The sequence below is a fragment of the Pseudomonas sp. BN102 genome, from assembly GCF_029871245.1.
Taxonomy (GTDB): Bacteria; Pseudomonadota; Gammaproteobacteria; order Pseudomonadales; family Pseudomonadaceae; genus Metapseudomonas.
The window spans coordinates 1-44,103 of sequence record NZ_SSON01000024.1; the positions used below are offsets into that span (position 1 = coordinate 1).

At 65.5% G+C, this 44,103-nt stretch carries 41 protein-coding genes, 1 tRNA gene and 1 rRNA gene; 20 read left to right on the forward strand and 23 right to left on the reverse strand.

Features of this window, described 5'->3' with window-relative positions; translation table 11 throughout:
* The 9 genes from E8F12_RS02935 to E8F12_RS02975 form a co-directional block, all read right to left on the reverse strand.
* Positions 1–653: triphosphoribosyl-dephospho-CoA synthase (locus E8F12_RS02935; protein ID WP_280323802.1), on the reverse strand; the 653-nt coding region annotated here is incomplete at its 3' end.
* Complete coding sequence (gene mdcA, locus E8F12_RS02940) at positions 653–2,314, reverse strand: malonate decarboxylase subunit alpha (RefSeq protein WP_280323803.1); 1,662 nt, start codon at positions 2,312–2,314, stop codon at positions 653–655. The genes mdcA and E8F12_RS02935, both read right to left, overlap by 1 nt.
* Positions 2,315–2,647: 333 nt before the next feature.
* Positions 2,648–5,074 (reverse strand): TonB-dependent receptor, encoded by a 2,427-nt coding sequence (locus tag E8F12_RS02945; RefSeq protein ID WP_280323804.1) that lies wholly within the window; start codon positions 5,072–5,074, stop codon positions 2,648–2,650.
* A gap of 251 nt (positions 5,075–5,325) precedes the next feature.
* Positions 5,326–6,330: a FecR family protein gene (locus E8F12_RS02950; RefSeq protein WP_280323805.1), complete on the reverse strand. Its 1,005-nt coding sequence runs from the start codon at positions 6,328–6,330 to the stop codon at positions 5,326–5,328.
* A complete protein-coding gene (locus E8F12_RS02955; protein ID WP_280323806.1) occupies positions 6,327–6,920 on the reverse strand; it encodes an RNA polymerase sigma factor in 594 nt (197 codons plus the stop codon). Before E8F12_RS02955 ends, E8F12_RS02950 begins: the two co-directional genes overlap by 4 nt.
* A gap of 321 nt (positions 6,921–7,241) precedes the next feature.
* The gene (locus E8F12_RS02960) at positions 7,242–7,724 is read right to left on the reverse strand and encodes a biopolymer transporter ExbD (protein ID WP_348532400.1); all 483 of its coding nucleotides are present in this window, start codon (positions 7,722–7,724) and stop codon (positions 7,242–7,244) included.
* 217 nt (positions 7,725–7,941) lie between these two features.
* The gene (locus E8F12_RS02965; protein WP_280323807.1) at positions 7,942–8,913 is read right to left on the reverse strand and encodes a sensor domain-containing diguanylate cyclase; all 972 of its coding nucleotides are present in this window, start codon (positions 8,911–8,913) and stop codon (positions 7,942–7,944) included.
* 75 nt (positions 8,914–8,988) lie between these two features.
* Entirely contained in the window at positions 8,989–10,017 is a 1,029-nt protein-coding gene (locus E8F12_RS02970; protein WP_280323808.1) for a DUF2955 domain-containing protein, read from the reverse strand.
* Positions 10,018–10,021: 4 nt separating this feature from the next.
* Positions 10,022–11,083 carry an HlyD family secretion protein gene (locus E8F12_RS02975; RefSeq protein ID WP_280323809.1) on the reverse strand — a complete coding sequence of 354 codons (1,062 nt, stop codon included), beginning with the start codon at positions 11,081–11,083 and terminating at the stop codon, positions 10,022–10,024.
* 151 nt (positions 11,084–11,234) lie between these two features.
* Between E8F12_RS02975 and E8F12_RS02980 the strand changes: the two genes are divergently transcribed.
* Positions 11,235–12,191, forward strand: coding sequence for a LysR family transcriptional regulator (locus tag E8F12_RS02980; protein ID WP_280323810.1), 957 nt, complete (start codon positions 11,235–11,237; stop codon positions 12,189–12,191).
* Positions 12,192–12,289: 98 nt separating this feature from the next.
* Entirely contained in the window at positions 12,290–12,496 is a 207-nt protein-coding gene (locus E8F12_RS02985; RefSeq protein ID WP_280323811.1) for a hypothetical protein, read from the forward strand.
* Positions 12,497–12,850: 354 nt separating this feature from the next.
* Here the strand turns inward: E8F12_RS02985 and desA are convergent, their stop codons facing one another.
* Entirely contained in the window at positions 12,851–14,035 is a 1,185-nt protein-coding gene (gene desA, locus E8F12_RS02990) for a delta-9 fatty acid desaturase DesA (RefSeq protein ID WP_280323812.1), read from the reverse strand.
* Between the two features lie 167 nt (positions 14,036–14,202).
* On the opposite strand from desA, the gene dibA reads away from it, so the two are divergent.
* From dibA to E8F12_RS03020, 6 genes are all read left to right on the forward strand, one after another.
* Positions 14,203–16,107, forward strand: coding sequence for a phosphodiesterase DibA (dibA, locus tag E8F12_RS02995; protein ID WP_280323813.1), 1,905 nt, complete (start codon positions 14,203–14,205; stop codon positions 16,105–16,107).
* Between the two features lie 200 nt (positions 16,108–16,307).
* Positions 16,308–16,490 carry a sulfur starvation response protein OscA gene (oscA, locus tag E8F12_RS03000; RefSeq protein WP_280290974.1) on the forward strand — a complete coding sequence of 61 codons (183 nt, stop codon included), beginning with the start codon at positions 16,308–16,310 and terminating at the stop codon, positions 16,488–16,490.
* A gap of 223 nt (positions 16,491–16,713) precedes the next feature.
* Positions 16,714–17,712 carry a sulfate ABC transporter substrate-binding protein gene (locus tag E8F12_RS03005; RefSeq protein ID WP_280323814.1) on the forward strand — a complete coding sequence of 333 codons (999 nt, stop codon included), beginning with the start codon at positions 16,714–16,716 and terminating at the stop codon, positions 17,710–17,712.
* Positions 17,713–17,967: 255 nt separating this feature from the next.
* Positions 17,968–18,786, forward strand: coding sequence for a sulfate ABC transporter permease subunit CysT (cysT, locus tag E8F12_RS03010; RefSeq protein ID WP_280290976.1), 819 nt, complete (start codon positions 17,968–17,970; stop codon positions 18,784–18,786).
* Positions 18,787–18,796: 10 nt separating this feature from the next.
* Positions 18,797–19,669 (forward strand): sulfate ABC transporter permease subunit CysW, encoded by an 873-nt coding sequence (gene cysW, locus E8F12_RS03015; RefSeq protein WP_280323816.1) that lies wholly within the window; start codon positions 18,797–18,799, stop codon positions 19,667–19,669.
* Between the two features lie 3 nt (positions 19,670–19,672).
* Positions 19,673–20,662, forward strand: coding sequence for a sulfate ABC transporter ATP-binding protein (locus E8F12_RS03020; protein WP_280323817.1), 990 nt, complete (start codon positions 19,673–19,675; stop codon positions 20,660–20,662).
* A 134-nt stretch (positions 20,663–20,796) separates the two neighbouring features.
* On the opposite strand, the gene E8F12_RS03025 is transcribed toward E8F12_RS03020, so the two are convergent.
* A complete protein-coding gene (locus tag E8F12_RS03025) occupies positions 20,797–21,486 on the reverse strand; it encodes a metalloregulator ArsR/SmtB family transcription factor (RefSeq protein ID WP_280323818.1) in 690 nt (229 codons plus the stop codon).
* Positions 21,487–21,597: 111 nt separating this feature from the next.
* Between E8F12_RS03025 and E8F12_RS03030 the strand changes: the two genes are divergently transcribed.
* Both E8F12_RS03030 and E8F12_RS03035 read left to right on the forward strand, forming a co-directional pair.
* Positions 21,598–22,338, forward strand: coding sequence for a sulfite exporter TauE/SafE family protein (locus E8F12_RS03030; RefSeq protein WP_280323840.1), 741 nt, complete (start codon positions 21,598–21,600; stop codon positions 22,336–22,338).
* 193 nt (positions 22,339–22,531) lie between these two features.
* Positions 22,532–23,269, forward strand: coding sequence for a hypothetical protein (locus E8F12_RS03035; RefSeq protein WP_280323819.1), 738 nt, complete (start codon positions 22,532–22,534; stop codon positions 23,267–23,269).
* A 245-nt stretch (positions 23,270–23,514) separates the two neighbouring features.
* Here the strand turns inward: E8F12_RS03035 and E8F12_RS03040 are convergent, their stop codons facing one another.
* Positions 23,515–24,039 carry an Mpo1-like protein gene (locus E8F12_RS03040; protein ID WP_280323821.1) on the reverse strand — a complete coding sequence of 175 codons (525 nt, stop codon included), beginning with the start codon at positions 24,037–24,039 and terminating at the stop codon, positions 23,515–23,517.
* Between the two features lie 88 nt (positions 24,040–24,127).
* Between E8F12_RS03040 and E8F12_RS03045 the strand changes: the two genes are divergently transcribed.
* A complete protein-coding gene (locus E8F12_RS03045) occupies positions 24,128–24,820 on the forward strand; it encodes a Crp/Fnr family transcriptional regulator (RefSeq protein ID WP_280323841.1) in 693 nt (230 codons plus the stop codon).
* A gap of 56 nt (positions 24,821–24,876) precedes the next feature.
* Here the strand turns inward: E8F12_RS03045 and E8F12_RS03050 are convergent, their stop codons facing one another.
* Positions 24,877–25,884, reverse strand: coding sequence for an AraC family transcriptional regulator (locus tag E8F12_RS03050; RefSeq protein WP_280323822.1), 1,008 nt, complete (start codon positions 25,882–25,884; stop codon positions 24,877–24,879).
* A 100-nt stretch (positions 25,885–25,984) separates the two neighbouring features.
* Here E8F12_RS03050 and E8F12_RS03055 point away from each other — a divergent pair, with 100 nt between their 5' ends.
* A complete protein-coding gene (locus E8F12_RS03055; protein ID WP_280323823.1) occupies positions 25,985–27,058 on the forward strand; it encodes a fatty acid desaturase in 1,074 nt (357 codons plus the stop codon).
* Between the two features lie 96 nt (positions 27,059–27,154).
* Complete coding sequence (locus E8F12_RS03060; protein ID WP_280323824.1) at positions 27,155–27,319, forward strand: rubredoxin; 165 nt, start codon at positions 27,155–27,157, stop codon at positions 27,317–27,319.
* A gap of 135 nt (positions 27,320–27,454) precedes the next feature.
* Here the strand turns inward: E8F12_RS03060 and E8F12_RS03065 are convergent, their stop codons facing one another.
* Positions 27,455–28,378 carry an autotransporter domain-containing protein gene (locus E8F12_RS03065; RefSeq protein WP_280323825.1) on the reverse strand — a complete coding sequence of 308 codons (924 nt, stop codon included), beginning with the start codon at positions 28,376–28,378 and terminating at the stop codon, positions 27,455–27,457.
* Between the two features lie 144 nt (positions 28,379–28,522).
* Here E8F12_RS03065 and E8F12_RS03070 point away from each other — a divergent pair, with 144 nt between their 5' ends.
* On the forward strand, positions 28,523–29,437 hold the full coding sequence (locus E8F12_RS03070) for a DMT family transporter (RefSeq protein WP_280323826.1): 915 nt from the start codon (positions 28,523–28,525) through the stop codon (positions 29,435–29,437).
* A 60-nt stretch (positions 29,438–29,497) separates the two neighbouring features.
* Positions 29,498–30,418, forward strand: a complete 921-nt coding sequence (locus E8F12_RS03075) for a LysR family transcriptional regulator (RefSeq protein WP_280323827.1) — start codon at positions 29,498–29,500, stop codon at positions 30,416–30,418.
* Here the strand turns inward: E8F12_RS03075 and E8F12_RS03080 are convergent.
* Complete coding sequence (locus tag E8F12_RS03080; RefSeq protein ID WP_280323828.1) at positions 30,407–30,982, reverse strand: TetR/AcrR family transcriptional regulator; 576 nt, start codon at positions 30,980–30,982, stop codon at positions 30,407–30,409. The two genes, E8F12_RS03075 and E8F12_RS03080, sit on opposite strands and share 12 nt — an antisense overlap.
* Positions 30,983–31,071: 89 nt before the next feature.
* On the opposite strand from E8F12_RS03080, the gene E8F12_RS03085 reads away from it, so the two are divergent.
* Together E8F12_RS03085 and E8F12_RS03090 are read left to right on the forward strand one after the other, a co-directional pair.
* Positions 31,072–31,812: an SDR family oxidoreductase gene (locus tag E8F12_RS03085; RefSeq protein ID WP_280323829.1), complete on the forward strand. Its 741-nt coding sequence runs from the start codon at positions 31,072–31,074 to the stop codon at positions 31,810–31,812.
* A 57-nt stretch (positions 31,813–31,869) separates the two neighbouring features.
* Positions 31,870–32,460: a 2-hydroxychromene-2-carboxylate isomerase gene (locus tag E8F12_RS03090; RefSeq protein WP_280323830.1), complete on the forward strand. Its 591-nt coding sequence runs from the start codon at positions 31,870–31,872 to the stop codon at positions 32,458–32,460.
* 264 nt (positions 32,461–32,724) lie between these two features.
* On the opposite strand, the gene gabT is transcribed toward E8F12_RS03090, so the two are convergent.
* Both gabT and gabD read right to left on the reverse strand, forming a co-directional pair.
* Positions 32,725–34,002, reverse strand: coding sequence for a 4-aminobutyrate--2-oxoglutarate transaminase (gabT, locus tag E8F12_RS03095; RefSeq protein WP_280323831.1), 1,278 nt, complete (start codon positions 34,000–34,002; stop codon positions 32,725–32,727).
* Positions 34,003–34,171: 169 nt separating this feature from the next.
* Positions 34,172–35,623, reverse strand: coding sequence for an NADP-dependent succinate-semialdehyde dehydrogenase (gene gabD / locus E8F12_RS03100; RefSeq protein WP_280323832.1), 1,452 nt, complete (start codon positions 35,621–35,623; stop codon positions 34,172–34,174).
* A 321-nt stretch (positions 35,624–35,944) separates the two neighbouring features.
* On the opposite strand from gabD, the gene E8F12_RS03105 reads away from it, so the two are divergent.
* Together E8F12_RS03105 and E8F12_RS03110 are read left to right on the forward strand one after the other, a co-directional pair.
* A tRNA-Arg gene (locus E8F12_RS03105) sits at positions 35,945–36,021 on the forward strand.
* Between the two features lie 266 nt (positions 36,022–36,287).
* A complete protein-coding gene (locus E8F12_RS03110; RefSeq protein WP_280323833.1) occupies positions 36,288–36,620 on the forward strand; it encodes a hypothetical protein in 333 nt (110 codons plus the stop codon).
* A 104-nt stretch (positions 36,621–36,724) separates the two neighbouring features.
* Here the strand turns inward: E8F12_RS03110 and E8F12_RS03115 are convergent, their stop codons facing one another.
* From E8F12_RS03115 to E8F12_RS03130, 4 genes are all read right to left on the reverse strand, one after another.
* Positions 36,725–38,101 (reverse strand): hypothetical protein, encoded by a 1,377-nt coding sequence (locus tag E8F12_RS03115; RefSeq protein WP_280323834.1) that lies wholly within the window; start codon positions 38,099–38,101, stop codon positions 36,725–36,727.
* A 268-nt stretch (positions 38,102–38,369) separates the two neighbouring features.
* Entirely contained in the window at positions 38,370–39,356 is a 987-nt protein-coding gene (gene dsdC / locus E8F12_RS03120) for a DNA-binding transcriptional regulator DsdC (protein WP_280323842.1), read from the reverse strand.
* A gap of 71 nt (positions 39,357–39,427) precedes the next feature.
* A complete protein-coding gene (gene dsdA, locus E8F12_RS03125) occupies positions 39,428–40,762 on the reverse strand; it encodes a D-serine ammonia-lyase (RefSeq protein ID WP_280323835.1) in 1,335 nt (444 codons plus the stop codon).
* A 50-nt stretch (positions 40,763–40,812) separates the two neighbouring features.
* Positions 40,813–42,156 carry a gluconate:H+ symporter gene (locus E8F12_RS03130; protein ID WP_280323836.1) on the reverse strand — a complete coding sequence of 448 codons (1,344 nt, stop codon included), beginning with the start codon at positions 42,154–42,156 and terminating at the stop codon, positions 40,813–40,815.
* Between the two features lie 180 nt (positions 42,157–42,336).
* Here E8F12_RS03130 and E8F12_RS03135 point away from each other — a divergent pair, with 180 nt between their 5' ends.
* The gene (locus E8F12_RS03135; protein ID WP_348532401.1) at positions 42,337–42,642 is read left to right on the forward strand and encodes a hypothetical protein; all 306 of its coding nucleotides are present in this window, start codon (positions 42,337–42,339) and stop codon (positions 42,640–42,642) included.
* Between the two features lie 185 nt (positions 42,643–42,827).
* On the opposite strand, the gene E8F12_RS03140 is transcribed toward E8F12_RS03135, so the two are convergent.
* Together E8F12_RS03140 and rrf are read right to left on the reverse strand one after the other, a co-directional pair.
* Complete coding sequence (locus E8F12_RS03140; protein WP_280323838.1) at positions 42,828–43,820, reverse strand: asparaginase; 993 nt, start codon at positions 43,818–43,820, stop codon at positions 42,828–42,830.
* A 158-nt stretch (positions 43,821–43,978) separates the two neighbouring features.
* Positions 43,979–44,094, reverse strand: a 5S ribosomal RNA gene (gene rrf, locus E8F12_RS03145).
* Between the last annotated feature and the right edge of the window lie 9 nt (positions 44,095–44,103).

Consider the following 44,103-nt stretch of genomic DNA (forward strand, 5'->3'; position numbering starts at 1 on the left):
CAGAGCACGCAGGTGTCAGCCAGGGTGGCCATGATCGCCAGCAGCGCATCGAGGCGGGCGTTCTGCTCACCAGCCCCAGCCGCGCGGCTGCGCGCTAGTTGCGGCAGGCCGTGGGCGATCACCGCAGGGAAGCCGAGCTGGGCTTCTTCCCGAGCGCCCCGGGCGCCATAGCGGCGAGCGACCTGGGCGCCGTGGCTATCGCTGGGCGGCACCGCACGATCATGGATCAGGGCGATGCGTGCCGCGCGCAGGGCGATGGCCTGGGCATCGTCGCTCTCCGGCTCGAGGGCCACGGCCGCGACCAGCAGGCCCAGGGCCCAGATGGCGCCGCGATGGGTATTCACCCCGCCGGTTGTGGCCAGCATCGCCGCTTCTCCTTCGCGGCCGATGCGGCCCAGGGCTTCGCGCAGGGGCTGGCCGACTTCGCCATGCTCCAGCGCCGCCTCGGCCATCTGCTTGAAGCACGGCCAGAGGGACAGCGCCGAGGCGTGCATCAGGCCCAGGTGCAGGTCACGGTGGGCGCCGCTGCCGCGCCGGTCCACCAGGGCCGGCTTGGGCGAAAGGTCGGCTTCGTCGATCAGGGCGTCCACCGCCAGGTCCGCCAGCCGGTCGGCGAGCGGCAGGTCGGCATTGCGTGCAATCAGTGCGCTCATCACCAACTCCTGAATCGGGCCGGGGGGTTGTAAAGGCCGCCGGACCACTCCACCAGTTCGGCGATACTTTTCGCCGCCAGCAGTTCCCGCGTGGCTTGTGTACGGCGGATGCCGAGGTCTTCCGGCAATGCGATCAGCCCTTCGCGGCGCATGCGCAGGGTGTCTTTCGGGTCGTGGCGCAGGCCTATGGCGGTGACGCCGGCGACGGCGGCGATCATCGCGCGGCGCTCTTCGAGGCTGCGCGCCTTGTACAGGTAGGCGATGCCTTCCTCGGTGAGCAGGTGGGTGACGTCGTCGCCATAGATCATCACCGGCGCCAGGGGCATGCCGGCCTTCTTCGCCACCTCGACGGCGTCGAGGGTCTCGACGAAGGTGGGTTTGCCGCCTTCCTGGAAGGTCTCGACCATCTGCACCACCAGCTTCTTGCCGCGTTCGAGCATGGTCACCGGCTCGGTCATATCGAGCCAGGCGGGTGTGGCGTGGCGGCGGCCGCGCGGGTCATGGCCCATGTTCGGCGCACCGCCGAAACCGGCCAGGCGCCCCCGGGTGACGGTGGAGGAATGGCCGTCGCCGTCCACCTGCAGGGTGGCGCCGATGAACAGGTCCACCGCGTATTGCCCGGCGAGCTGGCACATCATGCGGTTGGAACGCATGGAGCCGTCGCGGCCGGTGAAGAACACGTCCGGGCGCTGGGCGATGTAGTCCTCCATGCCCAGCTCGGTGCCGAAGCAGTGCACGCTCTCCACCCAACCGGTCTCGATGGCGGGGATCAGGGTCGGGTGGGGGTTGAGGGTCCAGTTGCGGCAGATCTTGCCCTTCAGGCCGAGGGATTCGCCGTAGGTGGGCAGGATCAGCTCGATGGCGGCGGTGTTGAAGCCGATGCCGTGGTTGAGCGACTGGACGTTGTGTTTCTCGTAGATGCCACGGATCGCCATCATCGCCATCAGCACGTGCACCGGCTTGATGTGGCGCGGGTCGCGAGTGAACAGCGGCTCGATGTAGAAGGGCTTGTCGGCGACCACCACGAAGTCGACCCAGGACGCGGGGATGTCCACTCGCGGCAGGTCGCGCACATCGTCCACCAGCTGGTTGACCTGGACGATGACGATGCCGTCGCTGAAGGCGGTGGGCTCCACCAGGGCCGGGGTGTCCTCGGTGCTCGGGCCGGTGTAGATGTTGCCTTCGCGGTCGGCCATGAAGCCGGCCACCAGGGCGACGTTGGGGATCAGGTCCACCAGCAGGCGCGAGTAGAGCTCGATGTAGGTGTGGATGGCGCCCACTTCCAGCAGGCCGTCTTCCAGCAGTTGGCCAATGCGCAGGCTCTGCGGGCCGGCGAAGGAGAAGTCGAGCTTGCGGGCGATGCCCCGCTCGTAGAGGTCGAGATGCTCGGCGCGGCTGACGCTGGGCATGATCATGTGCAGATCGTGCAGGCGGCCGGGGTCGGCCTTGGCCAGGGAGCGGGAGAGGAAATCCGCCTGCTTCTGGTTATTGCCTTCGAGCACCACGCGGTCGCCGGGGGCGATCAGCGCTTCCAGGGCATCGACTATCCGCTCGCTGGGCAGGACCGCGCCATCGGCGAGGTTGCGCACCTGGTCGAGACGGCGCTGCTTTTCGGCGCGCCGACGCGACCACTGCGGCGGGGGAGAGGGTCTTGTTGTCATGGTGGCTCCACGAGGTCCGCTGTCGTGGGGGCCACATTAGGAGTCCGGGCGGTGGGGCATCAATCAAGCCCGGTAAGGGATCGTTACGGCAAGGTTAATGATCGTCGATCCGAGCTTTTCGTAGGTTGGGCTGAGCCCGCGAAGCCCAACACTCGGTGTAACGGGAAACCCCAGCGTTGGGCCTCGCTGCGCTCGGCACCAACCTACGAAAGCAGACGTAGCGAAATCCTGGGTGGATCACGCTCCACCGACCCACCATCGGAACCAGGCCGCACGCCGCTGGTGGATATGAAAAGCGATATCCACTCTACGAAAAACACGCTCCCAACGCGGTCAGAACTCCAGCGTCGTCGACAACTGCACCTGCCGCGGATCGCCAATGGACACGTTGAGGTTGTTCACCGCCGAGCTGTAGTAGGTCTTGTCGAACAGGTTCTTCACGTTCAGCTGGAGCTTGAGGCGGTTGTCCCCCAGCGGCGTCTCGTAGCTGGCGAAGGCGTCGGCCACGGTGTAGTGCTCCAGGTCGAAGGTGTTTTCCGCATCCCCGGCGCGCTTGCCCACGTAGCGCGCGCCAAGGCCGGCGCGCAGCCGGTCGCCGTCGAACAGCGGGCCGAAGTCGTACACCGCCGACAGCGAGCCGGTGTGGCGCGCGACGTTCTGCAGGCGGTTGCCTTCCAGCAGCGGGTCCTTGGTCACCTCGGCGTCGATGAAGGCGTAGCTGCCGATCAGGCTGAGGTCATCGGTGAGCTGACCGGCCAGGTCCAGCTCCAGGCCACGGGAACGTACTTCGCCGGCCGTGCTGGCGACGGTCTCGCCGTTGAGGGTCTGGGTCACCAGCACGTTGGATTTGTCGATGTCGAACAGCGCCAGGGTGCCGGTGATGCGTCCCGGCAGGTCCAGCTTGGCGCCGATTTCCCAGGACTTGCCCTCCTCCGGATCGAGGCCGTTGATCGAGGCGCCGCCGGTGAGCGGGGCGATGGTGGAGTTGGGCTTGAAGGACTCGCTGTAGCCGCCGTACAGCGACAGCGTGTCGCTCAGCTTGTAGACCAGACCGACACGGGGCACCCAGGTCTGGCCGTCGATATCGGTGTTCGTCTGGAAGGGCCGGCCGCGCCCGGCGAGCTGGTCGTAGAGCTGGTAACGGGCGCCGGCGACGAAGATCCAGCGCTCGTCGAGGTGAATCGAATCCTGGATGAAGGCCGACTGGGTTTCGATGCGGTCGGTCTGGTCGCTGTCGCTGGCCACCACGGTGGTGGGCACCGGCACCTGGCCGTAGACCGGGTTGTTGTAGTCGAGCCGCTGGCGGGTGCTCTGGCGGATCAGGTCCTCGCGGAAGAACTTGCGGTACTCGTGGTCCACGCCCATCAGCAGGTCGTGCTGCATGCTGCCGAGCTGAATCTTGCCGTCCAGGTCGAGGGTGGCGAAATGCTCGGTGCTGACCGCGCCACGGGTGCCGTCGAGGCGGCGGCCCACAGTACCACTGCTGGTGTCGATACTGGTCACGCGGGCCTGGAAGTCGTCGTAGGTGTCGCGGTTGTAGCTGTAGGCGAAATGCGCCCTCCAGTCTTCGCTGAGCTGGTGGGATAGGTCGAAGATGGTCAGGTCGGAACGGCCCTCGGTGATGTTGTAGGGCTCGTCCAGACGGCGTTCGGCGGGGATGTTCAGCGGCTTGTTGGTGCGCGGGTCGATCACCGTGCCGCGGTCGAAGGGCACGCTGTACTCGCGATGCTCGTAGCTGAGGTTGATGGTGGTGTCCTCGCCGAACCAGGCGAAGGACGGCGCAATGGTCTTCTCGCGGCTGTGGCCGAAGTTGCGCCAGTAGTCGGCATCGTCGTAATCGGCGATCAGCCGATAGGCCAGGCCGGTCTCGCCCAGCGAACCGGTGGTGTCGAGGGTGCCGCCGCTGCCGTTCTTGCCATCGCCGTAGGTGGAGGCGCGGCCGGTAATGGCGTGGTAGGACGCAAGCTGCGGCTTCTTGCTGATGACGTTGATCACCCCGCCCGGATCGAGGATGCCGTAGAGCATCGAGGCCGGGCCTTTGAGCACCTCCACGCGGTCGGCGGTGGCGGTGAAGTTGCGGCCCTGGATGGTGCGCATGCCGTCGCGCAGGATGGAGCCGTCGCGGTTGTCGCCGAAGCCACGCTTGGTCACCGCATCCATCGTGCTGCCGAGGGTGTTGCCCTGGGTGATGCCGCTGACGTTGTAGAGCGCATCGTCGAGGTACTGCGGCTGCTGGTCCTGCAGCACCTGGCCCGGTACGACGGCTATGGCCTGGGGAATTTCCAGCAGCGGCGCCTCGGAACGCATGATCGAGGTGGTTGGCGGCGGCTGGTAGCTCTCCGCCTGGGCCAGCCGCGAGTCGATGTTCACCGCGTCCAGCTTCATTGCCCCGTCATTGCCGAGGGGCTCCAGGGTCAGGGTGCCGGCACCGGCCTGACGCCAGGTGAAGCCGGAGCCGGCGAGCAGTTTGCCGAGCGCCTCGTCGGCGCTCATGCGGCCGTTCACCGCCGGCGCATTGAAGCCGTAAGGCGCTTCATCGGTGTAGACCACGCTGAGGCCGGTGACACGGCTGAAGGCATTCAGCGCCTGGGGCAGTGGCTGGGCGGGAATGGCGAAATCATAGGCCGTGGCGGCGGCCTGAGCCCCCGCGGCGCCTGCCGCACCGACCGCAAGCGGCAGCAAGGCGCCGGCCCACAGCAGCGAGGCCATCCCCAGGCCCCTGAACCCACCAGCCTGCACCCGCGTTGTCCTGTACTTCATGAGGTCGTTCACCCTTGGCGTATTGGCTTCTCGTTTGCGAATAGATCGCATTACAAGCACTACACGGATGCCGCCATGGAGTACCTCAGTGGGGATGCGAAAAAATTGTGGAGGGCGCTCTCCTGTAGGGGCGAATTCATTCGCCAAGGGCGGCGCAGCGGCCCCTAAGATTCCAAGGGCAGACCTTCGGTCTGCTTGGCGAATGAGTTCGCCCCTACAAGGAAAATCCACCCTCTGCACCGGCAGACGCCTCAGCGCAGGATCATCACCCGGCCCAGCAGCTCGTGCTGCTCGAAGCCCACCACCGCCTTGAGCGAGGCCAGCACCGCCGACGGATCGTTGCTGGGGAAACTGCCGCTGATGCGCTTGCCGGCCAGGTCGCCGTTGAGCAGGACAATTCGGCCGGGGTAGTAGCGATCCAGCTCGGCCAGCACTTCGCCCAGGGGGATGCGGTAGAAGGTCAGGCGACCTTCGCGCCAGGACAGCTGCGTCTGTGCGTCGACTTTTTCCACTGCGCCAGCCTGGCCATCGGTAAAGGCAACCTGCTGGCCGGCGCCCAGCACCTGCTGCGCGCCGTTGGGCTGGGCGCGCACGCCTACCCTGCCCTGCTCCACCGTCACCCGCGCGCCAGCTTGGCGCAGACGCACTTCAAAACGGGTGCCGAGCACCCGAGCTTCGCCGCCATTCGCCGTCACCACGAAGGGCACCTGGCCCGGTGTGACCTTGAAGAACGCCGCGCCACGGCGCAGCTCCACCTGGCGCGCACGGCCACCGTAATGCACGGCCACGGCGCTATCGGCATCCAGGGTGAGCACCGAACCATCGGCCAGGACGACGTCACGCACCTCGCCCGGCGCCGACACATGGTCGGCCCCCAGGTCATCGAGCAGGTTCTGCGGCTGCCAGCCGCCCACCCAGATCACCAGCAGCAGGCTGGCGGCCATGGCGAGCGCAGCACTCCAGCGGCCGATGCGACGGCGCGGCGCGGTGTCCATGCGCGCCAGCAGCGCGTCCAGCCCGGCGGCTTCTTCCTCGGCCAGGCGCGCGGCGCCGGGCTGGGTCAGGCGCCAGAGGTCCTGGGCGCGGGTGTAGGCATCCACATGCTCCGGGGCGGCATAGAGCCAGGCCTCGAACTCGCGGCGCAGGGCCGGCTCCGGCTCGCCCTGCAGGCGCCCGAGCCAGAGCCAGGCGACCTGGTCGAGGTCGGACTCGTGGTCAGCGTCGACGGCGCGCAATGGCGTTTGCTTGAGGCTCATGGCTTGGCGCTCCCGGTGTGGTGACGGGTCTGCGCGGCTTCGGCGAGGCTCGCTTTGCAGACATCCAGGGCGCGCATCATATGTTTTTCCACCCCGCTCTGGGTAAGGCCCATGGCGCGGGCGATCTCACCGTAGGTGCGGCCATGGATGCGATTGAGCAGGAAAATCTGCCGGGTCCGCTCCGGCAGCCCACGCAGTGCCGCCTCCACATGGCGCAGCTCGCTACCGGCTTGCAGCGCGGCTTCGGGCGACGACGGCTCGGCCAGTTGCTGCTCCGGCAACAGACCGCTCTCGGCGCGGCTGCGCGAGCCCTCGCTGCGCATGTGGTCGATGGCCATGTTGTGGGCACTGCGCAGCAGGTAGCTGCCCAGGTCTTCCACGGGAACCTGGGGACGGCGCCAGAAACGCAGGAACAACTCCTGCACCAGATCCGCCGCAGTAGCCCGACAGCCGACCCGGCGGCTCACCAGCAGCTCCATCTGCTGCCGGCGCGAGAGGAAGGTCCGCAGGAAATCCTCGCGGCGCGCGGGCTCGCCGGACGCGCAAGCGTCGCTCGACGGGGCATCGGCCGGGGCTGGAAGGTCGGACATGGCGGCTGGCGCGCGAGCGCCTCGGACTTGGAAGGCAGCAGATGATAATGCTTATCAAATAGACATGCATAGCGGCAGCCATGAGCGGGCGGGCGAGCGTGGCCACTGAGTGGTGGCGGCCTTCATCACCCTGTTCAAGAAAGCACTCGGCACGACTCCCACAAGATACTTCGCGACCAGCACGGGAAACGCCGTGAAGGGCCTGGAAGAATAATCCTCGCGGCGCGCTTGGCGAATGAATTCGCCCCTACGGGGCAAGGCCCCGCACGTCCGAATAAAAATGCCGCCTCCCCCCTGCCTGAAGGGAGGCAGCCAAGCCTTTCAGCGGGCGGTGATGGCCGCCAGCCTGGTGATTCCGGCCCGTTCAATGGAGGCCATGGCGCGGGCTACCACGTCGTAGTCCACCTGGCGATCGGCCTGCAGTTGCACGCGCAGCTCGGGGTCCTTGGCGTTGTCCGCTGCCAAGTTGCCCTGGACCAGATCGGGCTGGAATTCACCCTTGTCGATGTACAGCTTGCCGGTGCCGTCGATGCTTCCTACGTGCGGGTCCTTCTGCTCGGTCTTCGGCAGACTGATGGGGATGGCATCGGTCAGCAGCGGCGCGGTGATGATGAACACCACCAGCAGCAACAGCAGCACTTCCACCACCCGGCCAGCGCCGGACTCGCTGCCAGCGCTGAGGTCGGGCCGGGTGATGTGAACGGATTCGGGCTGCGGCGCGGCGGCCTGGGGGAAAACGCCAGGCAATCCGATCAGCAGGGGGGAGGCGAGCGTCCCGAGGAACTGGTTGAGCAGGGTCTTCATGATGGGCGCGCTCCTTGGCAGGTCGCCACCGGCAGAAGCCGGCGCGGTGAAGCGAAGTTAGGCGCGATCCGATAGATCTAACAAATATTAAAAATTCATTTTTTAGTAACTATTTGTCCTAAGCGAGAGGCCGCGCGGCCTGCAGTGGACCAGGCAGGGTGCAGATAAAAAAAGCGCCGGCGACCTTGCACCCTCTGGTCGGCGTGCGCGCAAGGACTCAGTCGGCCAACACGATCTGGTTCTTGCCGCCGCGCTTGGCCTGGTACATGGCCGCATCGGCGCGGGCATAGAGGCTGTCGAGGTTGCCGTCGTCGCGCAGGTTGGCCAGGCCCTGGCTGACGGTGACGCCGAAGCTCTTGCCGTCGACGGTGAAGCCCATCCGCTGCACTTCCCGCTGCAAGCGTTCGGCGATCTGCCAGGCCAGTTCCGGCGGACAACCGGGCAGGACGGCGGCGAATTCCTCGCCGCCGATGCGGCCGAACAGGTCACCCCGGCGCAGGGTATTGGCGCCACACTGGGCGATGCGCTGCAGCACCTGGTCGCCTATCTGGTGGCCGTGGGTGTCGTTGATCTTCTTGAAGTCATCGACGTCCAGCAGGATGAACGCCAGCGGGCTGCCGAACTGCACGGAGTGGTCGAATTCGCGCTGGGCGCATTCGAAGAAGTGGCGACGGTTGCTGCTCTTGGTCAGCACGTCGGTGGTGGCCAGGCGGTGCAGTTCGCCTTCCAGCTGCTTTTTCTCGGTGATGTCTTCGGCGATGCCGACCACTATCGTCGGCTGTCCCGCGTCGCCCTTCTGGCTGACGAAGCATTTGTCGCTGATCCAGCGCAGCTGGCCGTCGGCGCGAATGATGCGGTACTCGCGGGCCTCGATGGCCCCCTTCTCCAGCACATCGGCAAAGCTCTGGGCGGCGTAGTCCACGTCGTCGGGATAGATGCAGTTGCGCCACTCGCCGTAGTCCGCCAATAGCAGGGCGGCGGAGCGGCCGAACAGGCGCTCGTAGGCCGGGCTGACGTAGATGACCCGCTGGGCCTCCCAGTCGAAGGCCCAGAGCACGGCGTTCACACTGCCCAGCAGGCTGCTGAAGACAGCCTCGCGCTCGCGCAGGCGTTCCACTTCGCCGCGGCTGTGAAGCAGGGCGAGTGTCAGTTTTTCCAGTTCGCTTGGGGCTTCGAGGGAAGTTTCCATTCGGCCGCTACCTTCATAGGACCTGCCTTCGACAGATTAGGCAGGCAAAAGTGCGGCCGGCAATCGAGCCGACGGTCAGGCGTGACTGGCATGACGGAAGGCAGCGAAGCGGTTGAGCAACCGGTGCAGGGCGAACACCGCCACCAGGGTGAGGAACACCGCCACGCACACCGATGAGAGGCGGTAGGCGATGGAATAGACCACGTCATGCTGCGGCGTGAGGTACTGGCCGAAGACGATGGCCAGGGTGGTCAGTGCACCGAAGCCGACGCCCTGGGCGCCTTCCAGCGCGTGCAGCCGGGCGCAGCAGAAGGCGGCGGTCCAGTACATCAGGGTCACCAGCGGCAGCACGTCGTAGTGGCTGTAGAGCACCAGTTGCAACGCCAGGCCGATGGCGCAACCGAGCAGCGTGCCGAGGGCGCGGATGCGACCGGCGAAGCGGATGCCGTTCCAGTGCATGGGGAACAGCACGAGGATCGACGCCACCTGGGCCGACAGCGAATCCCGCAGGTCGAAGCTCTGGAACAGCATGAAGGACAGGGTGGCGATGGTCGCCCCCAGCACCGCCTCGTGGCGTTGGCTGGGCAGGTCCTTGGCCTGCATCTGCCGTGGCGTACGCGGCTCTGCGTCCGGGAAGAGGAAGAACATCAGCCAGGCGATCAGCACCGTCAGGCCGGCTGCCACGAGGTTGCTGGCGACCAGGTCGTAGAGGTGCGTATCCGGGTAACTGGCGAAGTGCAGCTGCATGGAGAGGAACACGCTGCCCAGGGCGCCGAACATGAACAGCGAACCCTGGGCCATCAGGCGGAAGCGCCAGAGAAATCCGAGGAACGCCAGCGGCACCATCAGCTGCGGCCGGTCGCCGAACAGGCCGTAGATCAGCAGCACCTCGCAGCTCACCACCACCGCCTGGAGCAGGAACTGGCGAACGATGTGGCCGTTGATGCTTGGCGTGAGGCCAAGCAGCAGCATGGGGTAGACGCAGAAGAACGCGCCATTGTCCCAGCCCATCAACTTGCAGACGAACAGCCCCAGGGTGCCGCCGCCGGCCAGGCGCAGGCACTGGCGCAGGTCGTTTTCGCTGAGGGCGGACTTGCGGGCCATCGGCTCAGTACACGTAGTGCAGGATGCTGATCAGGGCGATCTGCAGGCGGCCGAACAGGTCCGCCAGCTGCGAGTCGCGCGGGTAGAGCTGGACGGTGGCCTTGGCGCCGCTGGGCAGGGTCTGGGGCAGGGCTTCGCTGAGGCTGACGTGGAGGCGCTGGCGCTGGGCGTCGCGGACCCAGCGATCGGACACCGCCGGGGCGGCCAGGTCGCCATTGGCGTCCAGCTGGCCTTCCTTCACGCCGGCATCGATGGCGCTGACCCTGGCGTCGAAAATGTGCCCGGGCAGGGCATCGAACACCACTGAGGCGCCGTCCTCCAGGCGCACGTAGCGCAGGGCCTTCTCACGGAAGTCGGCGCTGATGTCCGCCTCGTCCGCCACCAGCGCAGCCACTGGGTTGCCGGCGTGCAGGTAGGCGCCTGGGGACAGTTGCAGGTTGCTCAGCACGCCGGCGCGTTCGGCGCGCACCTCGCTGTATTCCAGTTGCAGGCGGGCCTGGTCCAGCGCATTGCGCGCTTGGCGCAGGCGCAGGTTGTCCGCGCCCTCCGCACCACGCTGGGCGGTCAATTCACGGATGCGCGCACCAGCGGCAGCCAGCTTGGCCTGGGCCGCCTGGCGCTGGGCTTCGGTCTGCTCGTAGAGCTGGCGCGAGACATGCTGGCTCTGCACCAGGCGGCCGAGGCGCGCGGTTTCGCGCTGCAGTTCGCTGGCGGTGGCCTGGGCGGCGGCTTGCTCGGCACGGGCGGCGGCAATTGCGGCGTCGAGCTGGCGGTTGTCCTGCCCGGCCTGCTCCAGCGCCAGCTCGGCGGAACGTACGGCAAGGCGGAAGGGCTGCGGATCGAGGCGGAACAACAACTGGCCGGCCTCGACGTGCTGGTTGTTGGCGACGGCCACCTCCAGCACCTGGCCATCCACCCGCGAGGCGATGCGCAGCACCGGGCGGGTCAGCTGCGCCTGGGGCGTGATGGGCATCCACAGATCCGCCGCGAGAAAGTAGGCGAACAGCAGGACGAACAGGGCGATGGCCACTTGGACCCGGCGGGCGAATCTCTGATCCGGAGTCATGCGAACCTCGAAGGGGCCCGCTGGAAACGCGGGCGGAAAAGACGGGAACGACAACCTCTCGGCCAATGCCGCTCATGGGGGAAAGTATATTTTCGGAAATTTCGTCGATAATCTGCTGAAAGCGAGAAGCAGCCTTACACAAGGGGTAACAATGGACACGCTCCACAGCATGCGGGTATTCGTGCGGGTGATAGACACCGGAAGTTTCACTGCCGCCGCCCAGGCTATGGACCTGTCCACCGCCCAGGTTTCACGCCTGGTGTCGGAACTGGAGCAACAGCTTCAGGCCCGCCTGCTGAACCGCACCACCCGCCGCCTGGCGCTGACCGAAGTGGGCGAGCGCTACCTGCAGCGTTGCCGGCAGATCCTCGGCGAGGTGGACGAGGCCGCCGCAGAGGCCCGTGGCGCCCACCTCAAGCCCCATGGCCGCCTGCGCGTACACACCATGACCGGCCTCGGCCTGCAGCACCTCACCCCGCTGGTGGCGCGCTACTCCGAGCTTTACCCGGAGGTGGTGGTGGAGCTGACGCTGTCGCAGCGCACGCCGGACCTGCTGGAGGACGGCCACGACGTCATCATCACCTTCGCCCGCGAGCTGCCGGACTCGCAGATGGTGGCCCAGGTGCTGGGGCCGATGTTCAGCGTGCTCTGCGCCGGCCCCGGCTACCTGAAGAAACAGGGTGTGCCCCTGGAGCCGGCGGACCTGCAGCAGCATCGCTACCTGCGTCTGCTGGACCCGCTTTACGAGGACAGCTGGGTGTTCAACGGCGAGCACGGCGAATTCAACGTGCTGCCCGCCGAAAGCTTCCAGGTGAACGTCGCCGAATCCCTGGCCAAGGCGGCCCAGGCCGGCATGGGCATCTGCCTGCTACCCTCCTTCGTCGCCTGCCCGCCCGTGCGCGAGGGCAAGCTGCTGCGGCTGCTGCCGGAGTACCGCCTGCGCGAGCGCAACATCTACGCCATCTACCCGTCGCGGCGATTCCTCGACGCCAAGATCAAGACCTGGGTGGAGTTTCTCAAGGCCGAGTTGCCGCCACTGCTGGCCCAGGACGAGGCCCTGCTGGAAGACCCGAAACGCTGGGCGATCAATTCGAAATTGTTGCGCTGAGAGAAACAGTCATTCACTGAAACCGCTATTTTTCCCCTATCTGGACCTACCTAAGATGGCGCCATGTTTCGCAAGAAACCATCCGAGAGGTTCAAGATATGCAACGCAATGTGATTTTTACCGCCGTTTTCGCCGTATTTTCCCTGCTTTTCTCGCAACTGACCCTGGCTGAAGAGTCCAGCAGCTTTGTTGCACGCAATGCAGCGCTGGCTGAACAGCGCGCCAACGCTGCTGAGCAGCAGGCCATCGCCAAGCAAAACGCGCCCGAGCAGCAGAAGCAGGCCGGCAACGCCCAGGACAGCTGAGTCCTTCCCCGCTTTCTCCACCTCCTGACGTTGATGCGTGACAGCTCCTATCGACGTCTTGTTCAGGCCGCTCATGATGAGCGGCCTTTTTTTGTTTCCCGCGCACCAAGCACCAGAATCCTGATCGTGGACGCCCCGGTAAGGTGTTCTGAGCCCAGCTTTTCGCGAATGAATTCTCAACCTTAGCGATAGGTGCCACGTCTCGACTTGTGGGGGCGATTTCAATCGCATAGGGCAGCGCAGCGGCCCCCTGAGGCCTTGCAGGCCGAACCTGCGGTCCGGTTAGCGAATGAATTCGCCCCCACAAAAAAAGGCCGGCATCTCTGCCGGCCTTTTTCATGGGCGCTCGCCGCGTCAGGCCGAGGCCGGACGCAGGGAGTAGGTCTTCAGCTGTTCGGCGAAATCGCGCAGGGACTGGATGCCGCTGGCCTCGGCCTCGTGCACCCACTGCTTCATGGCTTCGAGCATGTCGTGGCCATTGGCGCTGGTCTTGACCCAGATCTGTTGCAGCGCCAGGCGCTTCTCGTAGATCACCTTGAGGGCCTGGCTCTGCTCCAGCATGGCGGCGATGCGCGCCTGGTTGCCTTCGTCGAGCAGGCTGGTCTCGCGGGACAGCAGGCGCTTGGCGCGGCGGAACAGGTGGCGCACCGACTCGTCGGCCTTGGCCAGTTCCTGCTTCACCAGCGGGCCGATCACCAGCTTGCGGTACTGGGCCATGATCTGGAAGCGGTTGTTGAGGATGGCCATGGCGGTGTCCATGTCCAGGCTGCCCTTGCCTTCCACGCGGTGTGCGATGGGCGCCACGCGCTGCACCTTGGCCAGACCGAAGACGCTGAACAGCTTGATCCAGGCCCAGCCCATGTCGAACTCCCACTTCTTCACCGAGAGCTTGGCGGAGTTGGGGTAGGTGTGGTGGTTGTTGTGCAGCTCTTCACCGCCGATCAGGATGCCCCAGGGCACCAGGTTGGTGGCGGCGTCGCGGCATTCGAAGTTGCGGTAGCCGATGGCATGGCCGAGGCCGTTGACGACGCCGGCGGCCCAGAGCGGAATCCAGATCATCTGCACGGCCCAGACGGTGAGGCCGAGGGCACCGAACAGGGCCAGGTCGAGCAGCGCCATCAGGGTCACGCCGGCGATGGGGAAGCGCGAGTAAACATTGCGCTCCACCCAGTCATCCGGGCAGTTCTTGCCGTAAATGCGCAGGGTGTCCTCGTTCTTCGCCTCTTCCTGGTAGAGCTCGGCGCCCTTGCGCAGGACGGTCCACAGGCCCTTGACCACCGGGCTGTGGGGATCGTCGACGGTTTCGCACTTGGCGTGGTGCTTGCGGTGGATGGCGGTCCACTCGCGGGTGTTCATGGCGGTGGTCATCCACAGCCAGAAGCGGAAGAAATGCTTGAGCGCCGGATGCAGCTCCAGCGAGCGGTGAGCCGAATAACGGTGAAGATAGACGGTGACGCTGACGATGGTGACATGGGTCAGCACCAGGGTGACCGCCACCAGTTGCCACGGTGACAGGTCGAGAAGTCCGTTGTACCACATGGATGGTGTTGCCTCGGGTGAAGTGAACGGGGCTCTAGAGAAAAGCCTGGCTCGGATTATCACAAAGCCTCAGGAGAAAACCATCCAGTCTTTTAGATAGAAAACCCGCCAAAGCGCGTTGATTTATACTAGGCGCCCCGCCTTTCCCCCAGCCAGGACGGCAAACCATGCGTCAGAAGTTCAGCGCCATGAAGCTGGTGCTGCCTTATTTCATCCTCGCCAGTCTCTGGGTGATGTTCAGCGACCGCCTGCTCGTGAAGCTGGTGGGCGATGCCGAGCTGCTGGCCGAGTTGCAGACCGCCAAGGGCCTGCTCTTCGTCGTGGTTACCAGCCTGCTGCTCTACGCCCTGCTGTGCCTGCACCTGCGCCATCTGAAGCAGTACCTGGACGCTCGCCGCGCCCACGAAAGCAGCCTGCGTCAGGCCGCTGCGGTATTCGACGCGACTCAGGAAGGCGTGCTGGTCACCGACGCGCGGAGCGACATCGTCCACGTCAACCGCGCCTTCGCCCGCATCACCGGCTTCGAGGAGGCCGAGGTGCTGGGCCGGAACCCGCGCATTTTCAGCTCCGGCCGCCACGCCCCGGCCTTCTACCAGGCCATGTGGCATGCCCTGGAAAACCGCCGGGAATGGAGCGGCGAGGTGTGGAACCGGCGCAAGAACGGCGAGATCTACCCGCTCTGGCAAAACCTCCGCGCTATCCATGACGACGACGGCCAGCTCACCCACTACGTGGCGGTGTTCTCCGATATCAGCGCGATCAAGCGCTCCCAGCACGAGCTGGACTTCCTCGCCCACCACGACCCGCTGACCAACCTGCCCAATCGCCTGCTCTTCACCGAACGCGTCGAGCATGTGCTGGAACGCGCGCGCCGCGAGAAGCTGGGCGGCGCCCTGCTGCTTCTGGACCTGGACCACTTCCAGCACATCAACGAAAGCCTCGGCCACTCCCAGGGCGACCGGCTGCTGAAGAGGGTCGGCGCGCGACTGCAAGGACTGGTGGAAGGCGGCATGACCCTGGCGCGCCTGGGCGGCGACGAGTTCGGCCTGCTCTGGGAAAACTGCCCCCAGGCCGAGCAGATAGCGGACCTGGCCGAACGCATCCGCATGGAGCTGGCCAAGCCCTTCCGCCTGGAGGGGCACGACCTGTTCATCAGCGCGAGCCTCGGCATCGCCCTGTTCCCCGCGGACGCCGAGAGCGTCGAGCAGGTGCTGCGCAATGCCGACTCGGCGCTGTTCAAGGCCAAGAACAGCGGCCGCGACGCCTACGCCTTCTACAGCCAGAAACTGACCGAGCAGGCGCGCCAGCGCGTCCAGCTGGTCAGCGCCCTGCGCCGCGCCCAGGAGCAGGACCAGCTGCGCGTGCACTACCAGCCCATCCACCGCCTGGCGGACGGCCAGCTGATCGGCTTCGAAGCCCTGGTGCGCTGGGAGCACCCTGAGCGCGGCCTGGTGCCGCCGGGCGAGTTCCTGCCGGTTGCCGAGGAAAGCGGGCTGATCGGCAATATCGACGCCTGGGTCCTGGCGCAGGCCTGCCGGCAGATGCAGCGCTGGCAGGAGGAGGATCGCGGCCTGGCCTTCGTGGCGGTCAACCTGTCCTGCCGGCTGTTCCGCCGCGCCGAGCTGTACGACGAAGTGGCCGGCGTCCTGGCCGCCACCGGACTGGCGCCCAGGTACCTGGAGCTGGAGATCACCGAAAGCGCGGTGATGGAGGACCCGGACACCGCCGAGGCGCTGCTCGGCCGGCTGCGGGAGTTGGGCGTACGCCTGGCCATCGACGACTTCGGCACTGGCTACTCGTCGCTGCAGCGCCTCAAGCGCCTGCCGGTGCACAAGTTGAAGATCGACCAGAGCTTCGTCCGTGGCCTGCCGGCCGACCAGAACGACATCGCCATCGCCCGCGCCGTCACCGCCCTGGGCCGCAGCCTCGGCCTCAGCGTGCTGGCCGAAGGCATTGAGGCAGAGGCCCAGGCCGACTTCCTTCGCGAGCTGGGCTGCGACTATGGCCAAGGCTACCTGTTCAGCCGCCCACTGCCAGCAGCAGAAGTGGAACAGCGCTGGTCACTGGCCTGAATCCCGCTGGAAGCCAGGGCCCACAGGACGCTGGACGTTCCCTGCGGCGCGCTGCCTGCCTCCCCGCAAAGCTAAATTTGGTTATATAAAAATTCTTAAATAGTATTTTTAAGAATATTGTCGCCCTGCTTAAGATGCGCTCCATGCCACGCGGAAACCCTCCCGTCCATTGCCGCGGGCCCTCATCAAGGAGCACGACCATGAGCGCAACCCTCCGTAGCCTGGAAGGCCAGGACGAAGCCAGCATCCTGCGTGAGATCCAGAGCGCCTTGCACGGCCTGCGATTCGGCTCGGTGGAGATCACTGTGCACAACGGCCAGGTGGTGCAGATCGAGCGCAAGGAGAAATTCCGCCTGCAGCCGCCGAGCAACCGCAACAGCTGATTCACTGATTTCCGTTTAAGCCTCGCGAGCTAGAGGCAGGCAAGGCGAAAAGGGACGAGGGAGCGGAGTTTACGACTGTAAATGAGCATCCCGAGGCGCTTTTCAACGCAGCCTGACCGACGCGCAGCAGGCTTAAGGCCCGACCGGACAGCCGGAGGGCGTATCGACGAACAGAACTACAGCCCTAGCCAACACCAAAAATTCAGATTCCAGGAGCTTGATGATGTCGATTCGCCGTTTCGCCCTCGCCGCCCTTGCCAGCGCCCTGATCGCCGGCCCGGCCGCAGCCGCCACCGAACTGCTCAACGTGTCCTACGACCCGACCCGTGAGCTCTACCAGGAATACAACGCCGCCTTCGCCAAGCACTGGAAGGCCGAAGGTGGCGACGATGTGAAGATCCAGCAGTCCCACGGCGGCTCCGGCAAGCAGGCCCGTGCCGTGATCGACGGCCTGAAGGCCGACGTGGTGACCCTGGCGCTGGCCGGCGATATCGATGAGCTGCAAAAGCTCGGCAAGCTGATCCCGGCCGACTGGCAAGCGCGTCTGCCGCAGAACAGCACCCCCTACACCTCGACCATCGTGTTCCTGGTACGCAAGGGCAACCCCAAGGGCATCAAGGACTGGGGCGACCTGACCAAGCAAGGCGTTGAAGTCATCACTCCGAACCCGAAAACCTCCGGCGGCGCCCGCTGGAACTTCCTGGCCGCCTGGGCCTGGGCCAAGAAGCAGTACGGCAGCGACGCCAAGGCCCAGGATTACGTGAAGGAGCTGTACAAGCACGTACCGGTGCTGGATACCGGCGCCCGCGGCTCGACCATCACCTTCGTCAACAACCAGATCGGCGACGTGCTGCTGGCCTGGGAGAACGAGGCCTTCCTGGCCCTGAAGGAACAGGGCGGCGAGAACTTCGAGATCATCGCGCCGAGCCTGTCCATCCTGGCCGAGCCGCCGGTCTCGGTGGTGGACAAGAACGTCGACAAGAAGGGCACCCGCAAGGTCGCCGAAGCTTACCTGCAGTATCTGTACAGCGAGGAAGGCCAGCGCATCGCGGCGAAGAACTTCTACCGTCCGCGTAACGAGAAGGTCGCGGCCGAGTTCGCCAAGCAGTTCCCGAAACTCGACCTGGTGACCGTGGACAAGGACTTCAACGGCTGGAAGGAAGCGCAACCCAAGTTCTTCAACGACGGCGGCATCTTCGACCAGATCTACGAGGCGCAATGATCGCCGAGGCGAAACCGTAGCAAGTAGGGTGGATCACACTTCACCGATCCACCATCGGCCTCCACGCGGGTGCCGCTGGTGGAAGTAAAAAGCGACTTCCACCCTACAGCCTGATGGGTCTCCACCCATCGACGGAGCTCCATGGAAGGAGCGAAAACCAGGCCTGATCCACGGATCGGGCCTGTTTGCTGGAAGCGGCTCGACGGGGCCGGCTCCGGAAAAACCAAGCGTTCCAACGCAGAGTAAGGACAGAACATGTCGCGACGCATCTCACCGGTCATACCCGGCTTCGGGCTGACCCTGGGATACACCCTGGTGTATCTCAGCCTGCTGGTCCTGATTCCCCTCGGTGCCCTGTTCCTCAAGACCACCGAACTGACCTGGGACCAGTTCTGGACCATCATCAGCGCCCCCCGCGTACTCGCCGCCCTCAAGCTCAGCTTCGGCACCGCCCTGGCCGCCGCCGTGCTCAACGGCATCATCGGCACATTGCTGGCCTGGGTGCTGGTGCGCTACGACTTCTTCGGCCGCAAGGTGATCGACGCCATGGTCGACCTGCCCTTCGCCCTGCCGACGGCCGTGGCCGGTATCGCCCTCACCGCCCTCTATGCGCCGGCCGGCCTGGTGGGCCAGTTCGCCACCGACCTCGGTTTCAAGATCGCCTACACCCCGCTCGGCATCACCCTGGCGCTGACCTTCGTCACCCTGCCCTTCGTGGTGCGCACGGTGCAGCCGGTGCTGGCCGACATCCCCCGCGAGGTGGAGGAAGCCGCCGCCTGCCTCGGCGCCAAGCCCGGCCAGGTGTTCCGCCATGTGCTGCTGCCGGCCCTGCTGCCGGCCTGGCTGACCGGCTTCGCCCTGGCCTTCGCCCGCGGCGTGGGCGAATACGGCTCGGTGATCTTCATCGCCGGCAACATGCCGATGAAGACCGAGATCCTGCCGCTGCTGATCATGGTCAAGCTGGACCAGTACGATTACACCGGCGCCACCGCCATCGGCGTGCTGATGCTGGTGGTGGCCTTCGTCCTGCTGCTCCTGATCAACCTGCTGCAGCGCCGCATCGAGACCCCTTGAGGAGAACGCCATGAGTTCCGCAACGCTGACCACCGCGTCCTCCGCCAACGCCGCCCGCCGCGGCAATGCCTGGGGCCGCCGCCTGCTGATCGCCGGCGCCTGGCTGGCCTTTGCCCTGTTCCTCCTGCTGCCGCTGCTGGTGGTGCTGAGCGAGGCATTGAAGCAGGGCCTGGGCACCTTCTTCACCGCCATCTTCGAACCAGACGCGCTCTCCGCGCTGAAGCTGACCCTGATCGCCGTGTTCATCTCGGTGCCGCTCAACCTGGTGTTCGGCGTCGCCGCCGCCTGGTGCGTGAGCAAGTACGAGTTCCGTGGCAAGAGCCTGCTGGTGACCATGATCGACCTGCCGTTCTCGGTCTCGCCGGTGATCGCCGGCCTGGTCTACGTGCTGCTGTTCGGCGCCCAGGGTTATTTCGGCACCTGGCTGCAGGACCGCGATATCCAGATCGTCTTCGCCGTGCCCGGCATCGTCCTGGCGACCATCTTCGTCACCTTCCCCTTCGTCGCCCGCGAACTGATCCCGCTGATGCAGGAACAGGGCACCCAGGAAGAAGAAGCCGCGCGCCTGCTCGGTGCCAACGGCTGGCAGATGTTCTGGCACGTGACCCTGCCGAACATCAAATGGGGCCTGATCTACGGCGTGGTGCTCTGCACCGCGCGGGCGATGGGCGAGTTCGGCGCGGTGTCGGTGGTGTCCGGGCACATCCGCGGCGTTACCAACACCCTGCCGCTGCACGTCGAGATCCTCTACAACGAGTACAACCACGTCGCCGCATTCAGCGTCGCCAGCCTGCTGCTGATCCTGGCGCTGTGCATCCTGCTGCTCAAGCAGTGGAGCGAGTCGCGTCTTTCCCGCCTGAAATCCAGTGCTGATGAGGAATAAGTCATGAGCATCGAAATCCGTAACGTCAGCAAGAACTTCAACGCCTTCAAGGCGCTCAACGAGATCAACCTGGATATCCACAGCGGCGAGCTGGTGGCACTGCTCGGGCCCTCCGGCTGCGGCAAGACCACCCTGCTGCGGATCATCGCCGGCCTGGAGACCCCGGATGCCGGCAGCATCGTCTTCCACGGCGAAGACGTCTCCCAGCACGATGTGCGCGATCGCAACGTCGGCTTCGTGTTCCAGCACTACGCCCTGTTCCGCCACATGACGGTGTTCGACAACGTCGCCTTCGGCCTGCGCATGAAGCCCAAGCGCGAGCGCCCGGCCGAGAAGCAGATCGCCGAGAAGGTCCACGAGCTGCTGAACATGGTGCAGCTGGACTGGCTCGCCGACCGCTACCCGGAACAACTTTCCGGCGGCCAGCGCCAGCGCATCGCCTTGGCCCGCGCCCTGGCGGTGGAGCCGAAGATCCTGCTGCTCGACGAACCCTTCGGCGCCCTCGATGCCAAGGTGCGCAAGGAGCTGCGCCGCTGGCTGGCGCGCCTGCATGAGGAGATCAATCTGACCTCGGTATTCGTCACCCACGACCAGGAAGAAGCCATGGAAGTGGCCGACCGCATCGTGGTGATGAACAAGGGCGTGATCGAGCAGATCGGCGCGCCGGGCGAGGTCTACGAGAACCCGGCGAGCGATTTCGTCTACCACTTCCTCGGCGACTCCAATCGCCTGCATCTGGGCGACGACCAGCACCTGCTGTTCCGTCCCCACGAAGTCTCGCTGTCGCGCCAGGAAGTGGCCGAGCACCGCGCCGCCGAAGTCCGCGATATCCGCCCCCTGGGCGCGATCACCCGGGTCACTCTCAAGGTCGACGGCCAGGACGAGCTGATCGAGGCCGAAGTGGTGAAGGACCACGACAGCCTGGTGGGCCTGGTGCGCGGCGAAACCCTGTACTTCAAGCCCAAGGCCTGGCAGCAGGCGGCGGGGTTCTGATTCCGCGCCGGGGTGGGAGCGGAGCCAATCCGTAGGTTGGGCTGAGCTCAGCGAAGCCCAACGATTCGCGCCCTGATGTTGGGCTGGACGGCGTTCCGCTTCGCTCCGCCTTGACCCACGCCGCCCGCACCAACCTACAGGGCGATCTCCCCGATCGCCTTGCGCCCCGCCGGCGACACATGCAACGCCCGCGACTCCTTCGAGCGGCGCAACCAGCCCGCCTGCTCGCACAGCTCCAGCACCGCCGCGCCCAGCGCGCCACCCAGGTGCGGCTTGCGCTCGCTCCAGTCGGGGCAGGCGCAGACCAGCTGGCGGCGCTTGCGGCGCAGGTTGGCGACATCGATGCCCAGTGCCGCCAGGCCCCGCGCGCCAGACTCGGTGATGGCCAGGTCGTTGCCCTGGGGCGCCAGCCAGCCGGCATCGGCCATGCGCGCATAGACGCCAACCGCCAGCTCCCCGGCCATATGGTCGTAGCAGGTGCGCGCCTCGCGCAGTGCCAGCGGCGTGCCACGGGACACCGGCACCGGCCGCAACTTGCGCGGCTGGGCGGCCAACGCGGCGCTGGCCAGGGCTTCCACGGCCTGGCCGATCTCGGGCCCGGCCAGGCGGTAGTAGCGGTTGCGGCCGCGGGTTTCCAGCGCCAGCAGGCCGCCTTCCACCAGCTTGGCCAGGTGCGCGCTGGTGGACGAAGGCGACAGCCCCGCCAGCAGCGCCAGCTCCCCGGCCGGCCGCGCGCTGCCATCCATCAGCGCCCAGATCATCGACATCCGCCCGGCATCGGCGAGCAACGCCGCCATTGAACTGATACCCGGTGTGTATTCCATACTTCACCCCATCGCGAAACATGTCGGTCATCCGGCGGAGATACTGGCCACGAATCCACCGGCGCGCCAGTGCGCGCAATCGACACAAGGAGTGAAACCGTGGCCGAACAACTGATTGCCTATCTGCCCCTGATTGCTGCCACCTTCCTACTCGCCGGCACCGTGAAGGGCGTGGTCGGCCTCGGCCTGCCGACCATTTCCGTCGGCCTGCTGGGCCTGGTGATGCCGCCGATGCAGGCGGCCGCCCTGCTCATCGTGCCGTCCATGGTCACCAATATCTGGCAGCTGGCCGCCGGCAGCAGCCCGCTGGCGATGCTGCGGCGGCTCGGGCCGATGCTCGCCGGCATCTGCGTCGGCACCTGGGCCATGGCCTGGCTGGTGAATGCCGCCGAGCTGCCCGAAGCCACCTCCATCCTCGGCATCGCCCTGGTGGCCTACGCCCTGCTCGGGCTGGCTTCGGTGCGTTTCAGCGTGACCCCGGCCAACGAAGGCTGGCTGGGCCCGGTGATAGGTGCGGCGACTGGCGCCCTGACGGCGCTGACCGGGGTCTTCGTGATCCCCGCGGTGCCCTACCTGCAGGCCATCGGCCTGGAGAAGGACGAACTGGTGCAGGCCCTGGGGCTGTCCTTCAGCGCCTCCACCATTGCCCTGGCGGTGAGCCTCGGGCACAGCGGCGAGCTGCTGCAACCGGCGGTGCTCGGCGCCTCCCTGCTGGCCCTGTTGCCGGCACTGCTGGGCATGGCCAGCGGCCAGTGGCTGCGCAAGCGCATCAGCGCCGAACGCTTTCGCCGCTGGTTCTTCATCGGCCTGCTGCTGCTCGGCAGCGACCTGGCCCTGCGTGGCCTGTTCTGAATCGAGGGCGCCGCCAGCGCCGAGGCGCTGCGCAATCTCGTGGCCGGCGCCTGAAAAATTCGCCCCGCCCCCAGCAAATCACTCTTTCGGGTTATAGCCTGGCGGCCCCTGCTCAGTAGGCTGTTCAAGCACCCTTGACGGCGTATTGACGCCAATATCGACTCCTCACAAGAACAACAAAAGGAGCACCGACATGGTTCGCAAGATCCTGTTTTTCCAACTATTGAGCCTGCTGATCAGCCTGGCAGCCAGTTTCGCCCCAGTGGCCGCCGACGAACTCCCGCCCCTGGAACTGGTGCAGGTGCATGCCTGCCGCGCCACCAGCAGCCTGCTGCTGTTCCGTGGCGAAGGTTTCCAGGAAACCCATTCGGCGCGCCTGGCAGCGGACCTCAATGCGCTGAACGCGGCGTTCGGACGCGTCGCAGAGCCCGGCGAGGCCCTGGCCAAGGCTCGCGAGACCCTTGTTACCGAGCTCGAGCGCGGTGTTTCCTTCGGCCACAAGGAAGAAGACGTGCCCTGGCGCTACCCCCAGGAACTCGCCAAGGCCCTGCGCGACTTCCTCATCGCCGCCCGCACCCAGGCCGGCACCGAGGGACTGCCGGCCAAGGTCGAGTACCTCAACGTGCAGTACCTGAGCCGCTCCTACATCGGCACCTTCGAAATCGCCCGGGAGAATGGCGACACCTACATTGGCCAGGACGAACGCGGCCTGCTGCCGGATATAGACCAGCAACTGGCGCCGCTGGACGAAAAGGCAGACCCGGCGGTGGCCAAGCTGAAGACCCGCTGGAGCTTCCTGAAGTCGGCGCTGAGCGACCTGAACAGCCAGAGCAACGCCCTGGTCAGCGCCTCCGGCCGGCCCTACGCACCCATGGTGGTGGACCGCCATGCGCGGTCCATGAGTGGGCAGTTGCTGGCATTGGGCAGGTAGGGGGAGACCGCAGGGGTGGAAACATCCCTCCCCCCCAGCCCCTCTCGCTGAAAGGAAGAGGGGAGCCAATCACTGCCGAGATCGAATCCTCGACTCCGCACAGCTCCGAGTTTCCGGACGCATTCAAATCCGTAGGTTGGGCTGAGCTCCGCGAAGCCCAACGATCCGAGCGCCGCCGTTGGGCAGTGTTCCGCTTCGCTCAGCGCCAACCTACAAAAGCAAGCCGTGCGCACTGCGCAAGGCCATCACACCGCCGCCTTCTTCTCCCGGATGCAGGTCGGTCCCGCGCGCTCTTCCACCGCGCGCTCCACCTCCTTGCGCAGACCCAGCATGAAGGCCAGTTCGGCCACCACGAAGAGCGGCCCGATGATCAGCCCGGTCAGGTCATCGACGAAGGCCGGCTTGCGGCCCTCGTAGTAGTGGCCGACGAACTGGATCACCCAGCCCACCAGGAACATGCCCAGGCCCACGCCGAGCCAGGTGGCGGTACCCTGCACGGCCAGCGCGGCGCCCACCCAGAGGCTCAGCCAGAGCAGCACCGCCATCACCAGGCCGAAGCGCAGGTCGAGACGGAAGTAGTAGAGCGCCGAAACCAGCGATACCAGGGCAGCTGGCGACAACCAGAGGCCGAAGGCTTCGAAGCCCGGGCGCGACAGCAGCACGGCGACGGCGACCACGATCAGCGGGATGCCGACGAAGTGGGTGGCGATATTGCGCCGGTCGCGATGGTACTCGGCGTACTGGCCAAGTTGATCGACGAGGGTTTTCATGGTCGTGGTCCTCAGGTCAGGGGGCAATTGTGGCGATAATGGCGCCATGCCCCGGTCCATCTCTGTCAGATAGCCGACAAAGCCCATGATCGAATTGAAGCACCACCGCGACCTCCTGCTCACCGGCGAATGGTTCAGCCAGCTGTCCGCCGCCCTGCAGGACGAACTCCTGGCCATGGCCCAGTTGCGCCGGCTGGCGCCAGGGCAACGGCTTTTCCGCCGCGGCGACCCGCCCTGCGGGCTCTATGCGGTGCTGGAAGGCGCGGTGCGCGTCGGCAGCATCAGCGAAAGCGGCAAGGAACTGCTGCTGGTGTTGGTGGAACCGCCCCACTGGTTCGGCGAGATATCCCTGTTCGACGGCCAACCACGCACCCATGACGCCTTCGCCGAAGGCCAGGTGACCCTGCTCAACCTGCCTCAGGCACCGCTGCTGGCCCTGCTGAAACGGCAGCCGGAACACTGGCGCGACTTCGCCCTGCTGATGAGTCAGAAGCTGCGCCTGGCCTTCATCGCTCTGGAGGAGATGAGCCTCTTGCCGGCGCCCCAGCGTCTGGCACGGCGGCTCTTGATGATCACCGAGGGCTATGGTGGCCTGGCCGGCCGGCGACGGGTGATCCAGCTGGCGCAGGAACAGCTGGCGATGATGCTGGCGCTCTCGCGGCAGACCGCCAACCAGATCCTCAAGGACCTCGAAGCCCAGGGCGCCCTGCGCCTGACCTATGGCGAAATCGAGATTCTCGACGTCGAATGCCTCAAGCGCGCCGCCGGTGGCAAACCCTAGGGGGCGTCATGCGCACCTGGGATTTCGCGCGGGGGTCTCGGCGCGCACGGCGCACCCTACCGGGGAAGGCTTTCCCGATACTGGCTCGGGCTCTGCCCCGTCCAGCGCTTGAAGGCGCGGCTGAAGCTGCTGGTGTCGGCGAAGCCGAGCAGGTAGGCAATCTCGCTGATGGAGCAGCGCGGGTCGCGCATATGCACCAGGGCCAATGCCTGGCGGGTGTCGCCGAGCAGCTGCTCGTAGCTGCAGCCCTCGTCCGCCAGATGCCGTTGCAGGCTGCGCAGGCTGAGGTGCAGCGACTGGGCGATACGCTCGGCGGAAGGTTCGCCATTGGGCAGCTGGGCCTCCAGACAGGCACGCACCTTGCGCGCCCAGGTGGGTTGCTGGAGTTGCTCCAGGGTGCGCTTGAGCACCGTCTCGTTGTGCTCGGCCAGCTCCGGGTTGGCGTCCTCCAGCGGCCGCTCGAAATCCTCGACGGCGAACTCCAGCAGATTCTCTTCAGCGCCAAAGCTGAGCGGCGCACGGAACACCTGGTGCCAGGGCTGCGGGTCCGCCGGCCGCGGGCGACGCAGGTGCACGGCCAGCGGCGCGTAATCGCGGCCCAGGCGATTGCGGCAGGTGCGCACGTAGATCGCGGCGAAGGCATCCAGCGCCTCGGGGGCGGGCTCTGGGCCGTCGCCGGGCACGCGCAGGCGGAACAGATAGCGGTCGCCCTGGCGGCTCAATTCCAGCTCCAGCGCATCGCTGACCACCTGGTGGTAACGCACGATGCGCTCGAAGACTTCCCGCAGGCTGGCGCTGGCCACCAGCGCGTAGCCCAGGGCATGGAAGGTGGTGGGGCTGACGTAGGTGGAGATCTTCAGGCCCAGGGCCGGATCGCCGCTGGCTTCCACCGCCAGTTGCCAGAGACGGGTGGTGGCGGACAGCGGGTAGCGCGCGTTGGGGTCGTCCATCAGCGCCGGGTCCAGCTGGGCCTGGCGGCACAGGTCGGCGCTGTCGAGGCCGAGCGCATCCAACTGCTTTCGCAGGGCGCGGGTCCAGCTGGCGAGGGTGGTGGGTTCGCTCATGCAGGTTGGCGTATCCGGTCAACAGGTTGGCGTGCTCGGTCGGGCGCAGTCCCGGCCTGCGGCGGCAAAGTAGGACCATCGTCGACAAGAGGATGGAAGCATGTCCCGTACGCCCGCAAGCCCCCAGACACTGAATGACCAACAACGATCAGCGCATATTCGTGAAGTGGTGATGGCCCATGGCAATGAGCTGCGCCAGCGCTACCCGCTGCTCCGCCACCAAGACGCCCTGGGCGCCGGCATCCTCGCCTTCGCCCTGGCCGGCATGCTCGGCTCAGCCCTGCTCTACCTGAACGAGCAGATCGCCTGGTGGGTCTGCCTGCTGCTCAACGCCTTCTTCGCCTCGCTGACCCACGAGCTGGAGCACGACCTGATCCACAGCATGTACTTCCGCAAGCGCCGGGTGCCGCACAACCTGATGATGACGCTGGTCTGGCTGGCGCGGCCGAGCACCATCAACCCCTGGATCCGTCGCCACCTGCACCTCAACCACCACAAGGTGTCTGGCTCGGAGGCCGATATGGAAGAACGCGCCATCACCAATGGCGAGCCCTGGGGTCTGGCGCGTCTGTTGATGGTGGGCGACAACGTGATGTCATCGCTGATCCGCATGGGCCGGGCAACAACCTGGGCGCAAAAACGCAGCATCCTGGCGCGCACGCTCAAGGTCTACGCACCGCTGGCGCTGCTGAACTGGGGCACCTGGTACGTCTTCCTCGGCTTCCACGCCATCGACGCGCTGGCCTCGGGCCTGGGCGCCCCCATTGCCTGGTCGGCCGGCACCCTGGAGGCGATGCAGATCGTCAACATCGCCGTCGTCGTGCTGGTGGGCCCCAATGTGCTGCGCACCTTCTGCCTGCACTTCGTCAGCTCCAACATGCACTACTACGGCGACCTCGAGCCGGGCAACGTGATCCAGCAGACTCAGGTGCTCAACCCCAGGTGGCTGTGGCCGCTGCAGGCCTTCTGCTTCAACTTCGGCAGCACCCACGCCATCCACCATTTCGTGGTCAAGGAGCCCTTCTACATCCGCCAGATGACCGCTCCGGTGGCGCACCGGGTGATGCGCGAGATGGGCGTGCGCTTCAACGACTTCGGCACCTTCGCCCGCGCCAACCGCTGGCATCCGAAGGAGCAGGAAACCGCGCAACGCACCCAACCCACCCTTGGTTAGGGCCCGGACGGCGCACGGCCGCCCCTATGATCGCGACAACGCGCGCCCCCGGGCGCGCGCCTTCCCCGAGCAAAGCTGCAAACAAGAGGTAGCGGCATGAAAACCTGGATCTGTGTGGTCTGCGGCCTGATCTACGACGAAACCAAGGGCTGGCCCGACGAAGGCATACCGGCCGGCACCCGCTGGGCCGATGTACCGGACGACTGGATCTGCCCGGACTGCGGCGTCGGCAAGAGCGACTTCGATATGCGGGAGAGCTGAGACTACCCCAGGTACCTCGCCTTCCTGTAGGAACGCCATTCCGTAGGTTGGGCTGAGCTAAGCGAAGCCCAACGATCCGTGCCGCAGCCTGTTGGGCTTCGCTCCGCTCTGCGCCAACCTACATTCGTTTTCCCTTCAGAACCGCAAGCTCATCCGTGCCGTCAGGCCATTGTCCCGCGCATCCTCGGCGTAGGCGCCGTTGTAGAAGAGCCCGGCGTAGGCCTGCTCAGTGAGCTGATAGTCCAGGCCCATGTCCAGGCGGATGGCGTCCTCGGTCAGCGGCACGGCGGCACCGCTCTCGTCCTCCAGCCGGCTGTCGCTGAAAGCATGACGCCAACCTGAGCTGAGGCGCGCGGTCAGGCGCCGCCCCGAGTCCAGTTCGATACGCGTGGTGCCGCGCAGGCCGAAGGTGCTGTAGCCGATCTCGTCGCGCTGGCTGCCGATGGTGCCGGCCGCATCGCTGTCCAGCCGTACATAGGCCAGTTCTCCGAAGCCCTCGACGCTGAAGTCGCGGAAATCCAGGGAATAGCTGAGTTCGCCGAACAGCTGGCCGCTATCGGCATCGGCGGCGCGGCCGTCCGCGTCATGGCCGCTCCAGGCCGCGCCCAGCTTCATGCCGATCTGGTTGTAGATCTTGGTACCGGCATAGGCGCCCAGGTGCAGGCTGTGGATATCCGCATCCGCGCCTTGCACCTCCACCGACGTCGCCGAGTAGCCGGCCAGGACACCGGCCAGCCAGTTGCCCAGCTTGCGTTCGCTGCCCAGCAGCAGTCCGCCGACATCCCGCTCCCGGCGCGGCGCCCGGTGATCGGCGTCCACCGAGCCGTGGCTGCCAAAGGCGCGAACCCAGGCGGGCGTCTGGCCTTCCTCCAGGGGCGGCTCACGGAAGGAGAAGCGCACCTGCTGGATGCGTTCGGACGCGGCGTCGCGGAGGAAGTGGCTGTCTTCCAGCAACGTGGCTCGGCTGGCGGCGGCGAGGGAGTCGCCCAGGGCCGGGGTGGCCGCCAGCAGGCCGCAGAGGCCGGCCAGCGCGAGACGCGGCGAAAGGTCGAGACCCATGGTGAATCCTCGTAACGGGGAATGTGGATAACTCTAGTCCGAAGCCGGGCAATTCAATTTCCCGAATGCACCCAGGGTTTTCTGATTTGCCCGGATTGCACGGCGCTGGCGCAATGGCCACCTGCACACAGAAGGAGCTGCACCATGCGCCAGACCCGATCCCCGGCATTGTCCCCCACCTTCACGGCCCACGCCTCGATGCTGCTCTGGGCCCTGCTGGTGGCGCTGTCCTTCTTCGCTGCCGCCGAGGTCAACCCGGGCCTGGACGCGCTGCCGCTGACCGCCGTGCGCCTGCTGCTATCAGGTAGCCTGTTCCTGCCCTTCCTGCTACTGCGCCGGCCCCAGCACCTGGGCGGCCGGGCGCTGATCGCCCATGCCTTGCTGGGCGGCCTGCTGGCGCTCTACTTCGGCAGCCTGTTCGAGGCGCTGAAGCACACCAAGGCACTGGATACCGCGCTGCTCTATGTGAGCGTGCCTCTGCTGACCCTGGGCGGCGAACGCCTGCTGCTGGGCAAACCGGTGCTGCAACGCCTGTGGCCGACGCTGATCGCCGCCCTCGGCGCCCTGGCTCTGCTCGGCCTCGACAACGCCAACTTCGATGCCTACGCCTACGGTCTCTACGGCGTCGGCTGCCTGGCCATGGCGCTCTACGGCCCACTCAGCCAGCGCTTCAAGCCCTGGCTCGGGGAAACGCGCGGTGCCGCTTCCCTGGCCTGCGGCAACCTCCTGGCCGGCGGCCTGCTGCTGGCCCTCGCCTGCACCCTGGGGCAACGCTGGGAAGGCCTGCAGGGCATCGCCGCGCGCGACTTCGGCTGGCTGCTCTACCTGGCGCTGACCGCCACCCTGGCCACCTTCTGGCTGCTGCACCGGGCCATCCACTGGCTGCCGCCGGCCACGGTCATCGCCTACAGCTACCTCAGCGGCCTGTTCGCGCTGCTGCTGCAGAGCTTTTGGCTGCACCGCGCACCGGCGCCGCTAGCCTGGGTCGGCGCCGTGCTGATCATCCTCGGCATCGCCTGGCTGGCACGCCTGAGCCCGGTGCGCGCGGCCACCGCCTGAGTGCTTGCTATGCCGCCCGGCTCGGGTTCTGATGGCGCTCCCGCCCAGTGGAACCCTGCCATGCTGCTCGCCAACGGACTGCGCAAGATTGATATCCAGGACCTGCTGGTCTTCCTCGAAATCTGCGAACGCCAGCACCTGGGCGAAGTGGCGGAGGCGCTGAACCTCAGCGCCTCCAGCGTCAGCTACAGCCTGAAGAAACTGCGCGGCAGTTTCCTCGACGAATTGTTCATCGCGACCCGCAGCGGTATGCAGCCCACCCGCAAAGCCCTGGCCATGCGCCCCCACGCCAGGGCCATGGTGGAGCTGATGAACGCCTGCTTCAGCGAGGCCAGCGCCTTCGACCCCAGCCAGGCGCCGCGTACGTTCCGCCTCTGCGCGCCCGAGTACTTCGAGCTGCTGATCCTGCCGCCGCTGCTGCGCCGGCTGAGCGAGGCGGGCTATCCGGTGAGCCTGGAGGTGCGGCGGCTGGCCCGGGAGATTCCCGCCGAGGCGCTGGTGCACGGAGAACTGGACCTGGCGCTGGGCTTCGGCCCGCACCAGCACCGCGCCCATCCAGGGCTGGTCAGCCTGGCGCTGCTCAAGGACGACCTGCTGTGCGTGCGTGCCGCCGGCAGTGCGGCGGTGGAGGACCTGGATGCCTTCTGCGCGCGGCGCCAGGTGTTCCCCACGCCCTGGGATTCGGAACGCAACATGATCGACGGCTGGCTGCAGCAACAGGGGCGCTCCCGGCAGATCGCCGCGCGCACCAACAACTACCTGGCGGCCCTGCGGCTGATACCCGCCAGCGACCTGTTGCTGGTGCTGCCGGCGCGGGTGCATGAACTGCTGGGCGATGCGCACACCGCCGCCAGCCCCCTGCCCAACCTGCCGGGCTTCTCCCTGGAAATGCTCTGGGCGCAGCCCTTCGACCAGGACCCGGCGAACATCTGGATGCGCGAGCAGATCCTCAGCGTCTGCGCCGAGCAATCACTTCTCTGACAGGCGCTGGCCCAGTACCTGCGACAAGAACCCCCGGCTGGCGTCCAGTACCTCGGCTTGGGTTTCTTCGCGGGCGAGCATGCGCGCCACCACCAGCGCGCCCACGCACTGCGACAGCAGCGCCCAGGCCAGTTCGCCGTCTTCGAGGATGTCCGCCCAGGCCCGCTGCAGCTGCAGCATCCAGTGCTCGGCTTCCTCGCGCACCGAAATATCGGCACGGGCGATCTCCGCGCCGAGCGCCGGGATGGCGCAGCCCGTGTCGGGGTTCTGCAGATGGGCCATGCTGAGGTAACGCGCCAGGCAGCGCTCCAGTTTGTCGCGGCTGAAGCCGTCGCCTCGGGCGACGTGGCCGATCAGGCTCTGCGACAGCTCGCGCTGGACGATGGCGGTGAAGAGGTCGTTCTTCGATGGGAAGTGGCTGTAGAAAGCGCCGCCGGTGAGTCCGATGGCCTTCATCAGACCGTCGACCCCGGTGCTGGAAAAGCCGCCGCGCTTGGCGATGGCGCCGCTGCTTTCCAGCAGCTTCTGCCGGGTTTCTTCCTTGTGAGTGGCTGAATAACGCACGACGACCTCCGCGAGAACTGGCTTGACGCGTTGGCGAGCATAGCATAACGTCCGTTCATCTAACGATCGTTTAGTAAATGGTGAACAACATGGCAAACGAAGCGAAGAACAAGAAAGTCGTGCTGGTTGTGGGTGCCGGCGACGCCACGGGCGGCGCCATCGCCCGGCGATTCGCCCGCGAGGGTTACGTGGCCTGCGTGACCCGGCGCCACGCCGACAAGCTGCAACCCCTGGTGGACTCCATCCGTGCCGAGGGCTTCGAGGCCCACGGCTTCGCCTCGGATGCGCGCAAGGAGGACGAAGTGGCCGAACTGGTGGAATCCATCGAGCGGGATATCGGCCCGATCGAGGCCTTCGTCTTCAACATCGGCGCCAACGTGCCCTGCAGCATCCTTGAAGAGACCGCGCGCAAGTACTTCAAGATCTGGGAGATGGCCTGCTTCTCCGGCTTCCTCACCAGCCAGGCAGTGGCAAGGCGCATGGTCACCCGCGAGCGCGGCACCATTCTCTTCACCGGTGCCACCGCCGGCCTGCGCGGCGCCGCCGGGTTCGCCGCCTTTGCCGGGGCCAAGCACGGCATCCGCGCCCTGGCGCAGAGCATGGCGCGCGAGCTGGGCCCGCGGAACATCCACGTCGCCCACGTGGTGGTGGATGGCGCCATCGACACCGACTTCATCCGCGAAAGCTTCCCGGAGCGCTATGCGCTGAAGGACCAGGACGGCATCCTCGCCCCCGAACACATCGCCGAGAACTACTGGTACCTGCACAGCCAGCCGCGCGATGCCTGGACCTTCGAGCTGGACCTCCGCCCCTGGATGGAACGCTGGTAAGGGTGCACCGGCCGGCTGCGCGGCCGCATTACTTTTTAGTTCAGAAGAGAAAAAACCATGAGCAAAACAGTCGAATTCTTCTTCGATTTCGGCAGCCCCAGCACCTACCTGGCCTGGACCCAGCTGCCCGCCCTCTGCGCCAAGGCTGGCGCGCAGTTGCAGTACCGCCCCATGCTGCTGGGCGGTGTGTTCCAGGCCACCGGCAACGCCTCGCCCATCGAGATTCCCGCCAAGGGCCGCTACACCATGATCGACTTCCAGCGCTTCGCCCGGCGCTATGGCGTCCCGCTCGAGTTCAACCCTTATTTCCCCATCAACACCCTGACCCTGATGCGCGGCGCCATCGGCATCCAGATGCGCCAGCCGGAACGCTTCGAGGCCTATCTGGCGTCGGTATTCAAGGCGTTCTGGCAGGACAAGCGCAACCTCGGCGACCCGGCCGTGCTGGCCGCCACCCTGGATGCCGCTGGCTTCGACCCACAGGCGCTGCTCGCCCTGACGAGCGACCAGGAGGTGAAGGACGCCCTCAAGGCGGCCACCGAGGAAGCGGTGAAGCGCGGAGCGTTCGGCGCCCCCACCTTCTTTGTCGGCAACGAGATGTTCTTCGGCCAGGACCGGCTGGATTTCGTGGCGGAGGCGCTGGCCTAGGTCACCGCGGCCAGCTTCGACAAGGACTCCAGTAACGCCGCCAGGTCGTTAGGTCGCCCGGCAGGTGCAGCAGGCCGGCGGTGTGTTGTGAGCTGATTTCCCGCGGGGGGCGAATTCATTCGCAAAGCAGGACGAAGTCCTGCCCCTGGTTTCCGAGCGAGGCCAGGCATCCCTCATCCGAACGCGGCACGGGCCGGCTTTCCCTGCTTTCCTCCAGGCAAAAAGAGACCCGCCGAAGCGGGTCTCTTTTCAATTCCTGACGGATCAGGCCAGTTCGTCGAAGCACTCAGCGACAATGGCGATACCCTTGTCCAGTTGCGCGTCGGGAATGGTGACCGGCATCAGGAAGCGGATGACGTTGTAGTAGGTGCCGCAGGAGAGCAGGATCAGGCCCTTCTCGCGCGCCCTGGCAACGATCTTGCCAACCAGTTCGGCATTCGGCTTGCTTTCGTCGCCGCCTTCGAACAGCTCGATGGCGACCATCGAACCCAGGCCACGGACGTCGCCGATGACCTTGTGCTTGGCCTGGATCTCACGCAGACCGGCCTTCAGGCGCTCGCCTACAGCCTGGCTGCGCTCCAGGAGTTTCTCTTCGTCGAACACCTTCAGCACGGCCAGGGCCGCGGCGCAGGCGATCGGGCTGCCGGCATAGGTGCCGCCCAGGCCGCCGGGAGCGATGCTGTCCATGACTTCGGCCTTGCCGACCACGCCGGAGATCGGGAAGCCGCCGCCAACGGACTTGGCGAAGGTGGTCAGGTCAGGCACCACGCCCAGTTGCTCGGAGGCGAAGAAGGTGCCGGTACGGCCAGCGCCGGTCTGCACTTCGTCGGCGATCAGCAGGATGCCGTGCTGGTCGCACAGGGCGCGCAGACGCTGCATGAACGCCTTCGAGTTGACGTAGAAGCCACCTTCGCCCTGAACCGGCTCGATGATGATGGCGGCGATGTCCTGGGGCTGGGCATCGTTCTTGAAGATGCGCTCGATGCTGGCGATGGACTCGTCTTCGCTGATGCCGTGCAGCTCGCACGGAGCCAGGGCGCGGAACACGCCACCGGGCATCAGGCCCATGCCGGCGGAGTACGGAACCACCTTGCCGGTCAGCGACAGGGTCATCATGGTGCGGCCGTGGTAGGCACCGGTGAAGGCGATCACGCCGGCGCGGCCAGTGGCGGCACGGGCGATCTTCACGGCGTTCTCGACGGCTTCGGAGCCGGAGGTCACCAGCAGGGTCTTCTTGGCGAAGTCACCCGGTACGCGCTTGGCGATCTCTTCGCAGAGTTCGATGTAAGGCTCGTACGCCAGCACCTGGAAGCAGGTGTGGGTCAGCTTGGTCAGCTGCTCCTGGACGGCCTCGATCACTTTCGGGTGCAGGTGTCCGGTGTTCAGTACGGCGATGCCGCCGGCGAAGTCGATGTACTCGCGGCCGTCGACGTCCCACACGGTGGCGTTCTCGGCGCGCTCGGCGACGATCGGGTGGATCTGGCTAACACCGCGGGCAACGGCAGCGGCACGGCGTTTCAGCAGGGATTCGTTTTTGCTCATAAGTTCCTCACGGCCGCTCATCGGGCGGCGCAGCTTCAAGGATGAATGCCCCCGGTAGGGGCCAGCGCAGCATTCGATGATCGACTGCGCGGGCTTGCCGGAGGCTCGTTTGCTTTAAGGGTGGAACTGGGGCGCCGCGCGCTCTTTCGCGCCTTGCCCCGTCTTTGGATCAGATACCGCCGAGGCAGAGATACTTGATCTCCAGGTAGTCCTCGATGCCGTATTTGGAACCTTCGCGACCGAGGCCCGAGGCCTTCACGCCGCCAAAGGGCGCCACTTCGTTGGAGATCAGGCCGGTGTTGATGCCCACCATGCCGTACTCCAGGGCCTCGGCCACGCGGAACACGCGGCCCAGGTCACGGGCGTAGAAATAGGAAGCCAGGCCGAACTCGGTGTCGTTGGCCATGGCGATGACGTCGGCCTCGTCCTTGAAGCGGAACAGCGGAGCCAGCGGACCGAAGGTTTCTTCCTTGGCCACGGCGGCGTTCTTCGGCACGTCGACCAGGATGGTCGGCTCGAAGAAGGTGCCACCCAGGGCGTGCGGCTTGCCACCGGCGAGCAGCTTGGCGCCCTTGGAAACCGCGTCGGCGATGTGCTCCTGGACCTTGGCCACGGCCTTCTCGTCGATCAGCGGGCCGGTGGTGATACCGTCTTCCAGGCCGTTGCCGATGTTCAGCTTGGCCACGGCGGCCTTCAGCTTCTCGGCGAAGGCGTCGTAGATGCCGTCCTGCACGTACAGGCGGTTGGCGCAGACGCAGGTCTGGCCGTTGTTGCGGTACTTGGAGATCAGCGCGCCTTCGACGGCGGCGTCCAGGTCGGCGTCATCGAAAACGATGAAGGGTGCGTTGCCGCCCAGCTCCAGAGACACCTTCTTGATGTCCTTGGCGCATTCGGCCATCAGCTGGCGACCGATCTCGGTCGAACCGGTGAAGGACAGCTTGCGCACGACCGGGTTGCTGGTCAGCTCGCCGCCGACTTCGCCGGCGCTGCCGGTGACCACGCTCAGCACGCCTTTCGGGATGCCGGCGCGCTCGGCCAGTTCGACCAGGGCCAGGGCAGAGTACGGGGTCTGGGAAGCGGGCTTGATCACCATGGTGCAGCCGGCGGCCAGGGCCGGGCCGGCCTTGCGGGTGATCATCGCGGCGGGGAAGTTCCACGGAGTGATGGCGGCGGTCACGCCGATCGGCTGCTTGATCACGATCAGGCGCTTGTCGGGCTGGTGGCCGGGGATCACGTCACCGTAGACGCGCTTGGCTTCTTCGGCGAACCACTCGATGAAGGAGGCAGCGTAGGCGATCTCGCCCTTGGCTTCGGCCAGCGGCTTGCCCTGCTCGATGGTCATCAGGCGGCCCAGGTCGTCCTGGTTTTCCATCAGCAGTTCGAACCAGCGGCGCATCTTGTTGGCGCGTTCCTTGGCGGTCAGCGCACGCCAGGCCGGCAGAGCACGCTCGGCAGCCTCGATGGCGCGGCGGGTCTCGGCGGTGCCCATCTTCGGCACGGTGCCGATGATTTCGCCAGTGGCCGGGTTGTTGACCTTGATGGTCTGGCCACTGTCGGCGTCCAGCCAGGTGCCGTCGATGTAGGCTTGCTGGCGGAACAGCTTGGCGTCTTTCAATTGCATCTCTGTCTCCTTCACGCCAGCGCTACAGGGGCGCCGGGGCAGGTTGTGGTTCTTCGGTCGATGCACGATCGGCCGGGACGGAGTCGATTGGAACGGCCCAGCTCATGGAGGGGCAAGGGGGCGTTTGAAATCTCAAACGAATCCTAGGGCGCGGGGAAGTGAAGGGCAATAGGCCGTTCGATAAAATCAACAAAAAGTCGGTGCAGTTTGTCGAAATCCTGATCAAAGATGACCAGAAGCCGCACTATCGTTCAACATTGCGAACAAGGGTTTGCCGCATGGACGCAGGGGCCCGACATGGGTATCATGGCGCCCCCATACGCATCCGTAGCTCAGCTGGATAGAGTACTGCCCTCCGAAGGCAGGGGTCGTGGGTTCGAATCCCGCCGGATGCGCCATATATGACAAGGCCCCTGGAGAAATCTCGGGGCCTTTGTTTTTTCTATTCCACGATGCCGGCGACCCCAGAGCCCGCGAACGACTCCATAGCAAGAGCCGGCGCGCTGCCAGCCCCCGCCCCATCCCGGCTCGAAGGCTTCCTCGCGACCGTCGTTCAGCGTAGCTAAGCTTCCTGCGTGGCTATCGGGTAGCCGCCTCCGCCGCAGAGCGTCGAGCGGAGCCCCAGTCTACAAATCGGTAAATTCGACACGAGTTGGGAGAGGCGATGGCAATGGAAGACAAGGCGTCCAGCGAAACCGTAAGGACCTACCGTTATTGCTCCGTGCAACTGAATGCATTCTCTCTGATGCTGCTAACGACGCTCAGCGGATTCTGCGGCGGCATCGCCTGGGCGCTCATCCTCTTCCTCGTTGACGGGCTGGGCATGGTCACGCTGGAGCGGTTCGACAATCCGCTGGTTAACTTCATTGGGTTCCCACTCCTTGCTGCCCTCGGTTCCGCCTTGTTCTCCCTGGTTGGCTATCCGCTTTACAACTGGGTCTGCAAGAACCTTCGTGGACAGCGACTGATGGGCATCTTCCACGACCCGCACAATTAGCGCGACGGCCAGAGAGGAAAAAGGGGACTGGGAAAAGGGGCCAGATTTGAATGGCACTTACTTAGTCCTTTCCCAGTCCGCACGGTTCTGGCGACGCTGCCCTGTTACGGCAGCATGAGCCGAATGAGTGCCGACTCGAAGTTTCCGCTGTAGGTCGTGCTACCGGTCGGTGTGGACGCCCCGTGTGTCGGAATCGAAACCGTGCCTTCCGGATCCACGAGCGCTCCCGCAGGGGTCGCGACGGTGAATTTCGGCGTGGACAGTTTCAGCGATGCCTCCAGCAGCGAATACGGCGGGCCCTGGCTCGTCGTCGCCGCGAGCAACACCGTGTTGTCGGCCGCAGCCGCGACCCCGCCGCCGGTCTCGAAGCCGGTGCCACCCCAGGTTGCCGCAGCCGTCACCTTCTTGCCCGTCGATTGCAGGCGCGCGACGAATGCGTCCTGGAAGCCGACGCCCAACACCGTCGTCGTTCCGGCGAGAAGCACCGAGCCGTCGGGCGCCACCGCGATGCCTTCACCGGTGTCGCCGCCCTTGGTGCAGCATTCCCTGCCGAACAACAAGCTGCCATCGGACCCGATATTCAGGACCAGCGCGGCGATGCCGACGATGCCGCTTTTCTCCGCCTGTATGGCGCCAGCCGTATATATCGACCCATCCGCGGCGGCGGCCATTCCGCCGCGCGCATCCACAACCTCGCCCGCGCCGTATGTCCGTGCCCAGGCCAGCTCGCCCTCTGGCGTCAGCTTCAGCACCATCACGTCGAACTGGGAAAAATTGCTGTCGGGCCGCAGTCTCGAGCTGGCCGCGTAGACATTGCCGTCCGGCGTGACGGCCATCGCCTCGAAGCCGGCGGCATCGTCCCAGAGCCGTTGCCAGACAAGATTGCCCGCCGGATCGAACTTCAGGACGAACACCCCGGCGGAGCTCGGGCCGAAGCTGGTTGCCCGGCCCGCGACGTAGACGAAGCCGTCGCTGTCCGTCGCCACCGCGCCGGCGCTATCGGACTCGGCACCGCCCCAGGCCCGCTCCCAGAGCAGGTTGCCGCTCGGATCGAACTTCAGCAACACGGCGTCTCCGCCACCGTCTGCGGTGATGCCGGCCACGTAGACTGAACCGTCGGCAGCGACCGCCACTGACGCATCCGTCACCCCGACGATGGTCGGGCCGTTCCAGATCCGCTGCCAGACGACCGCTCCATTCGAGAGCTTGACGATGAAAATCCGCGTCGCGGGCTGGCCGGGCGGGTCGAAGGCAAAGCTATCTGTCGAGCCGACGAGGTACGCGCTGCCGTCGGCGGCCGTGGCGACAGCGGTTGCGACTTCGGCTCCAGTTCCGCCCCAGGTCGTCTCGGTGAGCAAGACCTGCCCGTGCGCCGGCCTTTCTGCAAGTGCCAGCAGAACCAAACCCAAGCTTGCAAACAGCACCTTCCCGACCGCGATTCCATTCCGTCGTGTTGGCGAGGGACTGCAGATATGCGTCATGTCCTTTCTCCTGTTTGGAGCGAAAAGGACCTGGACGTCGCTGATGGGGGATTAGCCGAACCGCTCGAAGCGTGTCGTCCGCTACCAGCTGCACGCCGCGACAGCGCAGTACGAGCGGCACGAAGATCTCCAGGTGGTAATTTTTGATTCTAAAACAGCATGCAAAACTTTCCAGATTCCCGGGGTAAACAGCGCCCCAGGTATGGAAAGCCCGTCGATCAGCCCTTTTGCCTGAAACTTCTAACCGAGTCGGCCGGAGCGGCTCGACTCAACTCAAAGCGCCTCCGGAATTTTCGGGGCAATTTATCGCTGGCATCAGCGGTTCCCTGGCGCATTCCTCGAGCCAGTCGATAAGTGCTTGCAGCCTTCTGGGCATTGGGTCGAGAGGGGGATGAACCAGGTAGTAGCCATAGTTTCTCGTCTCTATGAAGCCGCTGAACGGCAGCACCAGCTCTCCATTCTCAATGCGTTGGCGGACCAGTTGTTCGCGGCCTATGGCGACACCGGAGTGGTTCATGGCCGCGATCGTGCACAAGTCGGAGCGGTCGAAGGTCAGGAAGCGCTCCGGCAGGAAGTCCGTCGCTCCGGTCTCACGCGCCCATAAGCGCCACTCCGCATCGAACGCGGCGTTGTCCCAGGCCTCCACGTCATGCAGCAGGATGCATTGGTCAAGCCGGTCGGGGTGCCCTGGAAGGTTGTGTTTGCGCGCGTACTCGGGACTGCAGACTGGCGCAATACGCTCCGGCATCAGGCGGGTACTCGTGAGACCGGGGTGCTCGCCGTTGGAGTAGCACAGGACGAGATCGATTTTCCTCGTTCGATAATCAATGCGCTCATTGCCCACCCGGATATCCAGTTGCACACCCGGGTAACGGGCGGTGAAGTCTGCCAGTCTGGGCACCAGCCAGCATTGCGCTACCGATGGCCTCACGTAAAAGGTCAGTTGCCCGGAAATCTGCGCGTGCGCACGCTCCTGCATGGCCTCGGATAACGCATCCATGGTGTGCTGCATGATCTGGAAGATGCGCTCTCCGTCGTCGGTCAGGCTCACCTTCCTTGGCAGCCTGTGGAACAACTTGAGCGACAGGTCTTCTTCCAGCCGGGCGATGCGATGACTTACCGCGCTGGCCGTCAGGCACAGCTCATCGGCGGCCCGCGAGAAGCTCATGTGGCGAGCGGCGACCAGGAAGGTATGCAGGTTCGCCAGATGTGTCCCGTTGAGCTTCGGTCCTGGGGTGATACCAGCCTTCGACATCGCTGCAATCCTCTCTTGGTCCGCCGCCCGCACCTGCGTGAGTTCCGTCACCTTCATGGCGAGTGGCGCTGCTAGCCGCGCCCCTTCTCGACATACGCGGCGAATTCTTCAGCCGGCACCATGCTGCCACCCGTTCCCCAGACGAGGTGCGTGGCGTTGGCCAACCGCTTCGAAGTGACGCCGAGACGCTCCAGATAGGCCTGGTCTCGCAGGACGCGCACCATCCCCGGTGCGCCGGCCAGAGCGGAGGGCTCCAGCCGAACCCGCTCTTCCTGGTATGCGATTGCCAGGAGGCGGTACAGCTCTTCGTCCGTCACGGTGTAATAACCGTCGATCAGCCGCTGCATCGCACGGCCAACAAATCCGGATGGCCGGCCAACCGCCAGGCCGTCCGCCGCCGTGACATTGTCGATGCCGAATTCCTGGACGCTGACTTCATCGTGCAATCCGGTGTAGACGCCCAGCAACATGCAGGGGGAGTGAGTGGGCTCGGCGAAGATGCAGTGCACGGCATCTCCAAAGGCCAGCTTGAGGCCGAAGGCAACGCCACCGGGGCCGCCACCCACACCACAAGGCAGGTAGACGAACAGCGGGTGATCCAGGTCGACGACCACTCCAGCCTGCTCGAACTGGCGCACCAGCCGTTCTGCAGCGACTGCGTAGCCGAGGAACAAATGGGGCGAGTTCTCGTCGTCCACAAAGTAGCAGCTGGGGTCGCATGCGGCTTGTCGGCGTCCCTGCTCCACCGCGACGCTGTAGTCCGACTCGTACTCGACGACCGTCACCCCATGCGCTCGCAGCTTGTCCTTCTTCCATTGCCGCGCGTCCGATGACATGTGCACGGTCGCCTGGAAGCCGAGCTTGGCACTCATGATGCCGATGGAGAGCCCCAGGTTGCCTGTGGAGCCGACCGCGATCTTGTATTGGCCGAAGAACTGGCGAGCCTCATCGGATGCCAGAGCTTCGTAGCTATCGCCGATGCTGATCAGCCCAGCTTGCAGGGCAAGATCCTCAGCATGCTTGAGCACTTCATGGATGCCACCGCGCGCCTTGATCGATCCGGAAATGGGCAGATCGCTGTCCGTCTTGAGCCAGAGCGAGCCACTTCCGGGTAGCCCCGCTTCGTTCAGCAACAAGCTGTGCAGTTTCTTCAGGGGCACGATTCCCGATTCGATGATCCCGCCCGCCGCAGCGGTTTCCGGAAAGACTTTTGCGATGTAGGGCGCGAAGCGCTGCAAACGTGCGCTGGCCTGTGCGACATCGTCCGCGCCCAGCCCCACATCTCCCAGGGCTGAGGCGACAGGGGCGATGGCCGGATTGAACCAGTTGGTTTCCCGCAGGGCGACCAGATCCTTGATCAGTGGGTGGCTGGAATACCAGGCATCGAGCGTTTTGCCGTGAATCATGGATGTTCCTATCGACAGTCTGTGCATGAAAAAGGTGGTAGCGACTCAAGTCAGACGAAGTTGGCGAGCAACAGCGTGCAGCCCAGAGCCGTGAACGAGGCCAGCACAGTTGCGCCGGTGAATTTCTTGATGGCCTCGGATAGGGAAATACCCAAGTATTCCTTCACGACCCAGAAAGCGGAGTCCGTGATGTGCGTCCAGCCAATCGCGCCTGCACCGATGGCTATCACGAGGATCTCACGGTTGTATTCGGGGTGCTGGCCCAGGACCGGCAATACCATCCCGGCCGCACTGATCATGGCGACCGTGGCGGAGCCGACGGCGAAATGCATCAATCCCGCGATCAGCCAAGCCAGGATGATCGGGTTCAGCTGCGACTGGCTCAGCACGTCCGCCAGCACCTTGCCGATCCCGCTGCCGACCAGAATATCGTTGAACGCACCGCCCGCGCCGATGATCAGCAGAATGCCGGCCAGCGGTGGGAAGCATCGATGGGTGAGGTTGAGGAGGTCGCCCATAGCGAGACCGCGCCGCAGGCCCAGCGACCAGTAGGCGAAACAAACAGACAGCGCGAGCGCAATCAGCGGATTGCCGAAGAAGGACACCCATTCATACGCGGCGGATTCCTTGGCGAGCAGGGTCACCGACAGCGTCTTGCCGACCATGAGCGCGAGCGGCAGCAGCACCGTCGCCAGCGTGATGCCGAAGCCCGGCGATGCTTTGTCGTCGACGGTGGCTTCGCTGCGCTCGGCGAGAAACTGCTGCTGGCCTTCAGGCGCCTGACGGCTGCACATGAAGCGCACCCAGACAGGGCCGGCAATCACGGCGGTGGGCAGCCCCACGATGAGGCCGTACACGATCACCTTGCCGATGTCCGCGTTCAACATGCCGGTGATGGCGGTGGCCGCCGGGTGCGGCGGCAGGATGCAATGAACGACCATCAGCGAGGTCGCCAGCGGGGCACCGAGGAAAAGCATGTTGATCCGGGCCTGGCGCGCGACCACATAGATCAGCGGAATCAGCAGAACGAAGCCGACCTCGAAGAACACCGGAATGCCCGCGATAAAGCCCACCAGCATCATGGCCCAGGACGCATTCTTCTCGCCCAGGACATCCAGCAGCGTCGTGGCGATGCGCCTGGCTCCACCGGATTCCTCCAGCAGCTTTCCCAGGATGCTGCCCAGGCCAATGACACCTGCAAGAAACCCGAGCGTGCCGCCCATGCCCTTTTCGAAGGCGGCCACCATCGCGGTGGGTGGCATGCCGGTTCCTACACCAACAAGCAGGCTCGCGGCCATCAGGGATAAAAACGGGTGTACTCGTAACTTGCTGATCAGGACCACGATCAGCAAGATCGCGGTGCCGAGAACTGAAAGCGAAAAAGCGGGGGTCATCTTTTGTTCTTCTCCATCACTACTCGCGTCCATGCGATGTTGTTTTGATGGATTAGATTTCAGCGCCCTGTTACGGACAAACGATGGTTCGTCAGCCTATGGATGAACTGGGATCAACTATTGCTGGAAGCCTGAACGCCAAGCTGATCAGCCATCCTGTCCCCATTACCAGCTGAGTCCATTTTTTGGCTTTCGTCCGGTCACAACTCGCGACCTGTGGCGGTGGTCGCCGCGGAGATCTCGCCGAGCTTCGGCGCCTTCCTCCAGCACGAGGCCGGTGTTATCCACAGGGGTGATTTCCGCATCAGCGAGAGTCCGCTGAGCATCTCGGTGGAAGCCACCGCGCGACTGGCGGAAGCCGCCCGACAGATGGGCATCAACAGTGAGTTCCCGCGCTTTGCCGACGGTCTGTTGAAGCGGGCGGAGGCGGCCGGTTATGCGGGCGAGGAGTTCGCGGCGCTGATCAAGGTGCTAAGACAGGAGTAGAGGAGATGAAGGTCCTTCCTCGACGGACGTGGAAACGGCAACTGTCTCCCCGTGCGACATACGAGCGGGCCTCTACCCTCTCCCCCAGCCCCTCTCCCCGAAGAGGAGAGGGGTGACTCGCAACGGGGAGCGCTCAGTCAGCCTGATGTTCGTGCGCGTAAGATCCTGAGCACCAGCTGGTGAGCTCAGCCGGCCATTTCCCCGCAAAGATCCTGCGCCAGCCAGCGCTCCACCTCGGCTTGCGGCAGGCCGGCTCCGAGCAGGCTGAACAGCTTGCCCAGTGCCGCTTCGCGGGTCATTCCGGCGCAGGACACCAGCCCGCTGCTGGCCAGCTGGCTGCCGGCGGCGTAGACGCCGAACTTCACCGCTCCCTGGGGGCATTGGCTGATGGCGGCCAGGACCACGCCGCGTGCATGGGCGTCCGTGAGGGCACTGAGGAAGTCGGCGTTGTCCGAAGGGCCGGTGCCGCTGCCGTAGCACTCCAGCAGCAAGCCCTGGACGCCGCTGTCGAGCACCGCGCGCAACTGGGTTGCGGCGAGGCCGGGGAACAGCGGTTGCACGGCGAGGCTGACCGGCTGACGCAGTTTGCGGTAGTTCAGCTCGGCCGGGATGGTGGTCGCGCGTTGGCCGTGGCGCGGGCGCTGGGCTTCGATGAAGGCGTCGAAGGCATCGCTGCGCTGCTTGCTGGCGCGGGCGCCATTGAGCAACAGGCCGTTGAAGTAGAGATGCACGCCGGGCGTGACGCCTGCAGCCAGCAGGCCCATGGCGCCGAACAGGTTGGGCCAGGCATCGCCGCCCTCGACCCCTGCGGGCTGCATGGAGCCGGTGAGCACCACCGGAACCGGCAGGCAGAGGAGCAGGAAGGACAGCGAGGCGGCGCTGTAGGCCAGGGTGTCTGTGCCGTGCAACACCAGCACGGCATCGCAGCCGTCCTGCTCGACGCCTTCGACTATGGCGTCGCGCATGGCCAGCCAATTGGCCTGGGTCATGTTGGCACTGTCCAGCGGCGGCAGCAGTTCGCGGAACACCCAGGGCGGTGCCGGGCGCTGTGGCTGGGCGGCCTGCTCGGCGCGTAGCCGGGCCTCGAAGCCGGAGGCTGGAGCAAGACCGGCATCGGTCATCTGCATACCGATGGTGCCGCCGGTGTACAGCACCAGGAGTTTGCGGGCGGGGGACATGGTTTCTCCGTTCTTGTTAGTACCGCAGTCCTCGCCATCCTAATACCGCCCCACGTACCGGCCTATCGATGCAGGTGAGATATTTCGTGAGCCGACATTTCCTGCGCGCAAAGACAAACCCCCGACACGCCTGGGCGTATCGGGGGTTTGGGATAGGAGCTTGACGATGACCTACTCTCACATGGAGAAGCTCCACACTACCATCGGCGATGCGTCGTTTCACTACTGAGTTCGGGATGGGATCAGGTGGTTCCAACGCTCTATGATCGTCAAGCAATTCGGT

Bases quoted from the DNA above. Each gene is read 5' to 3' on its own strand.
- mdcA (WP_280323803.1), bottom strand. From the start codon at position 2,314: ATGACAACAAGACCCTCTCCCCCGCCGCAGTGGTCGCGTCGGCGCGCC.
- E8F12_RS02945 (WP_280323804.1), bottom strand. From the start codon at position 5,074: ATGAAGTACAGGACAACGCGGGTGCAGGCTGGTGGGTTCAGGGGCCTG.
- E8F12_RS02950 (WP_280323805.1), bottom strand. From the start codon at position 6,330: ATGAGCCTCAAGCAAACGCCATTGCGCGCCGTCGACGCTGACCACGAG.
- E8F12_RS02955 (WP_280323806.1), bottom strand. From the start codon at position 6,920: ATGTCCGACCTTCCAGCCCCGGCCGATGCCCCGTCGAGCGACGCTTGC.
- E8F12_RS02960 (WP_348532400.1), bottom strand. From the start codon at position 7,724: ATGAAGACCCTGCTCAACCAGTTCCTCGGGACGCTCGCCTCCCCCCTG.
- E8F12_RS02965 (WP_280323807.1), bottom strand. From the start codon at position 8,913: ATGGAAACTTCCCTCGAAGCCCCAAGCGAACTGGAAAAACTGACACTC.
- E8F12_RS02970 (WP_280323808.1), bottom strand. From the start codon at position 10,017: ATGGCCCGCAAGTCCGCCCTCAGCGAAAACGACCTGCGCCAGTGCCTG.
- E8F12_RS02975 (WP_280323809.1), bottom strand. From the start codon at position 11,083: ATGACTCCGGATCAGAGATTCGCCCGCCGGGTCCAAGTGGCCATCGCC.
- E8F12_RS02980 (WP_280323810.1), top strand. From the start codon at position 11,235: ATGGACACGCTCCACAGCATGCGGGTATTCGTGCGGGTGATAGACACC.
- E8F12_RS02985 (WP_280323811.1), top strand. From the start codon at position 12,290: ATGCAACGCAATGTGATTTTTACCGCCGTTTTCGCCGTATTTTCCCTG.
- desA (WP_280323812.1), bottom strand. From the start codon at position 14,035: ATGTGGTACAACGGACTTCTCGACCTGTCACCGTGGCAACTGGTGGCG.
- dibA (WP_280323813.1), top strand. From the start codon at position 14,203: ATGCGTCAGAAGTTCAGCGCCATGAAGCTGGTGCTGCCTTATTTCATC.
- oscA (WP_280290974.1), top strand. From the start codon at position 16,308: ATGAGCGCAACCCTCCGTAGCCTGGAAGGCCAGGACGAAGCCAGCATC.
- E8F12_RS03005 (WP_280323814.1), top strand. From the start codon at position 16,714: ATGTCGATTCGCCGTTTCGCCCTCGCCGCCCTTGCCAGCGCCCTGATC.
- cysT (WP_280290976.1), top strand. From the start codon at position 17,968: ATGTCGCGACGCATCTCACCGGTCATACCCGGCTTCGGGCTGACCCTG.
- cysW (WP_280323816.1), top strand. From the start codon at position 18,797: ATGAGTTCCGCAACGCTGACCACCGCGTCCTCCGCCAACGCCGCCCGC.
- E8F12_RS03020 (WP_280323817.1), top strand. From the start codon at position 19,673: ATGAGCATCGAAATCCGTAACGTCAGCAAGAACTTCAACGCCTTCAAG.
- E8F12_RS03025 (WP_280323818.1), bottom strand. From the start codon at position 21,486: ATGGAATACACACCGGGTATCAGTTCAATGGCGGCGTTGCTCGCCGAT.
- E8F12_RS03035 (WP_280323819.1), top strand. From the start codon at position 22,532: ATGGTTCGCAAGATCCTGTTTTTCCAACTATTGAGCCTGCTGATCAGC.
- E8F12_RS03040 (WP_280323821.1), bottom strand. From the start codon at position 24,039: ATGAAAACCCTCGTCGATCAACTTGGCCAGTACGCCGAGTACCATCGC.
- E8F12_RS03050 (WP_280323822.1), bottom strand. From the start codon at position 25,884: ATGAGCGAACCCACCACCCTCGCCAGCTGGACCCGCGCCCTGCGAAAG.
- E8F12_RS03055 (WP_280323823.1), top strand. From the start codon at position 25,985: ATGTCCCGTACGCCCGCAAGCCCCCAGACACTGAATGACCAACAACGA.
- E8F12_RS03060 (WP_280323824.1), top strand. From the start codon at position 27,155: ATGAAAACCTGGATCTGTGTGGTCTGCGGCCTGATCTACGACGAAACC.
- E8F12_RS03065 (WP_280323825.1), bottom strand. From the start codon at position 28,378: ATGGGTCTCGACCTTTCGCCGCGTCTCGCGCTGGCCGGCCTCTGCGGC.
- E8F12_RS03070 (WP_280323826.1), top strand. From the start codon at position 28,523: ATGCGCCAGACCCGATCCCCGGCATTGTCCCCCACCTTCACGGCCCAC.
- E8F12_RS03075 (WP_280323827.1), top strand. From the start codon at position 29,498: ATGCTGCTCGCCAACGGACTGCGCAAGATTGATATCCAGGACCTGCTG.
- E8F12_RS03085 (WP_280323829.1), top strand. From the start codon at position 31,072: ATGGCAAACGAAGCGAAGAACAAGAAAGTCGTGCTGGTTGTGGGTGCC.
- E8F12_RS03090 (WP_280323830.1), top strand. From the start codon at position 31,870: ATGAGCAAAACAGTCGAATTCTTCTTCGATTTCGGCAGCCCCAGCACC.
- gabT (WP_280323831.1), bottom strand. From the start codon at position 34,002: ATGAGCAAAAACGAATCCCTGCTGAAACGCCGTGCCGCTGCCGTTGCC.
- gabD (WP_280323832.1), bottom strand. From the start codon at position 35,623: ATGCAATTGAAAGACGCCAAGCTGTTCCGCCAGCAAGCCTACATCGAC.
- E8F12_RS03110 (WP_280323833.1), top strand. From the start codon at position 36,288: ATGGCAATGGAAGACAAGGCGTCCAGCGAAACCGTAAGGACCTACCGT.
- E8F12_RS03115 (WP_280323834.1), bottom strand. From the start codon at position 38,101: ATGACGCATATCTGCAGTCCCTCGCCAACACGACGGAATGGAATCGCG.
- dsdC (WP_280323842.1), bottom strand. From the start codon at position 39,356: ATGTCGAAGGCTGGTATCACCCCAGGACCGAAGCTCAACGGGACACAT.
- dsdA (WP_280323835.1), bottom strand. From the start codon at position 40,762: ATGATTCACGGCAAAACGCTCGATGCCTGGTATTCCAGCCACCCACTG.
- E8F12_RS03130 (WP_280323836.1), bottom strand. From the start codon at position 42,156: ATGACCCCCGCTTTTTCGCTTTCAGTTCTCGGCACCGCGATCTTGCTG.
- E8F12_RS03140 (WP_280323838.1), bottom strand. From the start codon at position 43,820: ATGTCCCCCGCCCGCAAACTCCTGGTGCTGTACACCGGCGGCACCATC.